The organism is Chitinibacter sp. GC72, from assembly GCF_009760905.1.
Classification (GTDB): domain Bacteria; phylum Pseudomonadota; class Gammaproteobacteria; order Burkholderiales; family Chitinibacteraceae; genus Chitinibacter.
Window position 1 is genome coordinate 115344 of the sequence record NZ_VIRW01000005.1, and the last position, 57671, is coordinate 173014.

A 57671-nucleotide genomic window follows, 5' to 3' on the forward strand; every position below is an offset into this window, starting at 1 on the left:
GCGAAGAAAAAAAGCAGCGGCTGGTGCACATGCTCAGTGCGCGGCAAATTCCGCTGATCGAAGACGATGTGTATGGCGAGCTGTACTTTGGCACGCGCCAGCCGCTGCCAGCCAAAGCGTTTGATACGCAGGGCTGGGTAATGCATTGCAGCTCGTTTTCCAAAAGCCTCGCGCCCGGCTATCGCATCGGCTGGGTTTCGCCAGGCCGCTTTGCACGGCAAGTGGAGCAACTGAAATTAATGACGACGCTATCGGCCAGCGTCCCTGCGCAAGTGGCGATTGCCGACTACCTGCAAACCGGCGCGTACGATAAACACCTGCGCAAACTGCGCCACACGCTGGAATCGCAGCTGGTGCTGATGCTGGACGCGATCCGCCGCCATTTCCCATCCACCGTGCGCGTCTCGTGCCCTAGCGGCGGCTATTTTGTCTGGTTGGAATTTCCGAGCGGCTTTGACACGCTGCGCCTACACCGCCAAGCCGCCGAACAAGGCATTAGCATCGCCCCCGGCCCGATCTTTTCCGCCAGCCGCCAATTTCAAAACTGCATGCGGCTGAATTTTGGCGGGCAGTGGAATGAAGATTTTGAAGAGGCAATGAAGACTTTGGGCCACTTGATTGCGGAGCAGTAGGCGGCTAGCGACCCAATGCGGACATATAGATAGTTTAGTTAATTTGCTTTATCCAATCAGTAAACCACTCTACCGGCATTGAAATTAAATCCAAATATAATTTTTTCAATTGCTCTATAGGATATGTATTTACAAGAAATAAATCCCATTGTGTATCTATTTCAGCAAGAATGGGGAGTAATTTTTCAATCTCCTCGGTGGCATCAATATCAATATATTGGCACCAAAATCTATCACACCTCTCGGCTATTTGTTTATGTGAAAATGGAGAACGAGCTGGGTTTTCACCCCACCAAAGCATTTTTAAAACAGACTCTCTAGTGAATGGCAACTCTGTAGGCGAAATAATATCCATAGGGATTCCAAGTTTAAATATTTCAACCGTTTATGGCTGCTAGCTGACTTGAGCTGCTGCACTCGACCCAAAGCTGTCAAGGGTGTGAAACGCGGAGCGTTGCGCATCATTTCCTTGTTCTATCCCGCGTGCGCACGGCGTACCCACAAGGCTACAAAGCTAAGATTTGAATTCTCCATTAATGGGAGCGCTACAACGTATAAATGAATATCCATTTTGGATGTTGTTTAGAATTGCCTGAATTGACCATTCAAGCTCATCCTGATTGCAGGTGTATTCTTTGATTGTTCCGTATTTATTGTATTGAGAAATATTAAAACCATCTTCAATATCATTAAACCATATCACTAAATTTCCAATAATACCGACTACCCAAAAGCCACCGCCCATCTCGCCATAAGGCGACTGACTCCATTTCTCTGGTGTTATTTTTAGCAACTCCCACACCCGACATTGCTCTGCATTCATTCGGGCTTCAGATGCCAAAATCATATCCCATAATTCAATGTCACTAAGAGGTTTCCACTCCACTTCATTACCCCTAAATACTCTCTGTTTTTCCACTGCTTTTTGAAAAAAATAGTTCCGCTCTTGGCCGACTCCAGCCGTCTGCCTAGTTTACCGTATTCGTCGCTTCGAGCACTTGTTGCTTGCCCAACGCGTTGTAGCTGCGCCCAAAGCATTCAGCCATTTTGCACAACAGCATCAAAACTCTTCGCCGCACACTATCTGGCTTGCTCGTATCATTTTACAAACGATACGGAGCTTCTTATGCGCAAATTTCGCAGTTTATTTATTAGTCATGGCGCGCCATCGACGGTGATTGATGATATCCCGGCGCGCCATTTTCTGGAGCAATTGGGCCAAACCATGCCGCGCCCGCGCGCGATTGTGCTGATCTCGGCGCACAATATCGCCCGCAAAACCGTGGTGGGCACGGCGGTGCAATGGCAGGAGTGGCATGATTTTGGCGGCTTTGCGCCCGAGCTGTACCAGATGCAATATCGTCCGAGCGGTGCACCCGAGCTGGCGCTGCAGATTGCCCAAGCTTTGGTGGCAGACGGGCAAGATGTGGCGATTAGCGATGATACTGCGCTCGATCATGGTGCTTGGGTGCCGCTCAAACTGATCTACCCACAAGCCGATGTGCCGCTGGTGACGATTTCGCTGTCGCATACGATGGACAACGCTGCACATTGGGCGCTGGGCGAAAGGCTAGGACAAATTTTACCTGACGATGTGTTGCTGATGACATCGGGCAGCATTACGCACAATCTACGTGATGCATTTAGTCGGATGCAAAATGCGGTGGGTGAATATACGGTAGAGCAGTATGCGTCTGAATTCATTGCTGATAGCTACCTAGCACTCAATACCCAGGGTAAGGCCTTCTGGCTTGACTGGCAAAATCGGCTGCGCCATGCGCATCGTGCGCATCCAACACCCGAGCATTTTCTGCCGCTACTGATCGCCCGCGCGGCGGCAGGGATGGAGGGTGAAGCACCTAGCGTCACGCCGCTGCACCAGAGTATTGAATTAGGCGTGCTGGGGATGGATGTGATTGGTTTGAATTGGGGCCCGCATTGAAATTCGCAGTGAAGTATTGCGCGATGTCGTTTTGATTGGCTCATGGTTCTGTCTTCTAAATAGAACATTCAGGCAATGCTAAGTTCACCCGCACTTTATGCGTAACAACAAAAAGCCCACGTCTTTGCGTGGGCTTTAAAGCTGAAGAAGCATCACTTATTTCGATTTACAATTTTCAACACAATATAACCAAATAAGGCCAAGCCTATAATACGGCCAATTGAACCCGCAGTATCAACAGCCGTACCGTTTTCGGCTGCGGCCATGCTGAAGGCTGAAACCATAGCCAAACAGCTTGCAAGTGCGATTTGTTGTAACTTGTTCATTACTTTTCCTTAAGTTGAATTAGGGTTTTTAACTTACTCCAAACTATCAGAAGTAAGGAGAAAATAACTGAGCCAGGTATGTTAATGCAACATTCATTTAGCGCATTTGCTGGCGCAGCTTCTCGTCTTCGGTGCGCAAATCCCTGTGGGATTTTCACACCCTACAATTGGCTGGCTGCTACAATCGCCGTCTGAATTTTTTGCGGCGCGTGCCATGACTCTTGAAGAAGCCTTTGCCAACGATGGCCCGTTTTCTGTGGCTTTTCCCGGCTATAAATTGCGCCAGCCGCAGCTGGAAATGGCGCAGGCGGTGGCCAAGGCGATTGACGGGCACGGCCAGCTGATTGCCGAGGCGGGGACGGGCACAGGCAAGACTTTTGCCTATCTGGTGCCCGCCTTGCTCTCGGGCGGTAAAACCATTGTGTCAACCGGGACGAAAACGCTGCAGGATCAGCTATTTAAGCGCGATATTCCCAGCGTGCGCGATGTGCTGAAAGTGCCGGTGACGGTGGCGCTACTGAAAGGGCGTTCCAACTACGTTTGCCACTATCACCTCGAGCGCGCCGAGCATGAAGGCCGCTTTATGCGCCGCGAGGACGTCGTCGATCTGCAAAAGGTCAAACGCTACGCGGCCAGCACGCAATCTGGCGATAAGGCGCAATGCCAAGGCGTGCCGGAAGATGCGCCGATCTGGTCGCATGTGACCAGTACGCGCGATAATTGCCTGGGGCAGGATTGCCCGAGCCACAAAGAATGCTTCGTCCTTAAAGCGCGGCGCGAGGCACAGGAAGCTGATGTGGTGGTGGTGAATCACCATCTGTTTTTTGCCGACGTCTGGCTGCGTGACGAAGGCGCGGGTGAATTGCTGCCCGCCTGCAATACAGTGATTTTTGACGAGGCACACCAGCTGCCCGAAGTGGCCAGCCTGTTTTTTGGCGATACGCTGACTAGCGGTCAGGTGGTCGAAATCGCCCGCGATGCCCGCGCCGAAGCGCTGGTGGTGGCGAAAGATTTTATCGAATTACCCAATGCCGCCGAGGCGCTGGAAAAAGCCGCCAAAGACGTACGCCTCGTTTTCAAAGAGCAATTACGCCTACCACAGCATGAATTGAAAGAGCGCTTTGGCGAGTTTTTCACCCAGTTAGCGGTGATGCAGGACAAACTGAAAACCGTTGCGCAATTGCTGGCCAAGCAGGCCGAGCGTGCCGAAGGGCTGGAAAAATGCCAGCAGCGCGCCAGTGAAATGCTCACCTTGCTCGACCATTGGCTGGAAGAAGACAGCAAGGAAACCGTGCATTGGATCGACGTGACGCAACACAGCTTTTTGCTGCACGTGACGCCACTGAATATCGCCGATCTATTCCAAAAACAAATCAATATGAACCCGCGCGCGTGGATTTTCGCTTCGGCGACGCTGGCAGTGAATAATCAATTTACGCATTTCCAGCACGAACTGGGCTTATGGAAAGCCGAGACGGCAACGTGGGATAGCCCCTTCGATTACAAGCAGCAGGCGGTACTGTATGTGCCGCAAGACATGCCCAATCCAAATACGCCGGGCTATACCCATGCCGTCGTTGAAAAAGCGTGGCCGCTATTGCAATCGACGCAAGGCCATGCGTTTTTGCTGTTTACCAGCCTGAAAGCGATGCGCGAGGCGCATGAGCTGGTGCTGGAAAAACTCAAAGAGGCCAATCTGGATTGGCCGGTGTTTTTGCAAGGCACCACCTCGAGGACGGAATTATTGGAGCAATTCCGCCGTGCGCCAAACGCAATTCTGGTCGCCAGCCAGACGTTCTGGGAGGGTATCGACGTGCGCGGCGAGCAATTGTCGCTCGTCGTGATCGACAAGCTACCGTTTTCGCCGCCCGATGATCCGGTGCTCTCGGCCAGAATGGAGCAGATCACCAAGGCCGGGCGCAGCCCGTTTATGGATTATCAATTGCCCAATGCGACGATTACGCTCAAGCAGGGCGCGGGGCGGCTGATTCGTGATGAAACTGATATTGGGATCTTGATGATTGCGGATACGCGCTTAGTCGAGAAACAATACGGCAAAATGATCTGGAAGAGTCTGCCGCCGATGTTTCGCTCGCGCGAATTGGCCAATGTGCAGAAATTTTATGCCGTCAAGCAGGCGGAAAAACTGCAGCAGCGCAGCAGCGAGCAGGCCGCTGATAGCGTAACTGATTAAATCAATCTGGATGTAGAAAGTGGCGACCAAACCCCCCGCAAAGCGCAAACCATCGGTAAAACCATCCACAAAACCGGCCCCGTCAACCTGGGGGCGGCTACTGGGCTTTGCCCTGCTGATCCTGACGGTGAGCGTGGCAGCGGCCGGATTCTGGTTTTACAGCTGGGCCAGCGAGCCGCAAGCCAAACCTGCCGCGGGTGCCGTGGTGCTGCAGGCGGGCAGCGTGCAAGCTTTGGCGAATCAGCTCAAAGAGCAGGGCGCGATTGATTCGCCCACCTTGTTTGTCTGGCTCGCCCGCATCAGCGGCAAGGATACGCAGCTTAAAGCCGGGCGCTATCGCATTAGCGCCGATATTTCGCCGTGGGTTTTATTGCGCAAGCTCGCCAAAGGTGACACCGACGAGTTAATGGTGACGATTGTCGAGGGCTGGAATTGGCGCGATGTGCGCCGTGCGCTAAATACGCATCCGCAGCTGAAACATGATAGCGCCAAGCTCAGCGACGCCGAAATTCTGGCGCAACTGGGTATTACGGCCAGCTCGCCCGAGGGGCTGTTTTTTCCGGAAACATATCAGATCGAGGCGGGCAGCTCGGATTTGAAACTGCTGGCGCGCGCTCACCGCCTGCTGCAAAAAAAACTGGATGAAGCGTGGGCGGCACGCAAAGAAGGCTTGCCGCTGCAAGATCCCTACGAGGTTTTGATACTGGCCTCCTTGGTGGAAAAAGAAACCGGCCGCGCCAGTGACAGGCCGCTGGTGGCGGGTGTATTTATCAACCGACTCAAGCTGGGCATGCGCCTGCAGACTGATCCGGCCGTCGTCTATGGCGTAGGCGAGGCGTTTGACGGCGATATCACCAAAGCGCATCTGCGCACCGATACGCCGTATAACACTTACACGCGCCATGGCCTAACACCAACGCCGATTGCCATGGTGGGCGAAGCCGCCCTGCGCGCAGCGGTGCAACCAGCAGATACCTCTGCCCTGTATTTCGTTGCGCGCGGCGATGGATCTAGCCAATTTTCGAATACCCTCGATGAACATAATGCAGCAGTGAGGAAGTATTTGCGGCGCTAAATGCTGGAACTGTTCACGGTTCAGAATGGCTGGCGCTCATCAAATCGTAATATTTTTGACGATTTCCTGTCACATTCCGGCTTTAGAGTAGCGCTTTTTTACCGCCAAGGCATAAAGCGCATGTCCAAGTCTAATGATTTCAATGATGAAAACTCTAACCACTCGGCCAATCCGACGTTTGACACCATTCTGGAGCAGCGTTTAAACCGCCGTGGTTTTCTGGGAATGAGTTTGTCTGGTGCTGCGGTATTGGCTAGCACCGGTTTGGGTTTAACCGCCTGTTCGTCAGGTGAGAGCGTTAGTAATTCGCTGACTACGCCAGCGCCATCTAGCAGCCCATCGCCCACGCCCGCAACGCCACTCAATCCGATTATGGCTAGCCTGGGCTTTGCCGCGGTGGCCAAGAGCACGCTGGACAAAGTGGTGATCCCGGCGGGTTACAGCTACCAGATTATCTACGCGCTGGGTGATCCGCTGACGGCCAACACCGCCGCGTTCAAAAATGACGGCACGGATGGCGACTTTGAAAATCGTGCTGGCGACCATCACGATGGCATGGAATATTTTGGTCTTGATAGTGCTGGCAAGCCATCTGCAACCGCCTCAGATCGCGCCTTGCTGGCGATGAATCATGAAGCGACGACGGATGAAATCAAATCGTCGTTCTTCCTGTTCGGCAATGGCGGCACCAGCACCCTGCCACGTCCTGCCGCTGAAGTGGACAAAGAAGTCGCGATCCACGGTTTGTCGGTGGTTGAAATCAAGGCGAGCAATCGCAAATGGGCTACGGTCCAAGCCTCAAACTTCAACCGCCGTGTTACGCCATTGACCGAAGTAGAAATCGCCGGTCCTGCGCGCGGCAATGCCTTGCTCAAAACCAAATATTCGCCAGATGGGACAAAAACCCGCGGCACGATCAACAACTGCGGTACTGGCAAGTCACCTTGGGGTACTTTCCTGTCGGGTGAAGAAAACTGGTCTGGTTACTTCTTCCGCCTAGCCACCGATGATGCCGCACGCAATGATAAGAGCGTTGTGGCCATGAAACGTTATGGCCGCAATGCAGGTGCTGCATCGCGCCACGGCTGGGAAACGGGCGGCAGTGAAGACAAATACGCCCGTTGGAATATCAGCAAACTGGGTACATCAGCCGATGGCAGCGATGACTACCGCAACGAGATGAATGGTCAAGGCTATATCATCGAGATGGATGCCTACGATAAAACCAAATCACTGAAAAAACGCACGGCACTGGGCCGCTTTGCCCATGAAAGCGCCGCATTCGGTATTGCTGTTGTTGGTAAACCGCTGACTGTGTATCTGGGCGATGACTCGCGCAATGAATACATGTACAAATTTGTTTCCAAAGCGCTGTGGTCTGCCGCAGACGCCAATCCGGCTGACCGCATGGCAACCGGTGACAAATATCTGAACGAAGGCACGCTGTACGTGGCCAAATTCAACGCCGATGGCACGGGCGAATGGATCGAGTTGTCGCTGAATAACCCATTGATCAAAAACTACACCGCGTACACTTTTGCTGATCAGGCTGACATTTGTGTCAACACCCGCCTGGCAGGCGATGCGGTGGGTGCCACGAAGATGGACAGGCCAGAGTGGGGTGGCGTGCATCCGGTGACGGGTGAGTACTACCAGACACTAACGAACAACAGTAATCGTGATGTCAATGCGGCTTCTGGCTCGAAGCTAGTGCCTGACAGCGCCAACCCACGTGCTTATGCCGACGTTGACGGCAAAAAAGGTACGGGTAACCCGAACGGCCATATTCTGCGTACCAAAGAAGGCGCAACCGTGGGTGCATTTAGCTGGGATGTGTATGTGTTTGCCGCCGAAGCCGATGCCGACAAAGCCATGATCAATCTGTCTAACCTGACTGATGATCAGGATATGTCATCACCTGATGGCCTGGTGTTTAGCCCTAGTACTGGTATTTGCTGGATTCAGACCGATGACGGCGCCTATACCGACGTGACCAACTGCATGATGCTGGCCGCGATTCCTGGCAAAGTGGGCGACGGCGCGAATAAAACGCTCAGCTACACCAAAGCTGATGGCAGCAAGCTGGATGTGGCGACCAAAGTCGGTGCCGCACCTGCCGCAGACAAATTGAAACGCTTCCTGGTTGGCCCGAAAGATTGCGAGATCACGGGTTTCTGCGAAACACCAGACGGCAAGGCCATCTTTATCAATATTCAGCATCCGGGTGAAACGACCAAGATGGCCGATATTGCTGACCCGAGCAAGTACACTAGCCAGTGGCCAAGCAATGCCGGTTACGGTGCAGGCAAACGCCCGCGCTCGGCAACGATTGTCATCACCAAGGACGACGGTGGCCGTATTGGTTCCTGATTTTCGGTGATGGTAGGACAATAAAAAAACCTCAAGCATGCTTGAGGTTTTTTTATGGGGTATTGCCTTGAAGGCTTAGCTGTGTATGTTCTATAAGGGTATACCCTTTGGTCTTTATTTGGAGAACTTGCTGATTGCGGCCTGGATTTCGGCAATGGCGCGTTCGATGTCTTCTTCGCTGATCGATGGCGTCGCGCTGGTGCCAAGCGCATCGACATGGGTACTGATCGTGTTCTGATCAAGCTTGACGGTCGAGACAAAGCTCGGGTCTTCTGCCATATCGGCTTCATGCCAGTTAATGGCCAGTGCGGTCAGATTGTCACCAAATTTGCCGCCGCGCAATTCGGCTTTGTCGAGCAATTGGGGCACGGCAAACATCACCGGGAACGAGGTCAGAAAGTGGTTGATTTCATCATCGGCCAAAGAGCCCCACAGCCCGTCAGTACAGAGCATCACACAATCGCCATCCTGCAGCATGACCCGTCCGCCGACATCAATATCCGGCATTAGCGTGCCGCCCAGGCAATTGTAGATTTTATTTTTTTCCGCGTGGTGTAAGGCCTGCTCGGCGGTGATTACGCCGGATTCAACCAGCTTTTGCACCTTGGAGTGATCACGCGTTTGCGCGATGGTTTTGCCGTTGCGGATCAGGTACAGGCGCGAATCGCCCACATGCGCCCAGTAGGCAATATCGTCCTGGATAATGCAGGCGACGACTGTGGTGCGCGGCACTTCCAGCAAATGCTGTGCAATGGCGTAGTTGTAAATGGCTTCATGGCAATTGAGCAGCGCATCGGCCAGAAATTGCGCCGGGCTATGGATAATTGGCGCGGCTTTTTTTTGAAACTGATCGCTTAGCAGCTCCACCGTGATCTGTGCGGCGACTTCGCCGTGCAAATGCCCACCCATGCCGTCGGCCACGACCAGTAGCAAGGCATCGCGGCTGTAGGAGTAACCCACGCGATCCTGATTGTATTCACGGCCACCCTTGCGGCTATCCTGAAAAACGGTAAATTTCATTCTTCACCTTTGCGCTTGGGGCGGGTCATATCTTGCCATTTGCGTTTGATCGAATTGAGCAGATTGGATTTTTTATTCGGCGGCGAGCCCGGTTCAAGCAGGAGTTTCTGGATTTGCAACACGCTTTGCGGGCGCTGGGTTGGATCAACCGCGATGCATTGATGAATCAGATTGAGCAATTCGGGTGAATAGCGATCAGCGTACAGCGTTTCAAGGCGCTGAACTTTGTCTTCCTTTTCGCGCGAATCCGAGGCCTGCGGTGCCGTACCGGCAATGCAGGCAAACATCGACGCACCAACGCCATAAATGTCGGTCCAAGGCCCTAATTGATCTTTGCGCCGATATTGTTCTGGTGCGGCAAAGCCGGGCGTATACATGGGCGTTAGTCGTGCGTGTTCGGTGCTGAGTGTCTGGCGGGCCGAACCAAAATCAAGCAGTACAGGTGAGCCATCTTTGCGGATATAAATATTGGCTGGCTTGATATCCAGGTGCAGCAGCTTGTTCAGGTGAACTTCACGCAGGCCGTTGAGCAGATTATAAAAAACGCTGCGGATCAGCTTTTCATCGACGCCTTCGCGCTCGTGGTTGAGCTGGATTTCTTTTTGCAAGGTACGCCCGCGCTCGTATTCCATCACCATATAGACGGTTTCGTTGGCACGGAAAAAATTCAGTACCCGTACAATATTCGGGTGCTGAATCCGTGCCAGCGTTTTGCCTTCTTCAAAGAAACACTTCAGGCCATGGCGAAACAGTGCGATGTTTTCTTCGCTGGTGGCCTGCACGGCAACACCTTCTTTGCGCAGCGCAAGCGAATTGGGCAGATACTCCTTGATGGCGACCGGATAATCGTTCTCGTCGTGCGCCAAATAGACAATACTGAAGCCGCCAGCTGAGAGTAGCTTGGCAATCGTGTAATTTTGTAACTGGAATCCGCGCGAAAGCGGTTGATTGCTAGGGGTGGCCATGCGTGGCTTTCGTTATAATCGGAGTATCAGTGAATTGTGTGTCGCGACTTGGCAATTGTAAAGCGGCTTCTTACAAAGGATTTATATGATTTATAGCATGACTGGTTACGCCAGTAGTCAACGCGAATTGTCGCATGGTGTTCTGGCCGTTGAGTTGCGCGCGGTCAACCATCGTTTTCTGGATCTAACCCTGCGTTTACCAGAGGATTTTCGCGCGCTCGAAGGCGCGATTCGTGAAAAGCTCACCGGTCGTCTCAACCGTGGCAAGCTTGAATGTCGTGTCAGTTTCAATGCCCGAGAAGGGGCCGCAACCCAGTTGCGCCTAAACAACGCTTTGGTCGCCGAGCTGCTGCGGCTGGCCGATCAGGTGAAGGAGCATCAACTGCAGGCGGGTGATCTGCGCATGGGTGAAATTCTGCGCTGGCCTGGCGTGATCGAGTCAGACGCCTTGCCCACTGACATTTTGCAGAGTACGGCACTGGAGATTCTGGACGCCGCACTGGATGAGTTTCTCGCTTCCCGCGCCCGCGAAGGCGCCAAGCTGGGCGAAATCCTGCTGGCTCGCGCTGATGAAATGGAGCACATTCTGCTCGAGATCAAACCGCGCCTGCCGCAAATCATCGACGAGTACGAGACAAAATTAAAACAGCGCTTTATTGATGCGATTGGCACTGCCGATGATGATCGCATTCGTCAGGAGCTGGTGCTGTTTGCGCAAAAAATCGACGTACAGGAAGAAGTGGATCGCCTGCACACCCATATTGCCGAACTGCGCCGGATTGTGAAAACTGGCGGCAACGCGGGCAAACGCCTCGATTTCCTGATGCAGGAACTCAACCGTGAAGCCAATACCTTTGGCTCCAAATCCGTTTCGGTGGACACCACGAAAGTGGCGATGGCACTCAAAGTGCTGATTGAGCAGATGCGCGAGCAAATCCAGAATATCGAGTGATGTATCCATGCCGATTCGGTCTGATGCCAAAGTGTACTAATTGAATCATTCCCTGTTTGGGTGGAATCATGTGTGGCGCGATCGCATTTTAGCGGCTGCATACAGCAGATGCATTTTTGTTTTGAAGGGTATTGTCTGCTAGGGCTTATTATATATAGTTTATGTGGATATACCTGTGTATAACCATGTGTTTTCCGCAATAAATATATGCCCAGCGCTTGAACTTGTGGGCCTTTGGCCGCACTAATGGCACATTGAGCAGAAAAACCGCAGAAAACCGATTTCTACAGGAAGGAAAATTTATGGCCCGTTTCAGTCAAACCTTGATGGTGGTGCTGATGAGCACGACTTTGTTCACTAGTCATATTGCAGAAGCCAAGCGTGTTGGCGGCGGCCGCTCTGCAGGTATGCAGCGTCAGGCTCAACCGGCACCGCAGCGTCAGGCTCAGCCGCAGCAGCCTGCGCCAATGGCACCGGTTCCTGTACAGCAGAAGAAAAGCAGCAGCGGCATGATGGGCGGTATTCTGGGTGGTCTGGCTGTTGGCGGCTTGCTCGGTTATATGATGGGCAATAATGCCTCTGGTGCAGCCGAGGGCGATAGTGGTATCCCTTGGGGTACTTTGCTGTTGCTGGGCGTATTGACCGCCGGTGGCGTGATGCTGATGCGTCGTCGCAATAGCAAACCAGCTGCTCAGGCGCATGCCTATGCTGGCGTGCCAGCGATGAATCCGGCTAATCCGCAGCCTGCTCATCAGCCAAGTTACCAGCCACAGGCGTTTCAATCTGCGCCAAATGATCTGAGTGGTGGTTTCCGTATTGGGCAGGGGGCTGGTGGTGCGTATACTGCGCCAGCTACGCCAATTACCCGTTTGCCAGATGGGACTGAAGCTGCGGCTTTCCTGCGCCAGGCTCGTGCCAGCTTCCTGCATATTCAGGCTTTGAATTCGCCTGATCAGGCCGAAGAAATCCGCCGCTATATGACGCCCGATCTGTTCGAGCAGCTCAAGCAGGATATTGGTGGCAATCATGACGTGGCCGAATTCCCTGAGTTGAATCTGCAAATCATCGAGGCCGTCGACGAAGGTGGCCGTATGGTGGCCAGTGTTGAATTTAGCGGTCGGGTTAGCGAAAGCCTGAACGCGCCGGCGGTGCCATTCAAGGAAATGTGGCACTTTGTTCGCCCGATGAGCGGCGATCCACGTTGGTTGCTGGCGGGTATCCAACAACTGTAAGTCTTTAGCTGTCGCAAATAGTAAAAGCCCGTTAGGTTGTTGCGACTTAACGGGCTTTTTGTCTTACAATTTACCTTGATTTTCTGCTTGAAGGTGTGCATGTGAAAGCACTCAAAACATTGCTGCTAATGCTGCCGCTGACTTTGGCCCTGAGCGCATGTGATCAGCTGCTCGAAGCGGTGAATAAACCCAAGGCCAACGGCAAGGCGATTGGTGCTGCGTGTCGGCACAGTGGCCGCTCGCTCGAAGATTGCTATCGCCGCAACGCCAAGGTGGCCAAGTCGGATATTTTTGCTGGCTGGAAAGAAATGAACGAGTACATGCAAAGCAAAAAAATCGATATCGTGCCGCCACCGCCGGATGTGACCACGGGGCAGCTCTCACCGATGGAGGCTGCTGCTGAAGATCATGCTGCGCAGGCCGGGTCGGAAACCGCTTCGGCGGCCAGCGCTGTGACGCAAAAAACGCAGGGTAAACCCCATTAAGGAGGCTTAATGACATTTAAATCGGTGCTGTCGAATGTTGAGCTGTTTGCCTCTTTGTCAGATAGCGATCTGCACGATCTGGAAGCAGTAGCAACACCACGACATTATTCGAAAGGGATGCTGATCTTTAACGAAGGCGAGCCGGTCGAGCAATTGCTGGTGCTGGTGGAAGGGCGCTTGCGCATTTTTCACAGCAACGATGCCGGACGCCAGTTTGTGTACGGTGTGGTTGAGCCTGGCGTGTCGTTTGGCGAGCTTTCGCTGCTGTGCGATGAAGTCAGGGCGGTGTGTGCTGAAGCCGATGAAGATTGTGTATTTCTGTCGATCTCCCGGCAGAGTTTTTTTGCTCTGCTCGACACTCATCCGCAAATCAAGGATGCCATGCTGCGCAACGCCGCCATGATTATTCGTCGTCTGACGCGGGCGGTGAGCGATCTGGCACTCAAAGATGTGTACGGGCGAATCCGCAATGTGTTTGAGGCGATGGCGGTACAAACCGACGAAGGCCTGCTGATTGATGATTTGCTAACGCAGCAGGATCTGGCCGACCGGGTGGGTGCTTCGCGTGAAATGATTGCCAAGGTAATGAAAGAACTGGTCGCTGGCGGTTATGTGGAAACCGGGCGCAGACGGATTCTGATCCTGAAAAAACTGCCCGAACATTTCTAGGGCCTGTTAAGACGGCCATCAAGCTGTTGTCAAACCCTGCAAATTGGAATTTTTGAATCGAGAAAAGGTGTTGCATATGTTGGAAATTTTAAAAGCTATCCCCTTGTTGCAAGGTTTTCCGGACGATCAGCTCGAGTACATCCTGACTACGGGCTTGAAGCGCTCGATGCCTAAGGGCACTTTCCTCTTTCGTGAGGGCGATCCGGCTGAGTCGATGTATGTGCTGATTGAAGGCCGTGCCCGTTGCTTTGCTAGCGACAATCAAGGCAAAGAGTTTGTGTTTATGGTGGTAGAGCCGGGCGATGCTCTCGGTGAGATTTCGCTAATAGATAATGAGCCACGCGGTTGGTCGTGCCAGTGTGAGGAAGATTCAACCTTCCTGATGTTCTCCAAGCAGGAATTTTGCGAGGCGATGGACAGAGAGCCGCACGTGAAAGATCTGGTGGTGCAAAATCTGGCTGCCATGGTGCGTCATTTATCGACTACGATGAAAAATCTGGCTTTGCTCGATGTGTATGGCCGTGTGCGTGCGCTGTTTGAATCGATGCTAATCAATGAAAACGGCGTGGAAATGGTTAGCCAGCCGCTGACGCAGCAGGCCATCGCCGACCGGGTCGGCTCGTCGCGCGAAATGATTGCGCGCATTTTGAAAGAGTTGGTGTTTGGCGGCTATATCCGCCTGGAAAACAAGCGCATCATCATTGTGCAGAAATTGCCAGAGCGTTTCTGATCATTTGAATTTTTCTGATGCGCTTCTCGAAGCAGAATGTAAAAAAGCGGCGTAAGCCGCTTTTTTTATGGCGCCGCCGCAGACTATTTTATCGCAGTAGAATCCACGGCTGCAGAGCTGGCCATTGATGCCGTGCTGCTCGCCGGCTTGGGCGAATCGCTCGCCGGAGTTTGGGGCAGGTAGAGCGGGCCTTTGAAACCGCAGGCGGTCAGCAGGCTGGCCACACAGATAAATACAATCAGCGCACGCATAATTAAGCAAGTAATGGCAAAATTGCAGTTTAACATGGCAAGGCCAAATCATGACGGAATCGGAATTCTTGACCGCAAGCGACGCAATCTTTGCGCACATTGAAAACGCGCTTGACGAGGTCGCCTTTGATGTCGATCCTTTGCGTGCGGGCAATGTGCTGGAAATCGAATTTGAAGATGGCAGCAAGGTGATTGTGAATCGCCATACGCCCAATCAGGAATTGTGGATCGCAGCCAAATCGGGCGGCTATCACTATCGCCTGCTTGATGGTGCATGGATCAATACGCGGGGAACTGGCGAATTTTTTGCTGATCTGTCTGCGGCCATTGCTGCGCACGCCAAAGCGCCGTTTGTGCTTGCCCAGCCCTGATGCAAACGCTGGTCTGGCTGGCAGGCCTGTGGCTGTCGGCCTTTACTTCCGCAACCATTTTGCCGGGCCAATCCGAGGCGGTGTTTGCGGCAGCGCTGCATTTTCAGCCGCAGCTGTGGCTGGCCGCATGGATTGCCGTGTCGCTGGGCAATATTCTGGGTGGCATGCTCACGATATGGTTGGGGCGTCAATTGCCGGTCGCGCCGGCGTCATCGCGCTGGGCGAGCTGGCAGCGCTGGGCCACCCGATTCGGCCCCGCGTCACTGCTGCTCTCCTGGGTGCCGCTTGCTGGCGATCTCTTGTGCGCACTGGCGGGGTGGCTGCGTTGGCCCTGGCCCATGGTCTTGGTGTATCTGGCACTTGGTAAAATTGCCCGTTACGGGGTAATAGTCTGGCTGTTAATCTAGATATACTCTTTGTGCTTATACTTGGTGGGGGTATGGTTTGAAGCTAACAATCATGGCGGCCGCGCTGGCGCTGGTGCTGGCGATGCCGGTGACTTATGCCGAAAAATTGCCCGATTTGGGCGATGTATCGCAGCAAGGCTTGAGCAAGCAGCAAGAGCGCGAGATTGGCGAGTCGGCCATGCGGCATATCCGGCGCAGTGGCGATCTGGTTGAAGACCCGGAAATCCTGGCTTTTCTCGCCACGATGGGCAATCGCCTGACCGAGGCCGCCGAGGTGAGCGAGCCGCAGTTCACTTTTTTCCCCATGCTCAATGCCAGTATCAATGCCTTTGCCATTCCTGGCGGTTTTGTCGGCGTGCATACCGGCTTGATTGTGCAGGCCAGACATGAATCGGAAGTCGCCAGCGTGCTGTCGCACGAAATTGCCCATGTGACGCAAAACCATATTGCCCGCTTGATGGAAGGCATGAAAGGCAGCCCGTGGCTGAGCCTGGCGGGGATTGCTGCCGCGCTGGTGGCCAGCAGCTTGGGCCGGGGCGATGCGGCTGCGGCGGCCATTAGTGCGACGATGGGCGTTTCGGTGCAGCGCCAGTTGGATTTTACCTACTCGTTCGAGCAGGAGGCGGATCGCATCGGCATGCAGACCTTGCAAAAGTCAGGCTATGACCCTGCCGCCATGGCGACGTTTTTTGAGCGCTTACAAACGCATAACCGGCTGGTGGAAAATAATGCGCCGGAGTTTTTGCGTACGCACCCAGTCACGATGAAGCGGATTGCCGACGCGCAAAGCCGCTTGGGGCAAACAGGCTATCGCCAGGTGCCCGATTCGCCCGAGTTTTTGTTTGTACGCGAAAAATGCCGCACCTTGCAGATGGGCGGCAGAGAGGCCATCGGCTACTACCAGAAGACGCTGGCCGAAAAACGCTACGCCGACGAAGCCGCACAGCGCTACGGGCTGGCTTTGGCGTTATTTCAAAACCGCGATTACGATCAGGCCTGGCAGGCTTTGCAGCAAGCCAAGGCCATTTTTGCTGGCGGGAAAAAATCGTACCCGGCGCTGGAATATCTGGCAGGGAATATCCGTCTGGCGCAAGGTGAGCATGCGGCGGCGGTCAGGATTCTGAACGAGGCGAGTTTGCGTTATCCGGCCAGCCGCGCCTTGCTTTACGGCTTGATTGACGCGCAAATTGCGGCGGGCATGTACGCGCAGGCACGCAGCGAGCTGGATGATGCGCTGGCCATTTATGCCAGCGATGCGCAGCTCTACCAGCGTGCTGCCAAGCTCTACGCCCGGCAAGGCAAGCTGACGCAGCAATATCAGATGCAGGGTGAATATTATTTGCGCCTGAAGGAATATACCTCGGCACTGGAGCAGTTCAATCTGGCGCTTCGCCAGCCCCAGGTGGATTTTTACCTGCAATCGGGTATAGAGGCGCGCATTCGGGAAATCGAAGCCATCGCGCCGGAAATCAAGCCCTAGGGGTATTGCTCGCTAGCTCTTTCTGGCGTTGCCCTGCGGGGCAATACCCCGGTTATTCAATTTAGCGGCTTAGCTTGACCCGGGCGCGTAGCCCGTCCAGATAGATATTCGGGTCCGGCGCGGTATTGTGGCGCTGGGCTTGCCAGATCATTTCACCCAGACATTCCAGCATATCGTGCAGCGCCTTGTGCGCATCGCCGTGTTGCGTGTGCAGTTGGCTGTAGAGCTGGCGAACGCCAGCGGGCTGATCAATCGAGAGTTGCTCGGCAATCGCCAGGTGCAGACTGATGTGCAGAAAGGGGTTGCTGTCGCCATGCTCGGGCGGCCAGTCTCGATCAATATAGTCTTCGCTCAGATAGACGTGATATTCGGGGTGCGCCATCAGTACATCGATAACAATCGCTTCCAGATCGGCCAGCAGCAGCCCCTGTTGATGTTTTTGCCAGCAAGTAATGAAAAAGCGGCGTGCCTGATCGCGGCTAGGGTTGAACAGCATGGGCGGAGTCTCGGTCAATCAAATAAAGCCAGAAGCACACTATTGTCGACGATGCCGTTCAGCTTGTCGACGCTGGAGAGCGGAATAATCTGCCCGTTGCCGTAAAAGCCGGCAAATGGTACATCAGGCAGCGTTTTGCGTAGCACGTCCCAGTCCGGTTCGCGCAGGCCATCGGCGGCCATGGCGCGGCGATGGCTGGAAAACGCCAGCGCCCAGCGCGGCTGCGGCTTGCCCGCTAGTTGATGAATGATTTTGCGCGCCAACTCATCGCAGGCGCTGGCGGCGTCAAAATGTCCCCAGCACAGATTGCTACCCGCTTGCAGCTCGTGCGCCAGCATCACCGAGCCCCGGCTCAGATCGGTGCCAATCACCGGTATCCAGTGCGGCATGGTGCGCTGGATGTTGGAGTTGGGCTCGATTTGCGCCAGCAAGCTTTCCTGCGGATAACGTGCCAGCAGAGGCCCGAGCGTTTCCAGTGCCGGCCGATGATCCAGGCTCTCCAGAATCAGCCCCTGGCAGCTGGTGATGCTATAGCCTGGGCTTAAGGTTTGCACCCCCTCGGAAACAATCGTGCTGCGTGCTTCCAGCGGAATCTGGATATAGCTAAAGCGCTGCTGCGCGGCCTGCCACAAGGCGTAATGGCCTTGCCCGGTGGCATCCCCGGCAATGCCGCCAAATTTGACCGATCCGTCGTTGAGCCAGAACTGGTTGATGGCATTGGGCGCTGCCAGTGCCAGATGCGAATTACGCTTTTGCACCGGATAATCCGGCGGCAAAACCAAGGCTGCGGCCGCAGGCGAATCCAGCGACCAGTCCTGCTCGGTAAACACACCGGCCGCACTGGCTCCTGCCACATTCATGCAGCCGCTGATGCCAACAATGGCGCGCAGGCAATCGTCGATCTGGTGCTGGAAATGGGTCGAGAGAAACAAAAAAATCTGCCCCGCCTGACTGATGCCGCCACGCGCCATCGCGCTGCTCACCGCAGCTATCGCCACTTGTGTGCTGGCCTTGGGGCCAAAAGCGTATCCACTCGCAGGTTTCATATTGGCTTAATGAGTTGATGGGAAGAGTAGGATGTTCAAAACGTGATGGCTGACCGCAGTTGTGCCAAGGCTAGCGCTGCGTTTTACCGCGCATTTCATCCGATTGCAATCTTTGGCTGACCCTGGTGTGGTGCTGCGCCGGGGGAGTTGTTCAGGATGTGCGGGCTTGGGCGTGGGACTTCACACTATAAAGGCAGGCAAAGCCAGCGGAAAGTCTAATGTAATATGCCGTCGTGCGTCGAGTTGTTCGCCCTTTGGCATTGAAGGGTAAGGGCTTTTACGGTAGAATTCGGCCAATTTTGTATGCGCGAAACGGGGTTGGCTAAGCTAATCCCGTTTTTCTACGCCTACCCCACGGATTTTGACTTAATGGGCGCAATGCCCTGGAGCCGCCTCGTGTCCACACCTGCCCCAACTCCAACATCCGTCCCAGCCCTGTTGGCGCTGGCAGACGGTACTCTGTTTTACGGTATTTCCATCGGCGCAGATGGCGAAACCCTTGGTGAAGTGGTTTTTAACACTTCAATGACCGGTTACCAAGAAATCTTGACTGACCCTTCATACACCAAGCAAATTGTAACGCTGACTTACCCGCATATCGGCAATTACGGCGTCAATGCCGAAGACGCTGAAAGCCGCGGCGTATTTGCTGAAGGCCTGATCATTCGTGATCTGCCTTTGCTGCATTCCAATTTCCGCTCGACGATGAGCTTGGGGGAGTATCTCAAGCAAAACGGCGTGGTGGCTATTGCTGATATCGATACCCGCAAGCTGACCCGCATTTTACGTGAAAAAGGTGCACAGCCTGGCTGCATCGTTAGCGGTCATAATATCGACGCTGCCGCAGCAGTTGAAAAGGCCAAGTCATTTGGTTCGATGGCCGGTCAAGATCTGGCCAAAGTTGTGTCATGCGAAAAATCATTTGAGTGGACAACGGCTGAGTGGAAGCTGGGCGTGGGTTACACCGTGCAAAGCAATCCAAAATTCCACGTTGTGGCTTACGACTTCGGTGTGAAGCACAACATCCTGCGCATGCTCGCCGAGCGCGGTTGCAAGCTGACTGTTGTGCCTGCGCAAACGCCAGCTGCTGACGTATTGGCTTTGAAACCGGACGGTGTATTCCTGTCGAACGGCCCTGGTGATCCTGAGCCGTGCGATTACGCAATCAAGGCGATTCAGGACTTGCTGGCGACGAACCTGCCGATTTTTGGTATCTGTCTGGGTCACCAATTGCTCGGTCTGGCTGCTGGCGGCAAAACCAGCAAGATGAAATTTGGCCACCACGGCGCGAACCATCCGGTGCAAGATTTGGATAGCAAGCACGTGATGATCACCAGCCAGAATCATGGCTTCCAGGTTGATGAAACCAGCTTGCCAGCGAATGTGCGCGTGACGCACCGTTCATTGTTTGACGGCACGGTGCAAGGCATCGCGCTGACCGACAAGCCAGCATTCTCATTCCAAGGTCATCCGGAAGCCAGCCCAGGCCCACACGACGTGGCGTATCTGTTCGATAAATTTATCGCCAGCATGTCTGAGCGCAAGTAAGAGGTTATCAGCATGCCTAAACGTACCGATTTAAAAAGCATCCTGATTATTGGCGCTGGCCCGATTGTGATCGGCCAGGCCTGCGAATTTGACTACTCTGGCGCGCAAGCTTGTAAAGCGCTGCGCGAAGAGGGTTACAAAGTTATTCTGGTTAACAGCAACCCTGCCACCATCATGACCGACCCGAACATGGCCGATGTGACTTACATCGAACCAATTACGTGGCAAGTTGTGGAGAAAATTATCGCCAAAGAGCGTCCAGATGCGATCTTGCCGACGATGGGCGGCCAGACGGCACTGAACTGCGCGCTCGATCTGTGGCGTAACGGCGTGCTCGATAAATTCAACGTTGAATTGATCGGCGCAACGCCAGAAGCGATTGATAAAGCCGAAGATCGTCAGAAATTCAAAGCGGCGATGGACAAAATCGGTCTGGGCTCGGCGCGTTCCGGTATTGCGCACAGCCTCGAAGAGTCGCTGGCGGTGCAATCGCAAGTGGGCTTTCCAACGATTATCCGTCCATCGTTCACGATGGGTGGCTCGGGCGGTGGTATTGCCTACAATATGCAGGAATTTATCGAGATCTGTACCCGTGGTCTCGATCTGTCGCCAACCAAAGAATTGCTGATTGAAGAATCGCTATTGGGTTGGAAAGAGTACGAGATGGAAGTCGTGCGTGACCGCAACGACAACTGCATTATCGTGTGCTCGATTGAAAATCTGGACCCGATGGGTGTGCATACTGGCGACTCGATCACCGTCGCACCAGCGCAAACGCTGACCGATAAAGAATATCAAATCATGCGTAATGCATCGATTGCGGTACTGCGTGAAATCGGTGTCGATACTGGCGGCTCTAACGTTCAATTCTCGGTCAATCCGAAAGACGGCCGTTTGATCGTTATCGAAATGAATCCGCGCGTTTCGCGTTCATCTGCTTTGGCGTCAAAAGCGACCGGTTTCCCGATTGCCAAAATCGCCGCGAAACTGGCTTGTGGCTACACACTGGACGAGTTGAAAAACGAAATCACTGGCGGCAAAACGCCAGCGTCGTTCGAGCCATCGATTGACTACGTTGTGACCAAGATTCCACGTTTTGCTTTCGAAAAATTCCCGCAAGCAAATGACCGTCTGACAACGCAAATGAAGTCGGTGGGCGAAGTGATGGCGATTGGCCGCACGCAACAGGAATCATTGCAAAAAGCCTTGCGCGGCCTCGAAACCGGCATGTCAGGCTTTGATGAAATCTGCACCGATCGCACCAAGATCGAATCAGAAATCGCCACACCAGGCCCTGAGCGTCTGTGGTACGTCGCTGATGCCTTCCGTGTTGGCTTGAGCCGCGACGAGATTCACAATATTTCCAAGATCGACCCGTGGTTCTTGGTCTTGATCGAGGACATTCTGAACGACGAAGCTTCGCTGCGTGGCCGTAGTGTTGATAGCTTGAGCAAAGAAGAATTCCGCAAGCTCAAGCGTAAAGGTTTCTCAGATCGTCGCTTGGGTACTTTGCTCGGTTGCGATCAGAATGCCGTGCGTAAAGCGCGTCATGCATTGTCAATTCGTCCGGTGTATAAGCGTGTAGACACCTGCGCAGCTGAGTTTGCGAGCAATACCGCCTATATGTATTCGACTTACGAAGAAGAATGCGAAGCCGCGCCGACGAGCAAGAAAAAAGTGATGATTCTGGGTGGTGGCCCGAACCGTATCGGTCAAGGTATCGAGTTTGACTATTGCTGCGTGCACGCGGCGATGGCGCTGCGCGATGATGGCTATGAAACCATCATGGTTAACTGCAACCCGGAAACCGTTTCTACCGACTACGACACGTCAGATCGCCTGTACTTCGAGCCATTGACGCTCGAAGACGTGTTGGAAATCGTGGCAATTGAAAAACCAATCGGTGTGATTGTTCAGTACGGTGGCCAAACGCCATTGAAACTGGCGCGCGCATTGGAGGCGAACGGCGTGCCTATCATCGGTACGACGCCAGACATGATCGACGCTGCTGAAGATCGCGAGCGCTTCCAGAAATTGCTGCAAGACCTGAACTTGCGTCAGCCACCAAATGCGACTGCGCGCAATGAGCAGGATGCTTTGCACTTGGCGCGTGAGCTTGGCTACCCATTGGTGGTGCGTCCGTCTTATGTACTGGGCGGCCGTGCGATGGAAATCGTTCATTCGGACAAAGACCTCGAACGCTATATGCGCGAAGCGGTCAAAGTGTCGAACGATTCGCCTGTCTTGCTGGATCGCTTCCTGAATGACGCGATTGAAGTGGATGTGGATGCGATTTCGGATGGCACCGATGTGATCATCGGCGGCATTATGGAGCATATCGAGCAAGCGGGTGTTCACTCAGGTGACTCGGCGTGTTCATTGCCTCCGTATTCATTGAGCCAAGAGTTGCAAGACGAATTGCGTCGCCAGACCGTGCTGATGGCCAAAGGCCTGAACGTTGTTGGTTTGATGAACGTGCAGTTTGCGATTCAAGGCAAGGGCGCAGATGCCAAAGTGTTCGTGCTGGAAGTGAATCCACGTGCATCACGTACCGTACCGTATGTATCGAAAGCCACTAGCGTGCCATTGGCCAAAGTCGCTGCGCGTTGCATGGTTGGTCAGACGCTGGTGCAGCAAGGTGTGACGACTGAAGTGATTCCACCGTATTACTCGGTGAAAGAAGCGGTCTTCCCGTTCGCCAAATTCCCTGGTGTTGATTCGATTCTCGGCCCAGAAATGAAGTCGACTGGCGAAGTGATGGGTGTTGGCGCAACGTTTGCTGAAGCGTTTGTGAAGTCACAATTAGCAGCCGGTGTGGTCTTGCCAAGTGCTGGTAATGTGTTTATCTCGGTACGTGAAGGCGATAAAGCGCAAGCGGTTGAATGCGCGCAAGTGCTGACTTCATTGGGCTTTAAAGTGATTGCCACCAAAGGCACGGCTGCGGCGATTAATGCAGCAGGTGTGGCGGTAACGGCGGTCAATAAAGTGACCGAAGGTCGCCCGCACATTGTGGATATGATCGTGAACGGCGAAATTGGCATGATCTTCAATACCGTGGACGAGCGTCGCCAGGCCATTCAGGACAGCTACTCAATTCGTCACGAAGCACTGAAAGCCAAGCTGCCAGTGTTCACCACCATCGCTGGCGCGAAAGCGGCGTGCATTGGTTTGCGCGATATGAAAGAGTTGGATGTTTATGACCTGCAGGGCTTGCATCGACAACTCAATAGCTGATATTTTACGGCTTGAATTAGCTTAAATAAGCCGCCCTGTATGGGGCGGCTATTATTTTTAGCAGCGCCAAAACGGCGCTGGGAGAAAGAAATGAATAAAGTGCCTCTGACCGTGGTCGGTGCAGAAATGTTGAAAGCCGAGCTGGCTAATCTGAAAAGCGTCGAGCGTCCGGCGGTGATTGCGGCAATTGCCGAAGCACGTAGCCACGGCGATTTGTCGGAAAACGCCGAGTACGATGCGGCCAAAGAAAAGCAGGGTTTTGTTGAGGGCCGCATTGCCGAGCTCGAAGGCAAGCTCTCCAATAGCCAGATCATCGATCCGAAAGACATGGCCGATACCGCTGAAGGCCGGATTGTTTTTGCCGCAACGGTGGTGTTGCAGGATCTGGAAACCGAAGCTGAAGTGACTTATCAGATCGTTGGTGATGACGAGGCCGACATCAAACTGGGTAAAATTTCGGTTTCCAGCCCGATTGCGCGCGCACTGATTGGTAAGTACGAAGGCGATGTGGCCGACGTGCAAGCGCCTGGCGGCATTCGCGAGTATGAAGTGCTGGAAGTGCGCTACGTCTAAGTGCATTGGGTTGACTGCGCTGCCGATTGATCCATCATGTCTGCATGAATCTGAAATGGGAGGAGGGTATTGCCCGCTAGCCATTGAGTGGCGTGGGCTATGCCTCAATACATCGTATGGGTAATGGAATCAAGAATCTGCTGACCACCTTATGGATTGGCGGCATGTGGATTATCGGCGTGGTGGTCACTCCGGCATTGTTTGGCAGTCTGGACAAGGCCGTGGCGGGTATGGTGGCCGGCAAGTTGTTTCATGCCATTGGCTGGATCGGGATTGTGGCGGGTGTATTTTTGCTGATCTGGTGGATTTGGACTGAAGGCGCACGCGCGTTTCAAGGTGCCAGATTATGGCTGATTGTTGGTATGTTGCTGTGTACGCTGATTAATCAGTTTGCCATTTTTCCGTTGATCGCCGAAATCAAACCTGCCGTGAGCAATGTGGCCGAAGGGATGTTTGGCGGCGGTCTGGCGCAGTGGCATACCATTTCCAGCCTGATTTATTTGCTGCAAAGCGTGCTGGGTCTGGTGTATATCTGGCGTCACGATTAAACGCCTGAGGCGGAACAAGCGAGCTTGCGGCGATCTTGCGTGCAGGTCGTTAAAAAACACTTGCACGCAGACGTATATAAAAAGGGCGCTTGCGCGCCCTGGGTCTTGTGTCTGGCCAGCCAGCTTACTGGGCGGCCTTTTTCTTCTTAGGCAGTATGATTTTGGGTTTTTCAGTATTGCTTGGGCGATAAATCAGCAGTAGCTTACCCAGCATCTGCACCGGGGCTGCGCCCAGGTCAGTACAGATTTGCTGCATAAATTGCGCACGGGCTTCACGATCATCACCGAGCACGCGAACCTTGATCAGTTCATGTGCATCCAGATTAACCGCAATCTCACGCATTACAGAGTCGGTCAAACCGTTGTTTCCAATCATAACCACCGGATTAAGGTGATGCGCCAAGCTGCGCAAATGACGGCATTGATCCGGCGTAAGTTCGAACATAATGATTGAATCCTTGAAAATCTTCTTAACTAACAGGGTAGTGTAACCGATGGCAGGTATCAATTCCAGTAGTGCTTGGCTACACGAGCATGTGAATGACCAGTATGTGCAAATGGCCAAGAAGGAAGGTTATCGGGCTCGTGCGGCGTACAAGCTGCTCGAAATCGATGAGAAAGACAAATTGCTCAAGCCCGGTTTGTGGGTCGCCGATCTGGGCGCTGCGCCCGGCAGCTGGTGTCAGGTGGCGATGAAGAAGGTCGGGAAAAGTGGCCGCGTCTTTGCGCTGGATATTCTGGAAATGGACCCGATTCGCGATGTCGAATTTGTGCAGGGCGATTTCCGGGAAGAAGAAGTCCTCAATCGCTTTAATGCCCTGCTCGGCGGTCGGCAAGTAGACCTTGTAATTTGCGATATGGCTCCCAATATGAGTGGTAATACAGTGACCGATCAGGCGCGCAGCATGTATTTATGCGAGCTGGCGCTGGAGTTTGCTCAGGAGCAGCTCAAACCAGGTGGACATTTTCTGGTCAAGGTGTTTCAAGGCAGTGGTTTTCCCGAGTATATGGCGGCAATGCGTGAAACTTTTGGCAGCGTTGTCTCTCGAAAACCTAAAGCATCACGTGACCGAAGCTCGGAAGTGTATTTGTTGGGCAAGCAAAAAAAGGCTTAAACAAACCTCCGATACAGGTAAAATAGTTTTGTCATTCCCGCGTTCGGGACATACAGGAGTAAAGCCGTGAACAATCTCGGCAAGAATGTCGCCATTTGGTTAATCGTTGGCCTAGTGCTGATGACGATTTTTAACCAGTTTTCCAAAAGCCAGGATACCGCCTCGCAGATTCCGTATTCCCAATTCATGGTGGAAGTGGAGCAGGGACGGATTGCCAGTGCCGAAATCGAAGGCAGCCCGCTGCGTGGCCAGTGGATTCGCGGCAAAAAATCCGATGGCAGCAATTACGCCACTCTGGCGCCTTTTGACTTCCGTATGGTCGATACGCTGATCAAGCACAATGTCAAATTTGCCGCCAAACCGGAAGCCGAGCCTAGCTTGTTGATGAGCTTCCTGATGAACTGGGGGCCTATGCTGCTGTTGATCGGCGTATGGATCTTCTTTATGCGCCAGATGCAGGGCGGCGGCAAAGGCGGTGCGTTTAGCTTTGGTAAATCAAAAGCCAAAATGCTCGACGAAAGCAATAACGCAGTCACTTTTGCTGACGTGGCGGGTTGTGATGAAGCCAAGGAAGAAGTCTCCGAAATCGTCGATTATCTGCGCGACCCAAGTAAATACCAGAGTCTGGGTGGCCGCATGCCACGCGGTATTCTGATGGTGGGCTCACCCGGTACTGGTAAAACGCTGTTGGCCAAGGCAATTGCCGGTGAAGCCAAAGTACCGTTTTTCTCGATTTCCGGTTCTGATTTCGTTGAAATGTTTGTTGGTGTTGGTGCGGCACGCGTGCGCGACATGTTTGAGAACGCCAAGAAAAATGCGCCGTGTATCATCTTTATCGACGAGATCGATGCGGTCGGTCGTCAGCGTGGCGCCGGTATGGGGGGCGGTAATGATGAGCGCGAGCAGACACTGAACCAGATGCTGGTTGAGATGGATGGTTTTGAAGGCAATTCGGGCATTATCGTCATTGCTGCGACTAACCGCCCTGATGTGCTAGACCCTGCATTGATGCGTCCGGGCCGGTTTGACCGTCAGGTGGTCGTGTCTCTGCCGGATATTCGCGGCCGTGAGCAGATTCTGGGCGTGCACATGCGCAAAGTACCGATTGCCAACGACGTAGATGCTTCGGTGCTGGCGCGTGGTACGCCGGGTATGTCGGGTGCTGATCTGGCCAATTTGGTCAACGAAGCGGCTTTGTTTGCTGCGCGCCGTAATAAGCGCTTGGTTGATATGGCCGATTTCGAATCCGCCAAAGACAAAATCTATATGGGCCCTGAGCGCCGCAGCATGGTGATGACCGAGGATGAGCGTCGTGCAACGGCGTATCACGAGTCAGGTCACGCAGTGGTTGCTGAAATGCTCGAAGGCACTGATCCGGTACATAAAGTCACGATTATGCCGCGTGGCCGTGCCTTGGGCTTGACCTGGCAGTTGCCTGAGCGTGATCGTTTCTCGCACTACAAAGACCAGATGCTCAATGAGCTGGCGATTCTGTTTGGTGGTCGTGTGGCTGAGGATCTGTTTATCAACCGCATTTCTACTGGCGCGTCGAATGACTTTGAACGTGCCACAGCGATGGCGCGTGATATGGTGACCCGCTACGGGATGACCGAGAAAATGGGCCCGATGGTCTACGCCGAAAATGATGGTGAAGTCTTCCTGGGTCGTTCGGTAACGACACATAAAAATGTGTCTGAATCGACCATGCAGCAGGTTGATTCTGAAATCCGCCGCATTATTGACGAGCAGTACGCGTTGGCCGTGAAGATTCTGAGCGAGAACCGCGACAAAGTTGAGGTAATGACTCAGGCGCTGATGGATTGGGAAACGATTGACCGTGATCAGGTGCTCGATATTATGGCTGGCCGCACGCCGCGACCACCTAAAGAGTTGCCGCCAATTCGCAAGCCCGCGCCGGTGCAGGCTGACACCCCAAGCGGTGGAGCGCAAGCGCCAGCAGCACCTGCAGCAGAAGTGTAAGCGGATTTGATACTCAATCAATCCAGTAAAGGCGGCTCCGGCCGCCTTTGTTTTGTGCGGATTAAAGATGAATAATTTTTTTCAATGTGGCCGCTTTCGGTTGGCATTAGATCGGCCGCTGGTCATGGGGGTATTGAATGTAACCCCTGATTCCTTCTCTGATGGCGGGCAATACCTCTCTCTATCCGGTGCTTTAAAGCGCATTGAGCAAATGTGCGCCGATGGCGTCGACATCATTGATATTGGTGGCGAGTCCACTCGCCCTGGGGCAACTGCTGTACCCGAAGAAGAAGAGTTGCGCCGGGTGTTGCCAGTCATCGAAGCCGCAGTTTCATTCAATGTTCCGCTTTCAATCGATACATTCAAGCCAGCCGTGATGAAAGCGACCTTGGCAGCGGGTGTGGATATGGTCAATGACATTGCCGGCCTTGAGGCACCGGGAGCAATGGAGGCCTTGCAGGAAACTCAGGCTGGCATCTGTCTGATGCACAAGCAAGGCAACTCGCCGAGTATGCAGCTCAATCCGGTGTATACCGATGTGGTAGCTGAAGTAAGCGCTTACTTGGCCGCTCGGGCCAGCGCCGTGCTGGCTATCGGAATCGACAAATCTCGCATTGTGATTGATCCTGGTTTTGGGTTTGGAAAAAACCTGGCGCATAATTGCGAGTTATTTCGCGCAATTGGCCCCATGCTGTGTGCGCTCGATTTGCCGATGCTGGTGGGTGTTTCCCGCAAGCGTATGCTCGGCGAAATAACCGGGCGTGAAGTGCAGGAGCGCATGGTGCCCAGCGTCGTGGCAGCCCTGCTGGCCGCACAGGCGGGGGCGCAGATTGTGCGCGTACATGATGTCAGGGAAACAGTGGATGCATTAAAGGTTTGGCACAGTTTAAAATAAGCCGCAAATTTTAAAGGGTTTCAGGGTAATGACGCGTAAATATTTTGGTACTGATGGTGTGCGTGGTCTGGTGGGTGAATACCCGATTACGCCTGATTTTGCGATGAAGCTGGGTTATGCCGCCGGACGTGTTCTGGTCGCCGAAGCCATCAAAAAAGGCATGAGCGAGCATCCCGGCGTCTTGATTGGTAAAGACACCCGTATTTCCGGTTATATGCTGGAAGCCGCTCTGCAAGCCGGTTTTAACGCTGCGGGCGTGGATTGCCATCTGACCGGGCCATTGCCAACGCCGGGCATTGCCTACCTGACCCGCGCTTTGCGCCTGTCAGCCGGCGTGGTGATTTCAGCCTCGCATAATCCGTATCACGATAACGGCATCAAATTTTTTGGTTCGGGTGGTAAAAAACTGCCGGACGAAGTCGAGCTGGCGATTGAAAGCGCAATTGATGATGCGCAGCCTTGCGTCGCGTCCAAGCAGATTGGCCGTTCATGGCGGATTAATGATGCCGCGGGGCGTTATATCGAATTTTGCAAATCCACCTTCCCGAATGATCTGGATTTGCGGGGTTTGAAGTTGGTGATCGATTGCGCACATGGCGCTACTTACCATATCGCGCCGCATGTTTTTCACGAGCTGGGCGCCGAAGTGGTCAGCATTGGCGTGGCGCCCGATGGATATAACATCAACGAAGAGGTGGGCGCGACTCATCCGGAAGCGCTGCGGCTGAAGGTGTTGTCCGAAGGCGCGCACTTTGGTATTGCGCTCGATGGTGATGGCGATCGGCTGATTATGGTTGACCGCGATGGTACGATTGTCGATGGTGACCAGCTTCTGTACGTGCTGGCCGTGCATCGGCAGGATAAAGCCACGCTGGGTGAAGGTGTGGTTGGCACGCTGATGACCAATCTGGGCGTGGAAAATGCCCTCAAGCAACGCGGTATCGGCTTTGTGCGCGCCAAAGTGGGTGACCGCTACGTGCTCGAACAATTGCAGGCCAAGTCATGGCTGGTTGGTGGCGAAGGCTCGGGCCACTTGCTGTGTCTGGATAAGCACACGACAGGCGACGGCATTGTGTCGGCCTTGCAGGTGCTGCAGGCGCTGAAAGAAAGCGGCCAGACGCTGGCGGGCTTTTGCAAGGATTTGCAGCTCTCCATGCAAGTGCTGAAAAATGTCCGCATCGCCAAGGGTTTTGATTGCCATGGTTCGGAAGCAATCAGCGCCAAAGTGGCCGAAGCCGAAGCAGCCATGGGCAGCGAGGGCCGCGTATTATTGCGTCCATCGGGCACCGAGCCAGTGGTGCGCGTGATGGTCGAGCATGTTAATCCGGTATTGGCGCGCGAATGGGCTGACCGTATTGCTGCAGTGGTCAGCAGCGAAGCCAGCTTGCATCACGCCTGATCGGCGATTCATAGGGAACACAGGCCGCATATGCGGCCTGTGTTGTTTGAAGTCGCTGCTGAATAACTTAAAGGGGGTATTGTCTTGTAGCTATTTTAATATATTGGCTGCATGGCAATACGTAGGTGGGGTGTGCTGAAAGCTACTCTGCTTGCGCCGGGGCAGGGCTGATTGGATCTGCGAGCTTGAGCCTTTAATTGCTGGCGTTGCCTTCCCAGCGGATTTTCCACTCGCTGCCTTCCGGTTGCCAGTACAGTCGTTTGCGCATTTTATTGTCCAGATTATCGCTGCGATAATCCTGTTCGAACGTGGCCACCATTTGTGGCTGTCCGCCCGTCACTGCAAAAATGGAAAGATCGTTCAGTGCAATTTTGCTCCATTTTTTGCCCGCATTCACTGCCGTTTTTTGTTGTCGCCAGCTGGCCAGATCCAGCCCTTCGGCGCTGCTAAACTGATTGCCGTAGAAATTCAGATACTGCTCGGTGTTGAGCGACTCCCACGCCGTTTTCCATTGCTCAATCACCGCATTGGCCGCCAAGTGGCGTTTTTGCCATTCATTACGGCTAAGCCACTCGATTTTCGGGCTGACAATCACCGGGGTCGTGCCGATTTGCAAATATCGCGCCACATCGAGCATTTCTTCGTTGGTGAGTACCACGCAGCCATTGGATGCCTGCGGGGGGCGGGCATAAGTCGCTGCCGGGCTGCCGTGTAGCCAGATACCGTAGCCGGTTTTTTTATTGCTTTTATCGAGCTCGTTCGGGTAGGAAATCGGCCAGGCACCAACGCCATACAGGTCGGCCAGCTCGCCATAAGTCCGGTCCAGCAAAGGGCGGGGCAGGTGCTTGTTCACAAAATAGACGCCAATTGGCGTGCGCTGATCGCCTTCCACCTGTTTACCAACCCCCAGCTTGCCAACGGTCACATAATGGTCTTTCACCATTTTGGGAACGCCCTGCTGATTAGCAAAAATATACAGCCGCGACGTATCGGCATCGACCAGCACGGCGTATTTTTGCTGATCGTTAAATTTCAGGATATTGGCAGGCAGCAGATCGGGCGGCGTAGGCATATTGCGGTAATTAATCCGTACCTGGGCTTCCTTGCGCAAATCGGCCAGCCGCTCGGCAATTTGCTGGGCAGGCGCAGCGATACTGATCTGATTGGCGCCAGCGCCAATCGATTCCAGCGGCACTGCGCGCATCGCATATAGATCGGCGCGCAACAAATGCGCCAGCCGGTAGTTGGGCTTTTCTACCAGCAAGGCATCCACGGTGGCGCGGGCATCGGCCATATTACCGCTGCGGATAAAATCAATCGCAGCCAGAATGCGCTCTTCGGGGCTACCCTGCGCGGCAGTACCGGCTTCCTCGGGGGTGAGCATGAAATACTTGCTCCCCGAATCGACCATTAGAGGTTGGGCTGCAGGTGCCAGCAAAAGCAGCGACACCAAGCAGATGGCACGCTTGGTGCGACGGGTAAGTCTAGGCATTCAGTTGACCGCAGGCATTCAAGAAAAAGTCACCGCTTGGAAGCATTAACCACCGATCCGTTCTTCACGGATCAGCCAGCGGCTGCCTGATTTTTCCAGCACCAGTGTTTTGCCGGTGTTGCTCGACAGTCGGTCAGACTTGTATTGCTGGCGCAGACGTACTTTGGCAGTTTTCTCGTCGATCATTTCAATCCGCAAATCGCTGACATTCACGTCAATCGACTTGGGTGCACTGATTTTGGCATGCCGATCTTTTTCCCAGGCGGCGCGGCCACCGGGGGCCTTGAAGTTTTTCGAGTAACTATTAATGTAGCCGCTGACATTCTGGCGGCTCCAGGCACTCGCCCAGCCTTGCACGCTGGCAATAATCTGCTGCTTGGCTGCTTTGTCAGGCGTATTGTCCGGTGCTTCGGTCGGCTTGGGCGCGGCCGTCGGGGCTGGCTTGGCTGTGGCGACTGGTGCAGCGCTTGGCTTGGCAGTAGCAGGTGCCGTCGCTGCCACTTTTGGCGGCAGGGTTACTTTGGGCAGCGGTGGCAAAGTGGGTTGTGGTGTAATTGCGCCTTTGATCGGCGCCACTGCCACCGTCACCGGTTTGCTTGGCACCCGGCCAGCTTGCTGGCCAAAAAGCGAATCGACCAGCTTGAGCTTGGTCTGCACCTGAGGATTGCCACCTTCAAGCTGCAAGGCTTTGTCATAAGCTTGCGAAGCCAGGCGGGCATACAGATCACCCATGTTTTCGTGTGCAATCGCGTAGCTCGGGTTGGTTTGAATCGCCAGCTGCAAAGCACCACGCGCCTTGTCGTACTGGCCTTTATTGGCATACAGCACGGCCAGATTGTTATAGGGCTCTGGCAGTTGCGGGTAATCTTCGGAAAGTTGGGTAAACGCTTTAATTGCGTCATCCGTGCGCCCGGTTTCACTCAGGGCAATACCGCGCAGAAAACGCAGCTGGGCGTCCTTGGGCGATTTGCCCAGCGCTTTATCGGCCCTGTCCAGCGCTTGCGTAAACTGCTTGGTGCGGATCAGCTGTTGAATATCCTCGCTGTCGCCAGCGTGGGCAGCCATTGAAAACAGCAGTGGCAAGACAATGATCATCGAGCGAAGTGCAGACATTGGTATTCCGAATGAAAGGGTGATCACGGTAAACTGCGCAGATTCTAGCAAAATTTCAGGTGTTTGCCTCGATGAACCTGTCTCCGGCCGTTTCTTATATTGCCATGCTTGAATCGCACCGGGTTTGCGTAGGCTGTTTGGCTTAAGTCGGCCCCGCATTGCTTGCTTACTTTGATTCTGGTAATGGTTTGCTTCTGCTTCCGCAAGCAGAATATGGCCAAACCACCCTAGCAAACGATGGTGATTGAACCACGAAACCTATTCTATGTCGCGAACTCCACAGATTCTAGGCTTTTCAAAGTCCCCAAACGGTGAGTCGCATCGGCCTTGTCGAGCCCTTTTATCGACTCCGCCATTGCATTGTCGTTACGATCACCTGTCGCGCCCGCGGAAGACTCGAGCCAGCCTCAGTCAATCGTTCGGTTTACTATTCGCCACAGTATGTCCATCACGAATGGCCCGTAGGCAGCGCAACGCGGAGTTGCGCTGCCGAACGGCAAACCGTTGATTAGCAGAAGGAGTGACCTGGAATAGTTTGCAGATCGGCTCGACCCCGTGCTGCTTACGATGGGCATCGGTGAATCCCCTGATTATTTCAAGCGGCGGTCGAGCTCCGCCTGCGCGAAATACGCGCTGGCCAGACGCAGAATTTCATTGGCCTTTTTAAGTTCGCGCACCTCACGCTTCAACACTTTGATGCGTTCGCCCTCGGCTGTATTTTTATTGGCAGGAACGACATCGCCACCTTGCCTACGACACCAAGTGCGAAACGTTTCGGGTGTGCAACCGATTTTGCTGGCGATGGAAACGAGGGTAGCCCACTCGGATGGATATTCAGCGCGGTGTTCAATCACCATGTGAACTGCACGTTCGCGGACTTCGGAGGAAAACTGAATTGACATCTTCATAGCTCCATTCTCTCAAGAATTGGAGCCTCCGCGAAACTCGATGCGATTTAGAATATGCGAAAAGAATATTTTCTTGAAAACTTCCTCTGCGTAATCAATAAAGAGTGTTCATGCAATTTTGCATTGCACAACGGTGTGCTTTTGGAACTGCTCATTGGTTATTAAATTTGGGAAATTACGCAATGGCAAAGAAAATATTGGCAGTCCTGTCGAATTTTGGGTATTGGGGGGTAGAACTCACAGGCCCGATGCTAAAGCTTGAAGCGGCTGGTTATGAGCTAGTTTTTGTTACACCCAAGGGTCAGCGACCCGTTGCATTGCCGCCCAGTTATGACACCGACTACTTTGACCCTCCGTTGGGATGCCGTGTCACTACCACTGCCGATGCCGCAGAGGTGATAGCGGTCAAAGATAGCCCCAGACTTGAAGCCCCGCTTAATTTGTCGAGTTGGTTTCCTGAGCGTCCGTATTACAGCAAGCCAGATTTTCTTCGTGAGTTGGAGGCCTATCACGTCAAACTTCGCGAACTAGCTGAAGAGCTTGACGAGTATGCAGGCTTGCTGCTGGTAGGCGGTAGTGGCCCGATAGTCGATATGGTAAACAATCAGCGCGTGCATGACCTGATTCTCGGATTTTTTAAGCAGGATAAACCAATTGCCGCAATTTGCTATGGCGTAGCATGTCTGCCGATGGCGCGTGATTTCAACGAGCGCCGCAGCATCATCCGTGGCAAGCACGTGACCGGTCATTGCATCGAATATGACTACCACGATGGCACCGGCTTTATCGGCACCGACTTCAATCTCGGACCACCTCCTTACTGCCTGGAATATGTACTGACCGATGCGGTTGGTCCTGAGGGGCAGTATCACGGTAATTTCGGCAAGCCCACTTCCGTCATCGTCGACTACCCCTTCATCACCGCGCGTTCATTGCAGTGCTCGCATGAGTTTGGTGAGCAGTTTGTTAATGTACTTGAGCGTGGTGTGCGCCGGTACGGTTGGTAAGTCCCTTTTGCTTGTGCATTCGATGAGGTGGACCTGATGACGCAAACCAACACGGGCTGTCATGCCATTTATCGCCAACTATTGGCCGATGGCGTTAGCCATATGTTCGGCAATCCCGGAACTGTCGAACAAGGCTGGCTGGATGCATTGGCCGATTTTCCCGAAATGAAATACATCCTAACCCTGCAGGAAAGTGTGGCTGTGCTTTGTGCTGATGGGTATGCGCGTGCAGCCCAGAAACCTGCTTTGGTTCAGCTACATAGCTCACCAGGTATAGGCAATGCGGTTGGCGCACTGTATCAGGCCAAGCGTGGTCATGCACCACTGGTGGTGTTGGCCGGTGATGCAGGTATCAAGTACATGAATCTGGATGCGCAAATGGCGGCTGATCTGGTCGCCATGATGGAGCCCGTCACCAAGTATGCGACGATGGTACTGGATCCACGTAATGTGCTGCGCACCTTGCGGCGCGCCATCAAGATCGCGACCACGCCACCCATGGGCCCGGTCTATGTCTGCCTACCGGCCGATGTGATGGATGCCATGAACGAGGAGCCGGTGTTTCCGAGTTGCGTGCCCTCCACCCGCTGCATGCCCGATGAGGAAGCCATCGGCACCATTGCCGATTGGCTTGTGGCTGCTCAGACACCCATGATTTACGCCGGCGACGGCGTGGCCTGGTCGCAGGCCCAGAACGAGTTGGCCTCGGTGGCCGAGTTGCTGGGGGCAGAGGTTTATGGCGTGGACGAAGGGGAGGTGAATCTGCCGCATGCCCACCCCTGCCATAGTGGCTTGACCGGGCACATGTTCGGCAGCCAGAGCTTGCCGACACTGCAACGGGGAGACGTCAATCTGGTCGTCGGCACCTACATGGTGCCCGAGGTCTTTCCGGAGCTTGGCGACATTTGGGCGCCGGATGCACGCATCGTGCATATCGACCTGAATGCCTACGAAATCGCCAAGAATCATCGTGTTGATCTTGGCTTGGTCGCAGATCCTAAGTTAACGCTGGCGGCGCTGGCACGTGCGCTACGGACTCGGCAGAGCCCTGAGCAACACGAAGCTGCAGCACAGCGCTTGGCTGCGCTGCGCCAGTCGCGCGCCGCAGCACTGGTTGCTGCGCGGGCTGCCGATGTTGCAGCACCAGGACATGACGGGGTTACGATGGCTCGGTTTGCGCAAGCACTGGCCGCGCAATTACCAGAGAACGCGCTGATTTTTGATGAAGCACTGACCAGTTCACCCGCGCTGACCCGTTACCTTCCCCCCGCCACGCCGGGCAGCTATTTTCTGACCCGTGGCGGTTCGCTGGGTGTGGGCATTCCGGGGGCCATTGGTGCCAAGCTGGCACACCCGCAGCGCACGGTTATCGGCTTCAGCGGTGATGGCGGTTCCATGTACACCATCCAGGCTTTGTATACCGCGCGCCGACATCGGTGTGGCGCGAAATTTGTGGTGTGCAATAACCGCTCTTATCGCCTGCTGCAATTGAATATCGATGCCTACTGGCATGAGCAGCAAGCAGCTCCGCATTCGCATCCACTCTGTTTTGACCTCTCGCAGCCGGCGATCAATTTTGCCGAACTGGCGCAGGCCATGGGCGTTACTGCCGTACGCGTAGAGACGCTGGCAGACATTGCTCCGGCCATAGCGCGGATGCTGGCCGATGATGAACCCTTCCTGATTGATCTGGCCCTTGAGGGCGACGCACACCCCGAGCAGGTCGCTATGAGGTGCGGGCAGTAAGGCCGTATTCATCCTGTGCAATGACAGAAATGTACTACATGAGACAGCATAATCATCTTGGGCAAATGGCTGGCGGAGGAAGCGAATGGATCACCTGGAAATAAGCAAGGCTGTACGCAACTGGTTCAAGGCAGTGACGGATCAGATTGATGAAGAAAAGCTGTTGGCAATGCTGTCATCGAACGGTTTTGCATTGCGTTTTCCCGAGGCCACGCTGACTGATAGGGATAGTTTCAGCCGCTGGTACAAAGGTATCAGGCTCGCCTTTTTTGATCAAAGCCATACTATTCGGCATATGGAAATTGCGAGCGATGGCACCCGCGCCAATTTGTCCATTTGGGTGAACTGGCAAGCCAGGACCCGTCCGGAAGGCAGTTCGCAATCAAAACAATGTGATTTTGATGCTATGCAGAAATGGGAAATGGCCAATGAAAAAGGCGTGTGGGTCATTGTCAGTTATGACGTGGTCGACCTGTTCGACAACATCGGTTAGTAACTCCATTACGATAGGAAGTGAAAAATGATACGGCATATTGCAATTTTCAAATTGAAAGACAGTCAAAACGGCCAGAGCAAGGCCGACAACGTCAGCCAGATCAAGCGAAATGTCGAAAAACTTCGCGAAAATATCAATACGATTAAAGTCATTCAAGCCCAAGAAAATTTTCACGATTCTTCAGCACTGTTTCCTGCTGATGATCTATGTGTACTTGCGGACTTCGAAACCAGGGCTGATTACGATTTTTACTTCAATCATCCCGTGCACAAAGAGGCAGCCCATTTTGCTGGGGCTGTTTCGGAGTACGTGCATGGCATTACCTACGAGGTTTGATGATGGAGAATTTCAATTACTTTAACCCCGTTAAAATGCTGTTCGGCAAGGGGCAGATAGATAATCTGACAGATGAAATACTGCCCTACGGTAAGCGAGTTCTACTCGTTTATGGCCAACATCATCTGAAAGACACCGGGCTTTACGAAAAAGTAGTTAGCCAGTTTGCTAAAGCCGGCATTACCTGGTTCGAACTGGAAGGTGTACACCCCAATCCCCGCTATCGTTTAGTCGAGGATGGCATCAACATTTGTCGCCAAGAAAATATTGAATTTGTACTCGGTATTGGCGGTGGCAGCGTAAGCGACACAGCCAAGGCAGTAGCTATCGGCACCCGAATGGATTCGGATATCTGGGATGCCTATGAAGACTTCAACTACGCGATGCACGACCCCGCCAAAGTCCCCAAGCATACGGTTGGTGATGTGCTGCCTTTCGGTATCGTGATGACGAAAGCAGGCACCGGATCAGAATTTGATTACACCTCTGTGCTTTCCCGTCGCGAGACGCAAGAAAAGCTGATGATCATTGATAAACGAATCTACGCCAAATTCTGCATTGATGACCCGGCTCTTACCTTGACGACCCCTCTGCAGGAAAGCATGTACGGCGTTGCCGACATCATGACCCATTTCCTAGAGCAGTATTTTTCCCCTTCCAAAAATACGCTGGTTCTCGATGGCATCAAGGAAGGACAGCTCAAGGCAGTCATCGCTGCCGGGCGTCGCGTACAAGAAAACCTCAATGATTACGACGCGCGCAGTTACCTTCTATACGCGGCTGCGTGGGCCTGTGCCGACCAGAATATGTGCGGCGCCACCCCAGAATGGTCATCGCATTTGATCGAGCATGAACTGTCTGCCCAGACAGATCTTAATCATGGGCATGGCATGGCTATTGTGTATTCAGGCTGGATGCCTTATGTGCTGGAGGCTATTCCAGAACGCTTTGCCCAGTATGCCCAGAATGTCTGGGGTATCGAACGTAAAGGCCGTACGGACGTAGAGCTTGGCCGAGAAGGCATCGAAAAAACCAAAGAATTCTGGCGTTCGCTGGGAATTACGCTAACGCTGTCTGAGGCTGGGGTCGATGAAAAATACATCGGATCGATTGCCAGCCAGGCAATGCGCTTTGGTGCTGTTGGCTCGGCAAAAGCGTTGTCTGAAGCTGCCATTTCTGAAATTTTATATTCCGTCAAGTGAGACAAACATGGCTGATAACTACCTAACTACGGCTGAAGTGGTCGAGCGCTATTTCAGTGCAGTAAATGCTGGCGACTGGAATGAGTGGCTTACGCTATTTGCAGATGATGTCGTACTGATAGAGCCTATTGGCACTATTGAGGGCCTAGAAAACCTTCGCAATGGTGTGGGTGTTCTGACTAAGGTTTACAGTTCGTTCCAGAATAACTTGCTCAGTTACTTCGTGAATGGCGAGCACGCAGCGGCCCAGACTCATATTTCTGCTGTAACGGCTAGCGGGGGCAAAATCGAAGTTGATGTCTGCAATACTTATACCATTCGGAACGGCAAAATTTCACACCAAAAAAACTATCTGGATAGCAAAGAGTTGCAACCGTTTCTGGATGAGTTGAAAAAGCAGGGTTATTGAACGCAGCATAATTTAATTGGCTAAAAAAACGAAATAAATCCAACTGCGGAGTATCAGTTATGAACGGCATCCGATTTTCCCATATTGCTTTGAATTGCAAAGACCCCATTGCACAGGAGGAGTTCTATACTCGGCATTTCGGATTTGAGCGTGCACGAGTGTACGATCCTGGCTCACATGAGGTGGTCATGATCAGGCTTGGAGACTGCTATATCGAACTATTTGCCGCAAGGAAGGAACGACAGCTCGCCCCGCCGGAAAAGGATGGCTATGACAGCGTTGGTATGCGCCACTTCTGTTTCGAGGTTGATGATCTTGATGCACTACTTGCCGCCATGGGCGACGAGGCGGTGATTACGCTGGGACCTTTGGATATGGGGCAATACATCGAAAACATGAAAGTAACCTGGATCAAGGATCCCGAGGGCAACATCATCGAGCTGAATCAGGGTTATCGAGATCAGATTACACCTCCTGCCTTTGACGCAAAACTCAAGGTAACCTAGCCATGAGTTGAAAGATGTTAGCTGGCACTTAAAGTTGCATATCTCGCAGGCAGATATGCCTAACTCGCGACTAGAGTTCCAGATTACGTGCCCGCTATTTGTTTGTCGATGATATTGGCAAGATTTTCCAACTAATCGGAGCTATGCGTATATGAATAATTTAGCGCTTGCAGGCAAGAAAATTGCCGTACTAATCGAATCGGATTTTTACGAGAACGAAATCCATTACTACCAGCACCGTTTTCCCGAAGAAGGAGTCGAACTGCATTTCCTTACCCGCCTCTGGGGACAATCCTCCATTACCTTCACGGGCCATGAGTACAAAGCGCCCTTGCAGGTGAACGAGAGTTTCGAGGGCATGAGCGATGAGGAACTGCGCAGCTTCGCGGCCGTGATTGTGCCTTCCGGTATGGTGGCGGATCGCTTGCGTTATACGGAGGATGTCAGCAAAACCCCGCCTGCCACCACATTTCTGGCGCGCGCCTTTGCTCAGCCCGGCATTCTCAAGGGCATCATCTGCCACGGCTTGTGGCTGACTGCGCCGGACACCAGCCTGGTGAAGGGGCGTCGTCTGACTTGCCACAACAACCTGCTGGGTGATGCCAAAGCCTACGGCGCAGAGTACGTGGATGCCGACATGGTGGATGATGGTGATCTGATAACTGCTCGTACTGGAGGCCATTGCCATTTGCTGGCGCGCCAGATTATTGAGCGCTTGCGGGCCGCCTGAGCAGAGCCATCACTCATGTCCAATCTGCGCAAAATAGTGGCCGTGCTGGCAAGTAGCCCCTGGCTGGCGCTGCTGACCGGGTTAACGATTGCCCTGCTCGGGGCAATTGATCTGCTTGAAACTCGCCGGGGGGTCGTGGAAGCCACGACTACGGGTGAGTTGGCGTTGGTGCTCACCGGTGCTCAGCAAGTCTTTATTGGCTTGATCAACCTGATCGCGGGTTCCCGATTACTGGGGGTCGGGTTGCTGGGGACGCCAACCACGGCCCGGCATCCGGCCATGCAAGGATTGTTCAAAGGCTATGTAGAAAATCCCAAGCTCAATCTCTTTCTTAGTTTGTCGATGCTGCTCCTGGTGGGATATCAGGGATGGCAAGACTGGGTACTGGGCGGCCTAGGGCAGGCTCGCTCGGTGTGGTATTTCGGCTTGGGTCTGATTGCATTGTTGGCATTTGCACGCAGCCTTTCGAGTTTGATATTGGCGTTGGGGTTGCTTTCAGATGCTGAACAGAGGGGGCGTTTCTCTATTTGGCTTGCCGATTGTTTGTATGAGCAATTGCAGAAGCCTTGGCTATTGCTGAGCGTTGCAGCCGTTTGTCTTCTGTTAGGTATGGCCGAGGAGCTGTTTTTTGTCGTCTCTCAGGCTGGCACAGCGCAATTCATTGCGCATTATGGGATGCTGCTTTTTGTTCTTCTTGAAGCCAGCAAGCTGCTCCCTATTCTTTTTCCTGCTGCCGTCCTCGCTAATAAGGGAATGACGGCATCGCACCTAAAATCAACTGACTCTACCAATTAACGCTAGGAGAACAAAATGGATGCTATGCAATTCACTTTTTCCGATTTGATTATGGGATATGTCAAGGCTTTTGAGTGGGAGCGCAAGGAGTACTTTATCCTTAGCACTAGTGATGGCCGCGAGTTCGAAGTTAAACTTGGTGATAATTGCTACGCTGAGATTATCCGCAATCTTGGCGAGGGATTCATCTCCACTGAACAGATTCAGAATATGCTCAAGCCTGGGCGATTCTGTTTCGTGTATGGCATTTTTTACCCAGAAAATGGCGTGACCCGTTTCGAAGCCAAGCATATTGTGTTCGCCGGTAGAAACGAAGACGCCTATGTGTTCGAGCAGCAGGACTGGTGGGTGCGGCAAATTCGCCAACTGGCAGATTTTTATGTGAATGCCGAGTTCGGTGATGGCCCGATCGATTATCGACATTATCGCACTCAAATTACCGCCGATGGGCGAACCACTGGTGATTATCGTCAGGAAACCGATACCATTTCCCGCCTCGTGTACGGTTTTGCGTCAGCTTACTTGCTAACAGGCAATGATCGTTATCTCGAAGCCGCCGAAGAGGGTACCAACTATCTGCGCGATCATTTCCGTTGCCAGAACGCCAGTGAACAGTACTGCTACTGGTATCACGCGATTGATGTGGTGGGGGATCATGAGCGCAAGATATTTGCTTCTGAGTTTGGCGATGATTTCGATGCGCTGCCTGCGTACGAGCAGATCTACGCGCTGGCAGGTCCAACACAAACCTTTCGTATTACCGGCGATACACGGATTGCCAGCGATATTCAGCAAACCATTAATATGTTCCAGAAATATTACCTCGACCCGAAACAAGGGGGCTACTGGTCACATCTTGACCCGGTAACCTTCGATGGCGAAGCTGAATCACTGGATCGTAACCGTGCACGTAAAAACTGGAACTCCGTGGGGGATCATGCGCCGGCATACCTGATCAATGCGGTGCTCGCGACAGATCGGGCCGAGTGGAAAACCATGCTGGAGTACTGCGCAGATACCATCACGCAGCATTTTCCCGATTATGCGAACAGCGCGTTCGTCAATGAGAAATTCCATGCGGACTGGAGCCACGATCAGACATGGGGCTGGCAACAGAACCGTGCCGTGGTTGGGCATAATCTGAAAATTGCCTGGAATCTGTCGCGAATCCGTTCGATGGTCGACAAGCCCGAGTACCGCGAGTTTGCCACCCGTATCGCCTCCTTGATGCCCGAGCACGGCATGGATAAGCAGCGGGGGGGCTGGTATGACGTGGTTGCCCGTACCCTCGGGGAAGGCGAGCAGTGGCACCGTTTTGCCTGGCATGACCGCAAGGCCTGGTGGCAGCAGGAGCAGGGCATTCTGGCCTACCTGATCATGTACGGTCTGGACAAGAAACCGGAATATCAGAAGCTGGCGCGAGAATCGTCGGCCTTCTACAACGCCTGGTTCCTTGACCATGATGTTGGTGGCGTCTATTTCAATGTGCTGGCCAATGGCATGCCTTACATGCTGGGCAACGAGCGGATGAAGGGCAGCCATTCGATGGCTGGCTACCATAGCTTTGAGTTGTGCTATCTGGCTGCGGTATATACTAACCTGCTGATTACCCGTCAGCCACTCGATCTCTTTTTCAAGCCGCGCCCCGAGGCTGATCGCACCTTGCGCGTTGCTCCCGATATGCTGCCGACTGGTAGCGTGCGCATCGAGTCGGTCACCATCGATGGTCAACCCTTCACAGGTTTTGATGCCGAGGCCCTCACCGTTCAGTTGCCTGTGAGCGACACCGCTCTGCGCGTCAAGGTTCAACTAATGCCTACCGATGGTTTGGTGCATTTCAATCTGGTGGTGGATGGCAACTGCATGACCCTCACGGGGGATCTCGACACGCTGGCGGCACCGTATTTCCGCACTCGTCTGGCAGAGCTGATCGCCAGCAATCCGGACAATGTTACGCTTGATGTGAGCAAACTGGCGCATCTGTCAGATGCGGGCTTGCGCGTGTTGGCCTTTGAAAGAGGCAAGCTCTCTGCAGGTGGTCGCCTGACCATCATTGGCGCCAATGACGAGATCAAGTCGAAGTTGATGGCTGAGGAACTCGGCGAAGAAGTCGTACTGGCCTGAGGGCATACCTTAAACAGCCCCATTTTTGACGGGGCTGTTTTTTCACTCATGGAGAACAAGCATGGTCCAGTTTGCAACCCAGGCAGGCCGTCCTCATCCGCTTGGCGCCACGCCGTGCGACGAAGGGGTTAATTTTTCACTGTATTCCCAGGATGCCACCCACATCGAGTTGCTGCTGTTTGCTCGACCGGATGATCAGGAGCCATCACAAACCATCGTGCTGAACCCTGAAAGCAACCGCAGTTTCTTTTTCTGGCATGTGCTGGTGGAGGGGCTCAAGCCGGGTTGGCATTACGCCTACCGGGTTGATGGTCCACAGCAGCCAGAGCAAGGGCTGCGCTTTAACCCGGCCAAGGTATTGCTTGATCCGTATGCCAAGGGAATCAGCAATCTGCTTTGGGATCGGGCCGCCGCCTGCGGCGATGGCGACAATCTGCACCATGCCATGCGCTGTGAAGTCGTTGATACGCGCGATTATGACTGGGAGGGAGACAAGCCACTGGGGCGGCGAATGGCCGATTCGGTGATTTACGAGTTGCATGTCCGCGGTTTTACGGCCAGCAGTGATCTGCCCAAGGCGGGCACCTTCCGCGCCCTGATCGAGAAAATTCCTTACCTGCAGGAATTGGGCGTCACGGCGGTTGAATTACTGCCTGTGTTTGATTTTGATGAAACCGAGGTACTGAGGGTGCTGCCTGATGGCAGCTCGCTGAAAAATTTCTGGGGCTATTCCACTGTTGGCTATTTCGCGCCGGAAAACAGTTTCTGCGCGAGTGCCCACGAAGGTGCGCACATCAACGAACTGCGCGATCTGGTAAAGGCCCTGCATGCCGCAGATATCGAGATCATTCTGGACGTGGTGTTCAATCACACCAATGAAGGCAATCACCTCGGGCCTACCCTGCACTTCAAGGGGATCGATAACCGCACCTATTACATTCTGGTCGATGGTCAGCCGCAGTACTACATGGACTACACCGGTTGCGGCAACACCGTGAACAGCAATCACCCCATTACCGATAAATTCATTCAGGATTGTCTGGAGTACTGGGTTCGCGAGTTTCACATTGACGGCTTCCGTTTCGATGAAGGATCCATCCTGTCTCGTGATGAGTCCGGTCGACCCATGCGCCATCCCCCGGTGCTGTGGAATCTGGAACTATCGGAAACCTTTTGTGATACCAAGCTGATCGCCGAAGCGTGGGATGCCGCAGGGCTGTACCAAATCGGCAGCTTTCCAGGCATGCGCTGGGCGGAGTGGAACGGCCGCTACCGCGATGATGTCCGGCGATTTGTCCGTGGTGATCCGGGTTTGGTCGGGGCGGTGGCCACCCGCATTGCCGGCAGTGCCGATATTTATCAGTGGAATGGCCGCGGCCCGGAAAACTCGGTCAATTTCATTGCCTGTCACGATGGTTTTACCCTGATGGATCTGGTTTCCTACAACGGCAAGCATAACGACTGCAATGGCGAAGGGAATCGGGATGGCATTGATGACAATCTAAGCTGGAACTGCGGGCAGGAAGGCCCGTGTGAAGATCCGGGTGTGATTGCCTTGCGCAAGCGGCAGATCAAGAATTTTGCCGCCATTTTGCTGTTGTCGCAGGGGGTGCCGATGTTGATGGCCGGTGACGAATTTGGCCGCAGTCAGCAGGGCAACAACAATGCCTATTGCCAGGACAATGCGATCAGCTGGCTTGATTGGTCCTTGCTGGATGCCAACCGCGACTTGTTTAAGTTTGTAAAAGGCATGATCGCCCTGCGCCGGCGCTGCAGCCAGCTGCGCCGCTGGGATTATTTCGAGGGTGGGATCAATGCACGCGGGGTGGCGCAGATTGCCTGGCATGGCTGCATGCTGAATGCTCCCGGCTGGAGCGATCCCGATTGCCAGGTACTGGCGTTCACCCTTGGCGCGCTCGATGACAAGGAGCCGGATCTCCACATCATGCTCAATATGGCTGACCAGGCGCTGGGTTTTCAGATTCCGGAGCTGAACGGGCGGCACTGGCATCGTTATGCCGACAGTGCAATTGCGGGTGAGGCGGCGATGGACATGCAGGCTGGCACCGTAATTGAGGACGCCGAGTATCTGGTGTCCGGGCGCAGCGTGGTTGTGTTGCTCTCGAAGTGAGGTCGGAGCATGTCGAGTGAGATTGAAGACATCGTTGCAGATAGTATCGAGGAGTTGGCTGTTGATGATCTGATTGAGAATCGGGAAGAATCAGAAGGCAATAACAGAACGCCACGCTGGGAGTTGTTTGTTGCCTTCACTTCGTCCATTCTGGCCGTGTTGTCGGCATTAGCGGCCCTTATGGCCACCTTTGCCTCAGATAAGGCGACAGTGGCATTGTCGAATGAGGGCTCTTTTTCATCCTCTGCTGAGGGACTAGATGCCAGTCGAACTGTGCTGCATGCCAAATTTGAAATACTGAAGGCAATGAACCAGAGCCCAAGTGAGGATGATTTGGCTGAGTTACAGCACTTGGATCGCAAGAGGAGTGAAATGCGAGCTCGAATCGCTAGCGCAGGAGCAGTCAGCGATCATCAATTAAAGGCGCACGATCGGTTAGCCATCGCGGTAACTCTGTTTCAAGTGACCATGCTGTTGGGTGGGGTAGCCGTTATGGTTAAGCGGCGACTCGTCTGGTTTTTCGGCCTAGGTTTCAGCGCTGTAGGGTGTGTTTTTCTTCTGCTTGGCATGATGGGATACCTTTATTGAACCTGAGCAGCAATTCCAGTTGAACTACGTGTACGCCGCTTTGTGCATGGTGGGGGCGGTGTATTTCATGTTCCGCACTTGAATCGGCGGCAATGACGCACATTCACGAATAAATCAGTTCCGCGTTATAATGCTGCGTTCTGGAAAGGAGTTCTTATGCCTATCTATGCTTATCGCTGTAGTGCATGTGGTCATACGGATGAACATATGCAAAAAATGTCTGATGCCATTTTGACGCAATGTCCGGCGTGTAAAACCGAGAAATACGAAAAGCAGCTCACTGCTGCGGGTTTTCAGCTGAAAGGCAACGGCTGGTATCAGACTGATTTCAAAAACAAAACTGCGGCACCCGGCGCCTAGCCTGTGCGGCAATAGTCCTGCGGGAAATTTGTGACCTCATTGTTCAAGCGCTACCTGCTTACCGGCCTGCTGATCTGGATTCCCATGGCAATTACGCTGTGGGTGCTCAGTACTCTGATCGGCACCATGGATCAACTGGGCGCTATTTTGCCCAATGGCCTGCGCCCGGATTACTGGCTGCTCAAAGGTTTGGCACAGACATTCCCCAGCCTGGCTAATGCCAAGCATATTCCAGGCTTTGGCGTCATTCTGACGGTACTGGTTTTGCTGATCACCGGCCTGGTGGCGACCAATATGCTGGGCCGCCGCCTGATGCAGCTGGGGCAAAAGCTGCTCAACCGCATTCCGATTGTCCGTTCGATTTACAACAGCGTAAAGCAGGTCTCCGACACGCTGTTTTCCGACTCGGGCAATGCGTTTCGCGAGGCCGTGCTGGTGCAGTTTCCGCATGGCAATGCCTGGACTGTGGCTTTTCTGACCGGCGTACCCGGCGGCGAAGTGGCCGAGCTGCTGTATGACGAGATGGGGAACGAGCTGGTGTCGGTGTATGTGCCCACCACGCCAAACCCGACTTCGGGCTACTTCATCATGCTGCGCCGCGCCGATGTCAAGCCACTGGCGATGAGTGTCGATGACGCGCTCAAATATGTGATTTCAATGGGTGTAGTGATGCCCAGCAAGGCGATTGCCTATCCGGATGCCTTAAGTCTGGATTTGTGTGAAACCCATACCGCAGCACATGCTGCAAAAAATGAAAGATAAGTCTCCGCCATCAATCGCCAGCCCACGGGCAGACGATTAGGGCGGAATGATTGGTTTTAAAATTAGGAAAATTCAATGCGTACTAATTACTGTGGTCTGATCAACGAGCAATACCTCGGCCAGACTGTGACTTTGCAAGGTTGGGCTCATCGTCGTCGTGACCACGGTGGCGTGATTTTTATCGACTTGCGCGACCGCGAAGGTATCGTTCAAGTCGTAGTTGACCCGGACACCCCGGACGCATTTGCCACTGCTGATGCTTCACGCGGCGAATACGTGTTGGAGATCAAAGGGATCGTTCGTGCGCGCCCAGAAGGCACCACCAACAGCAAAATGATCTCTGGCCAGATCGAAGTATTGGCCAAAGACATCATCATCTTGAACAAGGCCGAAACGCCACCGTTCCAGATCGACGACGAAAACCTCTCTGAGAACGTGCGTTTAACCAACCGCGTGATCGACCTGCGTCGCCCAACGATGCAACGCAATCTACGTTTGCGTTACCAAGTGGCTTTGCTGGTGCGTAACTTCCTCGACGCCAAAGGCTTTATCGACATCGAAACACCGATGCTGACTCGCTCTACGCCAGAAGGCGCGCGCGATTACCTCGTGCCAAGCCGCGTACACGACGGTCAATTCTTCGCCTTGCCACAATCGCCACAGCTGTTCAAACAGTTGTTGATGGTCGCTGGTTTCGATCGTTACTACCAAATCACCAAATGTTTCCGTGACGAAGACTTGCGCGCTGACCGCCAGCCAGAATTCACACAGATCGATATTGAAACTTCGTTCCTGAACGAAGAAGAAATCATGAGCCTCACCGAAGAAATGGCGCGCCATGTCTTCAAACAAGCGATCAACGTGGATCTAGGCGAATTCCCACGCATGGCGTATGACGACGCGATGTTCTACTACGGCTCGGATAAACCCGACCTGCGCGTTGACTTGAAATTTACCGAACTGACCGACGTAATGAAAACGGAAGAATTCAAAGTATTCCGTGGCGCGGCGGACATGGAAGGCGGCCGCGTAGTCGGCTTGCGCGTACCAGGCGGCGCGGTAATGAGCCGTAAAGACATCGACGACTACACCAAGTTTGTCGGCATCTACGGCGCGAAAGGTCTGGCCTACATTAAGGTAGAAGACGTAAACAACATCACCAACGGCGAAGACTCTGGCCTGAAAGCGCCTATCGTCAAGTTCCTGTCGGTTGAAGCGCTGAAAACCATCATCGAGCGCACTGGCGCGCAAAACGGCGACATCATCTTCTTTGGCGCGGACAAACGCAAAGTCGTTGACGAAGCGATCGGCGCATTGCGGATCAAGATCGGTCACGAGCGCGGCGAAGAAGGCGGCTACTTCACCAAATCGTGGAAACCATTGTGGGTCGTTGACTTCCCAATGTTTGAATACGACGAAGACGGCAAACGCTGGAACGCCTGCCACCACCCATTCACATCGCCAAAAGCGGAACACCTCGAGCTACTCAAAACCAATCCGGGCGCTTGCAAAGCACGCGCTTACGACATGGTGTTGAACGGTTGGGAAATGGGCGGCGGCTCGGTGCGGATCCACCAAGCTGACGTACAATCAACCGTGTTCGACGCGCTTGGCATCGGCGAAGAAGAAGCGCAAAACAAATTTGGCTTCTTGCTCGACAACCTGAAATTCGGCGCGCCACCACACGGCGGCTTGGCCTTTGGTCTGGATCGCTTGGTAACCTTGATGACCGGCGCAGAATCAATCCGCGACGTGATCGCCTTCCCGAAAACGCAACGTGCGCAGTGTCTGTTGACCAATGCACCCAATGCGGTGGACGAGAAGCAATTGCGCGAATTGCACATCAAATTGCGTAATCCGCCAGTGATTGAGTAATTGGGTTTGTAGTAGTTTGAAATGATAAAAAAGACCGCTGATGGCGGTCTTTTTTATTGGTGGGTATATGGCTGTAGCTATTTCTGGTGTTGGCTTGGGGGTATATACATTGGCTGGTGTGTGGTGGGTAGGGCGTATTCGACGCAGAGCGGCAATACGCCATAGGGTGATGATTTGTGCGGCGTAGTGCCGGAGGCGACTACGCTCTACGGCGCTGTTGAGGCGCATTACAAATTATCAGCTTGGCTTTCTTTACTCTCTTTGACGCAATCATCCATATTTTTGTACTGGTAAATTACTTTGACTTGGCCTGTTTTATAATCGCCGTAGCTAGCCACCTCAACTGAGAGAAATCCTAGGTTAGGATCGATTTTTGACAGTGCAGACTCTTCCCAGACGTAGGCATAAACGGCTTGGTCTTCTTTTGCTGCCATTGCCCAGAACTCCGGTTCTGTATAGCTACCTTTAACGTATTTGTAGTGCTTGCCTTTGCTGTACTTTACCGCAAGAGTTTCAGCAATTGAATCTGTCCGCTCCTTAATTTGATCTCCGTTATCATTAAATTCTAGCTCAGGTGTATAAGCTACTATTTTGCATAGCCCCGATTTTTTGCTAACGATGACGGAGTATTCTGTGAATAAATTAGAAGGTTTTGGAGGCGTTCCTTGAAGAAGGGTTGCGGATGTCTTTGATGGAGTAAAGCCAAAAGTGTGAACTAATTCTTCGCGGCTTATTGATGCCGCAAGCCCAAATGGCCCATCGTACTGTTTAATTTGAGAGGTCAATTGTTTGGTAGATTGGCTTGCAATTGCTGCTGAAGATGCTTGTTCTGTTGAAGCTGCGACATTTTGGTTGTTGCAGCCGCTTAGATTAATTGATAAGCATACAAAAAATGAAAGACCCATAACGCGTTTCATTCAATACCTCCCTTAATTATGTATACTCATTGAGCCGCGGATCGGTCGGCGGTGATTGTCAATAATCCACCGATTAAATTTTCTATTAGCTTACTATAATGTAATTAAGCCGTGTGGCCGTGTAGAGCTGTAGGTACGATTAGCGCAGCGTAATCGTACGAACGAAACCGCCTTTTTGGTGGGTTTTCTTGGTCTGCCACATTCAATCAACGAGCATTGACGGCTGTGCGCCGCGGCACTGACTTTCTTTGCTTCGCCAAAGAAAGTCAGCCGTGTAGGGCGGGTCATGACCCGCGCTGAGCTGCACTTGGATTTATCGCCATATTGGCGGGTTACGCCTGTGGCTAACCCGCCCTACATTTTTGTGGTTTTATGCGCCGTTGGCGCAATGTTAAATGCGCGTTCCGCCGCGCAGGCGGGCAGGGCGCTTCTGCAAATACCCCTGCACCCCAAAGCGGCCCTCGGCATCTGCGTCGGCTCCGCCGATGCCCTCGCTGCGGACAATCGGCAAGGCGGCGGGCTTTAACAAAACAGAGCCCGCCGAAACCCCTTGCCGCTTGTTTACCCCTTCGGGTATCCCGCGTCGCTAAGCGGCACAGCCGCTAAGCTTTGGCGTCACCTCGCTCGGCGCTGATGCAGGGGATTCCACGCAGAACAACGATTACGGTATATACATGCCTTGGTATTTCCCTGTAGATTAATTTTGGTAAGGCTTTTAGCGCAATACCCATGCTTGCTTTATTCACGCTGTGTGGGCTGGGACTTTAATCCCCTGTCGCCCATCGCCGAGGGCGTGGCCTAAGGCTAATAGCCCGGAGGGCCGCAGGCGGGGGGGCTCCTTTGGGGTGTTGGGGGCTTTGGAGAAGCAAAGCCCCCAACCTGCCCGCGCGGCGGAACGCGCATTCAAACATCGCGGCGTAGCCGCATAAAACCGAAGCTCGCGCAGCGAGTTTTGCGGCGCCACGCCGTGGCTTTTTCAAGCGGGGTTTCGCGGCGATCGGGCACGCGAGGGTTGCAAGGGACGGAGCAAGACCCGTCCCTTGCTCGTCCGGCGGGCGAAACCGCCGGTTCACCGCCTGCGGCAGCAGGCTATGCCATCGTGGATATTTAAAATCAGCTGGTTTTGTGCGCCGTTGGCGCGATGTTTTCAATGCGCATTCCGCCGCGCAGACGGGCAGGGCGCTTCTGTAAATACCCCTGCACCCCAAAGCAGCCCCCGGCATCTGCGTCGGCTACGCCGATGCTGGCCTTAGGCCACGGCCTGCGCTAAGGCGACAAGTCGCCAAGCTCCGTCACGCCTCGACTGCGGACAATCGGCAAGGCGGCGGGCTTTAACAAAACAGAGCCCGCCGCTTACCCCTTGCCGCTTGTTTACCCCTTCGGGTATCCCGCGTCGCTTAGCGGCACAGCCGCTAAGCTTTGGCGTCACCTCGCTCGGCGCTGATGCAGGGGATTCCACTTAGACCCACCATTGCGGCATATACATGGCAGGGTGTTGCTCTGTAGGTCAATTCCGATCTGGCTTTCAGCACAATACCAATGCCTCTTTTGTTCGCGCTGTGTGGTCTAGGGCTTTAATCCCCTGTCGCCCATCGCCGAGGGAGTGGAGTGAGGCAAACAGCTTTTCGTTTGGCTCACGACCGACTGAGGGTAGCCCGGAGGGCCGCAGGCGGGGGGCTCCTTTGGGGTGTTGGGGGCTTTGGAGAAGCAAAGCCCCCAACCTGCCCGCGCGGCGGAACGCGCATTCAAACATCGTGGCATAGCCGCATAAACAATGCGCCGGCAAGGCGTGGCGATGGGCGTTAATTTGCTGCGTTTTTGCGGTGGCTTTGGCTATGCTTAATTTTGGTTTTGCATATGGCAAAAGAAGGATGGGGATCATGAATATCAGTCAGCGTTTGCTTGCAATGATTGCGGTGGCTCTTCTGGCTTTGCTGGCTTTGGCGATGCTGGGTAGTTACAAGCTCAAGCAGGATGTGGACCAGTTTAGCGCGCTGGATGTCAATGTGATTCCCAGCCTGGTGCTGATCGGTAATCTGGATGGGGCGATTGCGCAGAACCGGATTGCGATGTTTGCGCATATTCTGGCGCCCAATGATCAGCAAAAATCGGAAGTCGAGCAGCAGCTTTTACAGCGCAATCAGCACATCGAGCAGTTGCTGGTCCAGTATCAGGCGCTGTTGATTAATCCGCAGGAGCAGGCTTTGCTGGCCAAGCTCAAAGAGAGCTATAGCCTGTATCAGGAGGTGTTTCTCAAGGTGATCGAGCGCTCCAAGGCGCGCGATAATACCAGCGCTTTCGCGCTGGCCGATGGGCAGGGCGCTTCGCTTAATCGCCGTTTGATTGCCGATTTGCGCAAGGTGATCGAATTTAATCAGCAGCATGCCAGCGCCAGCGTTGCCGTGGCCAAGCAGGAGGCGAGCCGGGCGATTACGTTGTTTGTGGCGCTGGCGGTGCTGGCCACTGCGGCTGTGCTGGGGCTGGGCGTGTGGATTTTGCACGCCATCCGCCAGCCGCTGCGCCAAACATTGCGGGCGGTAAGCCATATCGAGTCATCGCTGGACTTCACGCATCGCGTGCCTGCTGCGGGCAAGGATGAAATTGGCGAATTGGTATTGGCGTTTAATAGCTTGTTGCGTACTGTGCAGCAAAGCTTTGGCAGCATCAGCCAGAATATTCACGCCATGACTAATTCGGCGCACCAGATGGTCGATGCCTCGGGCGATTTGTCGCGGGTGGCGGGCGACTCCAGCGAAGCAGCGGCGCATATGGCGGCGACGGTGGAGGAGGTGACGGTGAGCATTGGTCATGTGGCCGAGCGGGCGCGGGATGCGGATCAGCACGCGGGCTCTTCCGGCCATCTGGCGGCGGAAGGCGAGGAGGTGATTCAGGCGACGGTGGCCGAGATCAACGGCATTTCAAACACGGTGAACGAGGCTGCGGGTGAGATCACTGCGCTGCGCGAACAAAGCCAGCAGATCCAGGCCGTGTTGGGCGTGATCAAGGATATTGCCGATCAAACCAATCTGCTGGCGCTGAACGCCGCCATTGAGGCGGCGCGTGCAGGCGAGCAGGGCCGGGGCTTTGCCGTTGTGGCTGATGAAGTGCGCAAGCTGGCCGAGCGCACCAGCAATTCGACGCACGAAATTACCGCCACGGTGAGCCAGATTCAGGAGGGTGCCAACCGAGCTGTGAGCCGGATGAATCAGGTGGTTCAATCAGTCAATCAGGGCGTAGCATTTGCCCGTGATGCGGGGGATGCCATCCACCGTATCCGCAGCGCCTCCGATAGCGTGCACGATTATATTTCCGAGATTTCCGAAGCCATCGGCGAGCAAAGCAGCGCCAGCACAGCGATTGCGCAACAGGTCGAGCAGATCGCCAGAATGGCGGGCGACACCAGCGGCGCAGCCCGGCAGGCAGCCAGCTCGGCAGGCCAATTGTGCGAGCTGGCCGACGCCGTCCAGCAAACGATAGGACGTTATCGTATCTAAGCCGTGGCGCGCGCTAGGCTGCTGGCTTTATGGCAACGCTGGCAAGGGCTGGGCTTCGACCAGATAGGTGCGGCTGCCCGGCCCGACATTGCTGATGAAATTGACGATGGAATCAACGGTCACGGTGTTGATCCGGCCTGCAAGACGCAAATCGCCGGGGTGATCGTCAAAAGCAATATTGGCACGGAATACCCGCCCGCCCAGCCGTTTGAAGGTGTTGATTTTCAGCTCGCTGGCCTGATAGCCGGCGAGTTTGAGCCATTGTTGGGCTTGCTCGCGATTGCGGATTTCAATGTCTTTGCTCATCGCACGGGCCAGATTTTCCAGTGCCCACTGGTTTGAATTCTGATAGCGGGTCGAGAATGGATAGGCGACCATATTGTAGCGTTCGCTATGCAGCACGTTGAGCTGCTGGCTTTGCAGCAGGGCATGCAAGCGTTCCTGTGTTGCTGCAGGTGGGACGATCAGCAGCGCGTCGTAGGCGACAGGGTCATCCATAAAGAAATTGGCCAGCCCTTCTTGCCAGATGGCCGAGGTGGCTGTGCCGCAATCGTTCAGCGCGTGCACGACGCGCCAGTTGCCTTGCTGCGCCGGGTCTCGCCAGACAAAGCCCAGATGCGAAAACCGCAGTCGATACGCCGATAAATCCTGTCCGATTCGGGCGATAAGCGCGACCTGGGGTTTGATTTTGTTCAGCTGCTGCATGCTGGCGTAGCCTGCCGCCATGGCTTTGCGAAAAGCCTGCGGGTCGGTGGGAGTTTCTTCGCAGCTGCGGCCTGCCCAAGCCGGGCTGGCCAGCAGCAAGCTAAGAGCCAGCCAGATGATGTGCAATGGGTACATTGTTTTTCCTGAATTATTCTTTCTTACTTACCGCTCACTTTGCTTTGCCCAAGCAGCGCCTGCCCGATTTCATTGGGAATAAAAGCCACCAGTTTGCCCGAAGCAATGAGCGCGTAGCCGGTGGTTTCACTCACCGCTTTGATGGATGAGCCAACCGCCAGCCCCAGCTCCTGAACAGCCTTGCCGCTGAGTCTGATCAGGTAGCGGCTGCCGTCTGCGGCGTTCTCGACGGTGACGGTAATGACTTCGGCGCCAACGGTACTCAGGCCGATAATAGTCAGCCCGCTACCCAGACCCAGTGCGGCCGAAGCTTCAATCGGCTTGCCTTGCAAGGACAATAGTGGCGAGAGCAGCACCGAGGCGAGGCCGCTCTGCAGCATTTCCGAGCCTTCCTTGCGGGCATGGGCGGTGCTGCTCAGTGCTGTTGCCAGCAGCGTGGTCAGCAAAATAGCCGGTAGTTTGCGCATGATTTTCTCCTGTGTCAGTGCTGGTGAGCTTATTCGTCAGCTTGTTGCTACTATGCCGCAGTAATTTGCCTTGAGCAAACGGTATGCGTCTTTCTCTGTTTGGAACATGGTCCGCTTGATTGGCGCATTAGGAAGGTTTTTACCCGTTCAACGTGTAACTGCTCGGGCTGGTTTGGCGGCAGTGGCAATGGTAGTTGCTGGCAAGCAGCTGATAGATTGATTATTAATCTAGGTGATGGGTATTGCCTTGAAGCCATTGATATTGTTGTTCTTCATGGCTATACCTGTATGATTTTTGCTTGAGTGAGCTTGACTGTAGCCAATAAAAAAGCCGCCTTTCAAGGCGGCTTTTTTGGCGAAAGCGTTCAGGATTAATCCTGATGGTAGTTCGGCGCTTCTTTGGTGATTTGCACGTCGTGAACGTGTGATTCACGAATACCAGCGGCAGTGATTTGCACGAACTCAGCTTTCGCGTGAACGTCGGCAATCGTGGCGCAACCGAGGTAGCCCATTGAAGAGCGCAAGCCGCCAACCAATTGGTGGATTACTGCTGTCAGTGGGCCTTTATACGGAACGCGACCTTCGATGCCTTCCGGTACGAGCTTGTCAGCATCAGCGGTTTTGTCTTGGAAGTAACGGTCAGACGAGCCGTTTGCGCCAGCCATGGCACCGAGCGAGCCCATGCCGCGGTAGCTCTTGTACGAACGACCTTGGTAGAGTTCAACTTCGCCTGGTGCTTCTTCTGTGCCGCCGAACAAACCGCCCAACATCACCATGTGCGCGCCCGCAGCGATGGCTTTAGCGATGTCGCCCGAGAAGCGGATACCGCCGTCGGCGATCAATGGCACGCCAGTGCCAGCCAATGCTTCAGCCACATTCGCCACGGCAGAAATTTGCGGTACGCCCACACCGGCTACGATACGCGTCGTGCAGATCGAGCCTGGGCCAATGCCCACTTTGACCGCGTCGGCACCGGCTTCAACCAGCGCTTTGGCCGCTGCGCCAGTGGCGATATTGCCGCCGATGACTTGCACTTGCGGGAAGTGTGTTTTTACCCATTTCACACGATCCAGCACGCCCTGGCTGTGGCCGTGGGCGGTATCGACCACGATCACGTCAACGCCGGCTTCAACCAGCAATTTCACGCGCTCGTCGGTGCCTGCGCCTACGCCAACCGCAGCGCCAACGCGCAAGCGGCCTTGCTCGTCTTTGGCGGCCAGCGGGTGTTCGCTGGTTTTGATAATGTCTTTTACGGTGATTAGGCCTTTGAGTTTGAAGGCGTCATCAACGACGAGGACGCGCTCAAGGCGGTGTTCGTGCATCAGCGTGCGAGCGTCTTCAATGCTTGTGCCCTCGCGAACGGTCACCAGTTTGTCTTTCGGCGTCATGATCGATGAAACCGGCACATCCAGGCGCGTTTCAAAACGCAGATCACGGTTGGTGACGATGCCAACTACGGCGCCGTTCTCTACCACGGGCAGACCGGAAATTTTATGCTGGTGAGTCAGGGCAATGACATCACGAACCAGCATGGCCGGTGCCACGGTAACCGGGTCTTTCACAATGCCCGATTCGTAGCGTTTTACTTTCGCGACTTCCTGAGCCTGGCGCTCGCCAGTCATGTTTTTGTGAATGATCCCGATGCCGCCTTCCTGTGCCATTGCGATGGCCAGACGCGCTTCGGTGACGGTATCCATTGCAGCAGACACCAGAGGGAGGTTCAGGCGGATACCGCGCGTGAACTGGGTTGCCAACGAGACATCGCGTGGCATCACGTTTGAATGGGCTGGGACGAGCAATACGTCGTCGAACGTGAGGGCTTTTTGCACAATGCGCATGAGCTAAATCCTTTTCGCCAAAAAAGCATTATACCGAAATGCAAGTTTTTCGACTATGGCCTTGTAATATGACAAACGCAGCGGCAAAGCAGATTTTTGTCCGGTCAGTGGCTGCAAACGTGGGAATCGGCGTATCAACGCAACAGATTAATTGTTTTCTCCCCGCTGCTTGCCCGCTTAAAACGGGGAGTCGCAGCCAGTAACACTGCCCGGCAGGCCCTGAATCGCCTGTGAATGCTGCGTTGCATGATTGCTGTATTGCCCGCGCCCAGCTAGCTTGTAAGTAAGAAAGCCTGATGCCAATCAGAGCGTCAGGCGGGGAGGCGATATGAGTCGGCAATTGCATACGGCACCCGATACGGCGCTGATCCTGTCTGGCGGTGGCGCACGCGCCGCCTATCAAGTGGGGGTTTTGCTGGCGATTGCCCGCTTGCTGCCCCAGCATGCTCCCAATCCGTTTCCGATTATTTGCGGTACATCGGCTGGTGCAATCAATGCGGCCGGTCTGGCCATGGGGGCGGGCGAATTTCGTCGGTCCGTGTTTTCGCTGGCGCGTATGTGGCAAAACCTGCAGCCCGAACAAATCTACCGGGGGTCGATGAGTTGCCTGATGGCCACTGGCGCACACTGGCTGGCCGCATTGCTGGTGGGCGGGTTGGGCCGGAAAAACCCGCGCTCTTTTCTGGATAATGCGCCGCTGCGCGAGTTTCTGGCCGGGATTGTCGATTTCCCGAAAATTCAGGCCAATCTTGATTGCGGTGTACTCAAGGCGGTGTCTATCTCGGCGCTGGGTTATAGTTCGGGGCAGTCGGTGGCTTTTTTTCAGGGCATTGCCGAGCTGGAAAGCTGGCAGCGCGCATCCAGAATCGGGGTACGTACCGAGCTCAACCTCAATCACCTAATGGCTTCCAGCGCTATACCCCTGGTTTTTCCTGCCGAGCGGATTCATCGTGAGTATTTTGGCGATGGTTCGGTGCGGCAAATTGCACCATTGAGCCCGGCTATTCATCTGGGCGCTCGCCGCATACTGGTGATCGGCGTGGCGCCGCAGAGCGAAGAGGGGCCGGCGCGCCAGCACACCAGTGGCTACCCGACGCTGGCGCAGGTGAGCGGGCAATTGATGAACAGCATTTTTCTCGATTCGCTGGAAACCGATCTGGAGCGCATTACGCGGATTAACCGCACCATTTCGCATATCCCTGCGCCGGTGCGTGGCGAGGTTGGACTCAATTTGCGTCCGATTGAAGTTCTGACGATTTCTCCCTCGCAACCGCTGGAAAAACTGACGCTGCCTTTCAAGCGCGAATTCTCGCTGGGCATGCGGTTTTTTCTCGGCGGTTTGGGGGCTTTTCGGCGGCAAGGCTCGGTTCTGGCGAGCTATTTATTGTTTTGCGGGCCGTATGCGCGCAAGCTGATTGCTTTGGGCTATCACGATGCGCTGGAAAAAGAGCAGCAACTCCGTCATTTTCTAGCTGCAGAGCAGGCAACTTCGGCGGTAGAATAGTCCTTTTCTATTTTGCGCGGAGATCCGGCATGTATCGTCTTGGCTGGCGGCCCGGTTTTGGTATCCTGTTTATCGCCTGTGCAGGCATGATTGCCT

Annotated in this window: 55 protein-coding genes, 1 pseudogene and 1 other annotated feature (2 of these 57 cut by a window edge); of the genes and pseudogenes, 39 read left to right on the plus strand and 17 right to left on the minus strand. The window is 54.0% G+C overall.

What is annotated here, in order from left to right; all coding sequences use genetic code 11:
• A protein-coding gene (locus FLS37_RS06870) for a PLP-dependent aminotransferase family protein (RefSeq protein ID WP_157315287.1) crosses the window boundary here: on the plus strand, positions 1 to 632 show its 3' end. The gene continues 778 nt to the left of window position 1, outside the view; only the last 632 of its 1410 coding nucleotides appear in the window; its start codon lies off the left edge, out of view; it ends in the stop codon at positions 630 to 632.
• Positions 633 to 666: 34 nt separating this feature from the next.
• Here the strand turns inward: FLS37_RS06870 and FLS37_RS06875 are convergent, their stop codons facing one another.
• Together FLS37_RS06875 and FLS37_RS06880 are read right to left on the minus strand one after the other, a co-directional pair.
• A complete protein-coding gene (locus tag FLS37_RS06875; RefSeq protein ID WP_198314517.1) occupies positions 667 to 987 on the minus strand; it encodes a hypothetical protein in 321 nt (106 codons plus the stop codon).
• A gap of 159 nt (positions 988 to 1146) precedes the next feature.
• Positions 1147 to 1518, minus strand: coding sequence for a hypothetical protein (locus FLS37_RS06880; RefSeq protein WP_198314518.1), 372 nt, complete (start codon positions 1516 to 1518; stop codon positions 1147 to 1149).
• A 240-nt stretch (positions 1519 to 1758) separates the two neighbouring features.
• Between FLS37_RS06880 and FLS37_RS06885 the strand changes: the two genes are divergently transcribed.
• A complete protein-coding gene (locus tag FLS37_RS06885) occupies positions 1759 to 2574 on the plus strand; it encodes a class III extradiol ring-cleavage dioxygenase (protein ID WP_157315289.1) in 816 nt (271 codons plus the stop codon).
• Positions 2575 to 2726: 152 nt separating this feature from the next.
• On the opposite strand, the gene FLS37_RS06890 is transcribed toward FLS37_RS06885, so the two are convergent.
• Positions 2727 to 2900, minus strand: coding sequence for a hypothetical protein (locus tag FLS37_RS06890; RefSeq protein WP_157315291.1), 174 nt, complete (start codon positions 2898 to 2900; stop codon positions 2727 to 2729).
• A 214-nt stretch (positions 2901 to 3114) separates the two neighbouring features.
• Between FLS37_RS06890 and FLS37_RS06895 the strand changes: the two genes are divergently transcribed.
• From FLS37_RS06895 to FLS37_RS06905, 3 genes are all read left to right on the plus strand, one after another.
• Entirely contained in the window at positions 3115 to 5094 is a 1980-nt protein-coding gene (locus tag FLS37_RS06895; protein WP_157315293.1) for an ATP-dependent DNA helicase, read from the plus strand.
• Positions 5095 to 5113: 19 nt separating this feature from the next.
• The gene (gene mltG, locus FLS37_RS06900) at positions 5114 to 6169 is read left to right on the plus strand and encodes an endolytic transglycosylase MltG (protein ID WP_232522523.1); all 1056 of its coding nucleotides are present in this window, start codon (positions 5114 to 5116) and stop codon (positions 6167 to 6169) included.
• Positions 6170 to 6289: 120 nt separating this feature from the next.
• Entirely contained in the window at positions 6290 to 8539 is a 2250-nt protein-coding gene (locus FLS37_RS06905; protein ID WP_157315295.1) for a PhoX family phosphatase, read from the plus strand.
• Positions 8540 to 8653: 114 nt separating this feature from the next.
• Here FLS37_RS06905 and FLS37_RS06910 read toward each other — a convergent pair whose 3' ends face one another.
• Both FLS37_RS06910 and FLS37_RS06915 read right to left on the minus strand, forming a co-directional pair.
• A complete protein-coding gene (locus FLS37_RS06910; RefSeq protein ID WP_157315297.1) occupies positions 8654 to 9559 on the minus strand; it encodes a PP2C family serine/threonine-protein phosphatase in 906 nt (301 codons plus the stop codon).
• On the minus strand, positions 9556 to 10524 hold the full coding sequence (locus FLS37_RS06915; RefSeq protein ID WP_157315299.1) for a serine/threonine-protein kinase: 969 nt from the start codon (positions 10522 to 10524) through the stop codon (positions 9556 to 9558). Before FLS37_RS06915 ends, FLS37_RS06910 begins: the two co-directional genes overlap by 4 nt.
• Before the next feature lie 97 nt (positions 10525 to 10621).
• Here FLS37_RS06915 and FLS37_RS06920 point away from each other — a divergent pair, with 97 nt between their 5' ends.
• From FLS37_RS06920 to FLS37_RS06940, 5 genes are all read left to right on the plus strand, one after another.
• Entirely contained in the window at positions 10622 to 11476 is an 855-nt protein-coding gene (locus FLS37_RS06920; RefSeq protein ID WP_232522524.1) for a YicC/YloC family endoribonuclease, read from the plus strand.
• A gap of 302 nt (positions 11477 to 11778) precedes the next feature.
• A complete protein-coding gene (locus FLS37_RS06925) occupies positions 11779 to 12708 on the plus strand; it encodes a Tim44 domain-containing protein (protein ID WP_157315303.1) in 930 nt (309 codons plus the stop codon).
• A gap of 101 nt (positions 12709 to 12809) precedes the next feature.
• The gene (locus FLS37_RS06930) at positions 12810 to 13193 is read left to right on the plus strand and encodes a hypothetical protein (protein WP_198314519.1); all 384 of its coding nucleotides are present in this window, start codon (positions 12810 to 12812) and stop codon (positions 13191 to 13193) included.
• Positions 13194 to 13202: 9 nt separating this feature from the next.
• The gene (locus FLS37_RS06935; RefSeq protein WP_157315307.1) at positions 13203 to 13862 is read left to right on the plus strand and encodes a Crp/Fnr family transcriptional regulator; all 660 of its coding nucleotides are present in this window, start codon (positions 13203 to 13205) and stop codon (positions 13860 to 13862) included.
• 76 nt (positions 13863 to 13938) lie between these two features.
• On the plus strand, positions 13939 to 14592 hold the full coding sequence (locus FLS37_RS06940; RefSeq protein ID WP_157315308.1) for a Crp/Fnr family transcriptional regulator: 654 nt from the start codon (positions 13939 to 13941) through the stop codon (positions 14590 to 14592).
• An 83-nt stretch (positions 14593 to 14675) separates the two neighbouring features.
• Here FLS37_RS06940 and FLS37_RS17125 read toward each other — a convergent pair whose 3' ends face one another.
• Positions 14676 to 14879: a lipoprotein gene (locus FLS37_RS17125; protein WP_198314520.1), complete on the minus strand. Its 204-nt coding sequence runs from the start codon at positions 14877 to 14879 to the stop codon at positions 14676 to 14678.
• 14 nt (positions 14880 to 14893) lie between these two features.
• Here FLS37_RS17125 and cyaY point away from each other — a divergent pair, with 14 nt between their 5' ends.
• From cyaY to FLS37_RS06960, 3 genes are read left to right on the plus strand one after another with little or no spacing between them, the layout of a single operon-like run.
• Positions 14894 to 15214, plus strand: a complete 321-nt coding sequence (cyaY, locus tag FLS37_RS06950) for an iron donor protein CyaY (protein WP_157315310.1) — start codon at positions 14894 to 14896, stop codon at positions 15212 to 15214.
• Entirely contained in the window at positions 15214 to 15621 is a 408-nt protein-coding gene (locus FLS37_RS06955) for a YqaA family protein (protein WP_157315312.1), read from the plus strand. Before cyaY ends, FLS37_RS06955 begins: the two co-directional genes overlap by 1 nt.
• 37 nt (positions 15622 to 15658) lie before the next feature.
• Positions 15659 to 17101, plus strand: coding sequence for a M48 family metalloprotease (locus FLS37_RS06960; protein WP_157315314.1), 1443 nt, complete (start codon positions 15659 to 15661; stop codon positions 17099 to 17101).
• A gap of 61 nt (positions 17102 to 17162) precedes the next feature.
• Here FLS37_RS06960 and FLS37_RS06965 read toward each other — a convergent pair whose 3' ends face one another.
• Together FLS37_RS06965 and FLS37_RS06970 are read right to left on the minus strand one after the other, a co-directional pair.
• A complete protein-coding gene (locus FLS37_RS06965) occupies positions 17163 to 17597 on the minus strand; it encodes a DUF1841 family protein (protein WP_198314521.1) in 435 nt (144 codons plus the stop codon).
• 14 nt (positions 17598 to 17611) lie between these two features.
• Positions 17612 to 18643 carry an FIST C-terminal domain-containing protein gene (locus tag FLS37_RS06970; protein WP_157315316.1) on the minus strand — a complete coding sequence of 344 codons (1032 nt, stop codon included), beginning with the start codon at positions 18641 to 18643 and terminating at the stop codon, positions 17612 to 17614.
• A 396-nt stretch (positions 18644 to 19039) separates the two neighbouring features.
• Here FLS37_RS06970 and carA point away from each other — a divergent pair, with 396 nt between their 5' ends.
• From carA to FLS37_RS06990, 4 genes are all read left to right on the plus strand, one after another.
• Entirely contained in the window at positions 19040 to 20191 is a 1152-nt protein-coding gene (gene carA, locus FLS37_RS06975) for a glutamine-hydrolyzing carbamoyl-phosphate synthase small subunit (protein ID WP_232522525.1), read from the plus strand.
• Positions 20192 to 20203: 12 nt separating this feature from the next.
• Positions 20204 to 23425, plus strand: a complete 3222-nt coding sequence (carB, locus tag FLS37_RS06980) for a carbamoyl-phosphate synthase large subunit (RefSeq protein ID WP_157315318.1) — start codon at positions 20204 to 20206, stop codon at positions 23423 to 23425.
• Positions 23426 to 23515: 90 nt separating this feature from the next.
• Positions 23516 to 23998: a transcription elongation factor GreA gene (gene greA / locus FLS37_RS06985; RefSeq protein WP_157315320.1), complete on the plus strand. Its 483-nt coding sequence runs from the start codon at positions 23516 to 23518 to the stop codon at positions 23996 to 23998.
• 116 nt (positions 23999 to 24114) lie between these two features.
• A complete protein-coding gene (locus tag FLS37_RS06990; RefSeq protein WP_157315322.1) occupies positions 24115 to 24546 on the plus strand; it encodes a DUF4149 domain-containing protein in 432 nt (143 codons plus the stop codon).
• A gap of 124 nt (positions 24547 to 24670) precedes the next feature.
• Here FLS37_RS06990 and yhbY read toward each other — a convergent pair whose 3' ends face one another.
• On the minus strand, positions 24671 to 24991 hold the full coding sequence (gene yhbY / locus FLS37_RS06995) for a ribosome assembly RNA-binding protein YhbY (protein ID WP_157315324.1): 321 nt from the start codon (positions 24989 to 24991) through the stop codon (positions 24671 to 24673).
• Positions 24992 to 25040: 49 nt separating this feature from the next.
• Between yhbY and rlmE the strand changes: the two genes are divergently transcribed.
• From rlmE to glmM, 4 genes are all read left to right on the plus strand, one after another.
• On the plus strand, positions 25041 to 25661 hold the full coding sequence (gene rlmE, locus FLS37_RS07000) for a 23S rRNA (uridine(2552)-2'-O)-methyltransferase RlmE (RefSeq protein WP_157315327.1): 621 nt from the start codon (positions 25041 to 25043) through the stop codon (positions 25659 to 25661).
• Between the two features lie 66 nt (positions 25662 to 25727).
• A complete protein-coding gene (gene ftsH / locus FLS37_RS07005; protein WP_157315330.1) occupies positions 25728 to 27641 on the plus strand; it encodes an ATP-dependent zinc metalloprotease FtsH in 1914 nt (637 codons plus the stop codon).
• Positions 27642 to 27708: 67 nt separating this feature from the next.
• Positions 27709 to 28536: a dihydropteroate synthase gene (folP, locus tag FLS37_RS07010; RefSeq protein ID WP_157315332.1), complete on the plus strand. Its 828-nt coding sequence runs from the start codon at positions 27709 to 27711 to the stop codon at positions 28534 to 28536.
• Between the two features lie 28 nt (positions 28537 to 28564).
• Complete coding sequence (gene glmM, locus FLS37_RS07015) at positions 28565 to 29935, plus strand: phosphoglucosamine mutase (RefSeq protein WP_157315334.1); 1371 nt, start codon at positions 28565 to 28567, stop codon at positions 29933 to 29935.
• A gap of 193 nt (positions 29936 to 30128) precedes the next feature.
• On the opposite strand, the gene FLS37_RS07020 is transcribed toward glmM, so the two are convergent.
• The 3 genes and pseudogenes from FLS37_RS07020 to FLS37_RS07030 form a co-directional block, all read right to left on the minus strand.
• Positions 30129 to 31427 carry a murein L,D-transpeptidase family protein gene (locus FLS37_RS07020; protein ID WP_157315336.1) on the minus strand — a complete coding sequence of 433 codons (1299 nt, stop codon included), beginning with the start codon at positions 31425 to 31427 and terminating at the stop codon, positions 30129 to 30131.
• A 45-nt stretch (positions 31428 to 31472) separates the two neighbouring features.
• On the minus strand, positions 31473 to 32540 hold the full coding sequence (locus tag FLS37_RS16750) for a tetratricopeptide repeat protein (protein ID WP_232522530.1): 1068 nt from the start codon (positions 32538 to 32540) through the stop codon (positions 31473 to 31475).
• A gap of 150 nt (positions 32541 to 32690) precedes the next feature.
• Positions 32691 to 33448 (minus strand): annotated as a pseudogene (locus FLS37_RS07030) (transposase); the annotation flags it as partial.
• Positions 33057 to 33173, minus strand: a sequence feature (AL1L pseudoknot). Its footprint overlaps the pseudogene before it by 117 nt.
• Positions 33449 to 33558: 110 nt before the next feature.
• On the opposite strand from FLS37_RS07030, the gene FLS37_RS07035 reads away from it, so the two are divergent.
• The 15 genes from FLS37_RS07035 to aspS all read left to right on the plus strand — a co-directional run bounded on the left by FLS37_RS07035 (position 33559) and on the right by aspS (position 48515).
• The gene (locus FLS37_RS07035; RefSeq protein ID WP_198314522.1) at positions 33559 to 34455 is read left to right on the plus strand and encodes a type 1 glutamine amidotransferase domain-containing protein; all 897 of its coding nucleotides are present in this window, start codon (positions 33559 to 33561) and stop codon (positions 34453 to 34455) included.
• Between the two features lie 36 nt (positions 34456 to 34491).
• Positions 34492 to 36201, plus strand: coding sequence for a thiamine pyrophosphate-binding protein (locus tag FLS37_RS07040; protein ID WP_157315338.1), 1710 nt, complete (start codon positions 34492 to 34494; stop codon positions 36199 to 36201).
• 85 nt (positions 36202 to 36286) lie between these two features.
• Entirely contained in the window at positions 36287 to 36694 is a 408-nt protein-coding gene (locus FLS37_RS07045) for a nuclear transport factor 2 family protein (RefSeq protein ID WP_157315340.1), read from the plus strand.
• A gap of 27 nt (positions 36695 to 36721) precedes the next feature.
• Positions 36722 to 37033, plus strand: coding sequence for a Dabb family protein (locus FLS37_RS07050; RefSeq protein WP_157315342.1), 312 nt, complete (start codon positions 36722 to 36724; stop codon positions 37031 to 37033).
• On the plus strand, positions 37033 to 38235 hold the full coding sequence (locus tag FLS37_RS07055; protein ID WP_157315344.1) for an iron-containing alcohol dehydrogenase: 1203 nt from the start codon (positions 37033 to 37035) through the stop codon (positions 38233 to 38235). The genes FLS37_RS07050 and FLS37_RS07055 overlap by 1 nt, the downstream gene beginning before the upstream one ends.
• Positions 38236 to 38242: 7 nt before the next feature.
• Positions 38243 to 38644 (plus strand): nuclear transport factor 2 family protein, encoded by a 402-nt coding sequence (locus FLS37_RS07060; protein ID WP_157315346.1) that lies wholly within the window; start codon positions 38243 to 38245, stop codon positions 38642 to 38644.
• A 59-nt stretch (positions 38645 to 38703) separates the two neighbouring features.
• Positions 38704 to 39150, plus strand: coding sequence for a VOC family protein (locus FLS37_RS07065; RefSeq protein ID WP_157315348.1), 447 nt, complete (start codon positions 38704 to 38706; stop codon positions 39148 to 39150).
• 151 nt (positions 39151 to 39301) lie between these two features.
• Complete coding sequence (locus FLS37_RS07070; RefSeq protein WP_157315350.1) at positions 39302 to 39880, plus strand: DJ-1/PfpI family protein; 579 nt, start codon at positions 39302 to 39304, stop codon at positions 39878 to 39880.
• Positions 39881 to 39895: 15 nt separating this feature from the next.
• Positions 39896 to 40675 (plus strand): hypothetical protein, encoded by a 780-nt coding sequence (locus FLS37_RS07075; RefSeq protein WP_157315352.1) that lies wholly within the window; start codon positions 39896 to 39898, stop codon positions 40673 to 40675.
• 15 nt (positions 40676 to 40690) lie between these two features.
• Positions 40691 to 42799, plus strand: a complete 2109-nt coding sequence (locus FLS37_RS07080) for an STAS domain-containing protein (RefSeq protein ID WP_157315354.1) — start codon at positions 40691 to 40693, stop codon at positions 42797 to 42799.
• A 61-nt stretch (positions 42800 to 42860) separates the two neighbouring features.
• Positions 42861 to 44930 carry a glycogen debranching protein GlgX gene (gene glgX, locus FLS37_RS07085; protein ID WP_157315356.1) on the plus strand — a complete coding sequence of 690 codons (2070 nt, stop codon included), beginning with the start codon at positions 42861 to 42863 and terminating at the stop codon, positions 44928 to 44930.
• 9 nt (positions 44931 to 44939) lie between these two features.
• Positions 44940 to 45518: a DUF4337 family protein gene (locus FLS37_RS07090; protein ID WP_157315358.1), complete on the plus strand. Its 579-nt coding sequence runs from the start codon at positions 44940 to 44942 to the stop codon at positions 45516 to 45518.
• A gap of 156 nt (positions 45519 to 45674) precedes the next feature.
• Entirely contained in the window at positions 45675 to 45878 is a 204-nt protein-coding gene (locus FLS37_RS07095) for an FmdB family zinc ribbon protein (RefSeq protein WP_157315360.1), read from the plus strand.
• Between the two features lie 30 nt (positions 45879 to 45908).
• Complete coding sequence (locus FLS37_RS07100) at positions 45909 to 46640, plus strand: DUF502 domain-containing protein (RefSeq protein WP_374756833.1); 732 nt, start codon at positions 45909 to 45911, stop codon at positions 46638 to 46640.
• A 75-nt stretch (positions 46641 to 46715) separates the two neighbouring features.
• Positions 46716 to 48515: an aspartate--tRNA ligase gene (gene aspS, locus FLS37_RS07105; RefSeq protein WP_157315362.1), complete on the plus strand. Its 1800-nt coding sequence runs from the start codon at positions 46716 to 46718 to the stop codon at positions 48513 to 48515.
• A 227-nt stretch (positions 48516 to 48742) separates the two neighbouring features.
• Here aspS and FLS37_RS07110 read toward each other — a convergent pair whose 3' ends face one another.
• Together FLS37_RS07110 and FLS37_RS07115 are read right to left on the minus strand one after the other, a co-directional pair.
• Positions 48743 to 49432 (minus strand): hypothetical protein, encoded by a 690-nt coding sequence (locus tag FLS37_RS07110; RefSeq protein WP_157315364.1) that lies wholly within the window; start codon positions 49430 to 49432, stop codon positions 48743 to 48745.
• Positions 49433 to 49823: 391 nt separating this feature from the next.
• Positions 49824 to 49961, minus strand: a complete 138-nt coding sequence (locus tag FLS37_RS07115; RefSeq protein WP_157315366.1) for a hypothetical protein — start codon at positions 49959 to 49961, stop codon at positions 49824 to 49826.
• A 1351-nt stretch (positions 49962 to 51312) separates the two neighbouring features.
• Here FLS37_RS07115 and FLS37_RS07120 point away from each other — a divergent pair.
• The gene (locus tag FLS37_RS07120; RefSeq protein ID WP_198314523.1) at positions 51313 to 52926 is read left to right on the plus strand and encodes a methyl-accepting chemotaxis protein; all 1614 of its coding nucleotides are present in this window, start codon (positions 51313 to 51315) and stop codon (positions 52924 to 52926) included.
• Positions 52927 to 52953: 27 nt separating this feature from the next.
• On the opposite strand, the gene FLS37_RS07125 is transcribed toward FLS37_RS07120, so the two are convergent.
• The 3 genes from FLS37_RS07125 to guaB all read right to left on the minus strand — a co-directional run bounded on the left by FLS37_RS07125 (position 52954) and on the right by guaB (position 56071).
• Positions 52954 to 53766, minus strand: coding sequence for a DUF2145 domain-containing protein (locus FLS37_RS07125; RefSeq protein WP_157315370.1), 813 nt, complete (start codon positions 53764 to 53766; stop codon positions 52954 to 52956).
• Between the two features lie 23 nt (positions 53767 to 53789).
• Positions 53790 to 54233: a hypothetical protein gene (locus FLS37_RS07130; protein WP_157315372.1), complete on the minus strand. Its 444-nt coding sequence runs from the start codon at positions 54231 to 54233 to the stop codon at positions 53790 to 53792.
• Between the two features lie 371 nt (positions 54234 to 54604).
• Positions 54605 to 56071 carry an IMP dehydrogenase gene (gene guaB / locus FLS37_RS07135; RefSeq protein ID WP_157315374.1) on the minus strand — a complete coding sequence of 489 codons (1467 nt, stop codon included), beginning with the start codon at positions 56069 to 56071 and terminating at the stop codon, positions 54605 to 54607.
• A 328-nt stretch (positions 56072 to 56399) separates the two neighbouring features.
• Here guaB and FLS37_RS07140 point away from each other — a divergent pair, with 328 nt between their 5' ends.
• Entirely contained in the window at positions 56400 to 57575 is a 1176-nt protein-coding gene (locus FLS37_RS07140) for a patatin-like phospholipase family protein (protein WP_157315376.1), read from the plus strand.
• A gap of 29 nt (positions 57576 to 57604) precedes the next feature.
• Positions 57605 to 57671 carry the beginning of a disulfide bond formation protein B gene (locus tag FLS37_RS07145; RefSeq protein WP_157315378.1) on the plus strand. 455 nt of this gene lie beyond the right edge of the window, so the window shows 67 of its 522 coding nt (coding positions 1-67); its start codon is at positions 57605 to 57607; its stop codon lies beyond the right edge, outside the window.

Coding starts and splice junctions, on each gene's coding strand:
- FLS37_RS07080 (WP_157315354.1), top strand. CDS start 40,691: ATGGATGCTATGCAATTCACTTTTTCCGATTTGATTATGGGATATGTC.
- glmM (WP_157315334.1), top strand. CDS start 28,565: ATGACGCGTAAATATTTTGGTACTGATGGTGTGCGTGGTCTGGTGGGT.
- FLS37_RS06955 (WP_157315312.1), top strand. CDS start 15,214: ATGCAAACGCTGGTCTGGCTGGCAGGCCTGTGGCTGTCGGCCTTTACT.
- folP (WP_157315332.1), top strand. CDS start 27,709: ATGAATAATTTTTTTCAATGTGGCCGCTTTCGGTTGGCATTAGATCGG.
- FLS37_RS06920 (WP_232522524.1), top strand. CDS start 10,622: ATGACTGGTTACGCCAGTAGTCAACGCGAATTGTCGCATGGTGTTCTG.
- FLS37_RS07065 (WP_157315348.1), top strand. CDS start 38,704: ATGAACGGCATCCGATTTTCCCATATTGCTTTGAATTGCAAAGACCCC.
- FLS37_RS06885 (WP_157315289.1), top strand. CDS start 1,759: ATGCGCAAATTTCGCAGTTTATTTATTAGTCATGGCGCGCCATCGACG.
- FLS37_RS07110 (WP_157315364.1), bottom strand. CDS start 49,432: ATGAAACGCGTTATGGGTCTTTCATTTTTTGTATGCTTATCAATTAAT.
- FLS37_RS07050 (WP_157315342.1), top strand. CDS start 36,722: ATGATACGGCATATTGCAATTTTCAAATTGAAAGACAGTCAAAACGGC.
- carB (WP_157315318.1), top strand. CDS start 20,204: ATGCCTAAACGTACCGATTTAAAAAGCATCCTGATTATTGGCGCTGGC.
- FLS37_RS06970 (WP_157315316.1), bottom strand. CDS start 18,643: ATGAAACCTGCGAGTGGATACGCTTTTGGCCCCAAGGCCAGCACACAA.
- FLS37_RS07060 (WP_157315346.1), top strand. CDS start 38,243: ATGGCTGATAACTACCTAACTACGGCTGAAGTGGTCGAGCGCTATTTC.
- glgX (WP_157315356.1), top strand. CDS start 42,861: ATGGTCCAGTTTGCAACCCAGGCAGGCCGTCCTCATCCGCTTGGCGCC.
- FLS37_RS07125 (WP_157315370.1), bottom strand. CDS start 53,766: ATGTACCCATTGCACATCATCTGGCTGGCTCTTAGCTTGCTGCTGGCC.
- guaB (WP_157315374.1), bottom strand. CDS start 56,071: ATGCGCATTGTGCAAAAAGCCCTCACGTTCGACGACGTATTGCTCGTC.
- FLS37_RS17125 (WP_198314520.1), bottom strand. CDS start 14,879: ATGTTAAACTGCAATTTTGCCATTACTTGCTTAATTATGCGTGCGCTG.
- cyaY (WP_157315310.1), top strand. CDS start 14,894: ATGACGGAATCGGAATTCTTGACCGCAAGCGACGCAATCTTTGCGCAC.
- FLS37_RS07070 (WP_157315350.1), top strand. CDS start 39,302: ATGAATAATTTAGCGCTTGCAGGCAAGAAAATTGCCGTACTAATCGAA.
- FLS37_RS07020 (WP_157315336.1), bottom strand. CDS start 31,427: ATGCCTAGACTTACCCGTCGCACCAAGCGTGCCATCTGCTTGGTGTCG.
- FLS37_RS07045 (WP_157315340.1), top strand. CDS start 36,287: ATGGATCACCTGGAAATAAGCAAGGCTGTACGCAACTGGTTCAAGGCA.
- FLS37_RS16750 (WP_232522530.1), bottom strand. CDS start 32,540: ATGTCTGCACTTCGCTCGATGATCATTGTCTTGCCACTGCTGTTTTCA.
- FLS37_RS07095 (WP_157315360.1), top strand. CDS start 45,675: ATGCCTATCTATGCTTATCGCTGTAGTGCATGTGGTCATACGGATGAA.
- aspS (WP_157315362.1), top strand. CDS start 46,716: ATGCGTACTAATTACTGTGGTCTGATCAACGAGCAATACCTCGGCCAG.
- FLS37_RS06990 (WP_157315322.1), top strand. CDS start 24,115: ATGGGTAATGGAATCAAGAATCTGCTGACCACCTTATGGATTGGCGGC.
- FLS37_RS07140 (WP_157315376.1), top strand. CDS start 56,400: ATGAGTCGGCAATTGCATACGGCACCCGATACGGCGCTGATCCTGTCT.
- FLS37_RS06965 (WP_198314521.1), bottom strand. CDS start 17,597: ATGCTGTTCAACCCTAGCCGCGATCAGGCACGCCGCTTTTTCATTACT.
- FLS37_RS06935 (WP_157315307.1), top strand. CDS start 13,203: ATGACATTTAAATCGGTGCTGTCGAATGTTGAGCTGTTTGCCTCTTTG.
- FLS37_RS07075 (WP_157315352.1), top strand. CDS start 39,896: ATGTCCAATCTGCGCAAAATAGTGGCCGTGCTGGCAAGTAGCCCCTGG.
- greA (WP_157315320.1), top strand. CDS start 23,516: ATGAATAAAGTGCCTCTGACCGTGGTCGGTGCAGAAATGTTGAAAGCC.
- FLS37_RS06910 (WP_157315297.1), bottom strand. CDS start 9,559: ATGAAATTTACCGTTTTTCAGGATAGCCGCAAGGGTGGCCGTGAATAC.
- FLS37_RS06940 (WP_157315308.1), top strand. CDS start 13,939: ATGTTGGAAATTTTAAAAGCTATCCCCTTGTTGCAAGGTTTTCCGGAC.
- FLS37_RS06895 (WP_157315293.1), top strand. CDS start 3,115: ATGACTCTTGAAGAAGCCTTTGCCAACGATGGCCCGTTTTCTGTGGCT.
- FLS37_RS06925 (WP_157315303.1), top strand. CDS start 11,779: ATGGCCCGTTTCAGTCAAACCTTGATGGTGGTGCTGATGAGCACGACT.
- FLS37_RS06890 (WP_157315291.1), bottom strand. CDS start 2,900: ATGAACAAGTTACAACAAATCGCACTTGCAAGCTGTTTGGCTATGGTT.
- FLS37_RS07090 (WP_157315358.1), top strand. CDS start 44,940: ATGTCGAGTGAGATTGAAGACATCGTTGCAGATAGTATCGAGGAGTTG.
- FLS37_RS07040 (WP_157315338.1), top strand. CDS start 34,492: ATGACGCAAACCAACACGGGCTGTCATGCCATTTATCGCCAACTATTG.
- FLS37_RS07120 (WP_198314523.1), top strand. CDS start 51,313: ATGAATATCAGTCAGCGTTTGCTTGCAATGATTGCGGTGGCTCTTCTG.
- rlmE (WP_157315327.1), top strand. CDS start 25,041: ATGGCAGGTATCAATTCCAGTAGTGCTTGGCTACACGAGCATGTGAAT.
- yhbY (WP_157315324.1), bottom strand. CDS start 24,991: ATGTTCGAACTTACGCCGGATCAATGCCGTCATTTGCGCAGCTTGGCG.
- FLS37_RS06915 (WP_157315299.1), bottom strand. CDS start 10,524: ATGGCCACCCCTAGCAATCAACCGCTTTCGCGCGGATTCCAGTTACAA.
- FLS37_RS06905 (WP_157315295.1), top strand. CDS start 6,290: ATGTCCAAGTCTAATGATTTCAATGATGAAAACTCTAACCACTCGGCC.
- FLS37_RS07055 (WP_157315344.1), top strand. CDS start 37,033: ATGATGGAGAATTTCAATTACTTTAACCCCGTTAAAATGCTGTTCGGC.
- FLS37_RS07035 (WP_198314522.1), top strand. CDS start 33,559: ATGCAATTTTGCATTGCACAACGGTGTGCTTTTGGAACTGCTCATTGG.
- FLS37_RS07130 (WP_157315372.1), bottom strand. CDS start 54,233: ATGCGCAAACTACCGGCTATTTTGCTGACCACGCTGCTGGCAACAGCA.
- FLS37_RS06875 (WP_198314517.1), bottom strand. CDS start 987: ATGGATATTATTTCGCCTACAGAGTTGCCATTCACTAGAGAGTCTGTT.